57 protein-coding genes and 1 pseudogene (2 of these 58 only partly in view) are annotated in these 55270 nt (G+C 58.0%); 20 read left to right on the top strand and 38 right to left on the bottom strand.

From position 1 onward, the window contains the following. Together DX909_RS30050 and DX909_RS19305 are read right to left on the bottom strand one after the other, a co-directional pair. Positions 1–440, bottom strand: the start of a protein-coding gene (locus DX909_RS30050; protein WP_310589862.1) for a TSUP family transporter. The gene continues 1276 nt to the left of window position 1, outside the view; only the first 440 of its 1716 coding nucleotides appear in the window; it begins with the start codon at positions 438–440; its stop codon lies off the left edge, out of view. Positions 441–529: 89 nt separating this feature from the next. Next, positions 530–1213 (bottom strand): DsrE family protein, encoded by a 684-nt coding sequence (locus DX909_RS19305; RefSeq protein ID WP_128546853.1) that lies wholly within the window; start codon positions 1211–1213, stop codon positions 530–532. Between the two features lie 292 nt (positions 1214–1505). On the opposite strand from DX909_RS19305, the gene DX909_RS19300 reads away from it, so the two are divergent. After that, positions 1506–2963 (top strand): Gfo/Idh/MocA family protein, encoded by a 1458-nt coding sequence (locus DX909_RS19300; protein ID WP_128546852.1) that lies wholly within the window; start codon positions 1506–1508, stop codon positions 2961–2963. 45 nt (positions 2964–3008) lie between these two features. Here the strand turns inward: DX909_RS19300 and DX909_RS19295 are convergent, their stop codons facing one another. From DX909_RS19295 to DX909_RS19285, 3 genes are all read right to left on the bottom strand, one after another. Beyond that, positions 3009–4541, bottom strand: a complete 1533-nt coding sequence (locus DX909_RS19295) for a S10 family peptidase (RefSeq protein ID WP_128546851.1) — start codon at positions 4539–4541, stop codon at positions 3009–3011. Between the two features lie 137 nt (positions 4542–4678). Continuing rightward, on the bottom strand, positions 4679–5530 hold the full coding sequence (gene ypfJ / locus DX909_RS19290; protein WP_128546850.1) for a KPN_02809 family neutral zinc metallopeptidase: 852 nt from the start codon (positions 5528–5530) through the stop codon (positions 4679–4681). Positions 5531–5624: 94 nt separating this feature from the next. After that, the gene (locus tag DX909_RS19285) at positions 5625–5876 is read right to left on the bottom strand and encodes a hypothetical protein (RefSeq protein WP_128546849.1); all 252 of its coding nucleotides are present in this window, start codon (positions 5874–5876) and stop codon (positions 5625–5627) included. A gap of 57 nt (positions 5877–5933) precedes the next feature. Here DX909_RS19285 and DX909_RS19280 point away from each other — a divergent pair, with 57 nt between their 5' ends. Together DX909_RS19280 and DX909_RS19275 are read left to right on the top strand one after the other, a co-directional pair. Continuing rightward, positions 5934–7079, top strand: a complete 1146-nt coding sequence (locus tag DX909_RS19280; RefSeq protein ID WP_128546848.1) for a glycoside hydrolase family 5 protein — start codon at positions 5934–5936, stop codon at positions 7077–7079. Positions 7080–7140: 61 nt separating this feature from the next. Continuing rightward, a complete protein-coding gene (locus tag DX909_RS19275) occupies positions 7141–7821 on the top strand; it encodes a pseudouridine synthase (protein ID WP_128546928.1) in 681 nt (226 codons plus the stop codon). Here the strand turns inward: DX909_RS19275 and DX909_RS19270 are convergent. Then, positions 7777–8721 carry an alpha/beta hydrolase gene (locus tag DX909_RS19270; protein WP_128546847.1) on the bottom strand — a complete coding sequence of 315 codons (945 nt, stop codon included), beginning with the start codon at positions 8719–8721 and terminating at the stop codon, positions 7777–7779. The two genes, DX909_RS19275 and DX909_RS19270, sit on opposite strands and share 45 nt — an antisense overlap. Before the next feature lie 21 nt (positions 8722–8742). Beyond that, on the bottom strand, positions 8743–8940 hold the full coding sequence (locus tag DX909_RS19265) for a hypothetical protein (RefSeq protein WP_128546846.1): 198 nt from the start codon (positions 8938–8940) through the stop codon (positions 8743–8745). Positions 8941–9349: 409 nt separating this feature from the next. Here DX909_RS19265 and DX909_RS19260 point away from each other — a divergent pair, with 409 nt between their 5' ends. Together DX909_RS19260 and DX909_RS19255 are read left to right on the top strand one after the other, a co-directional pair. Continuing rightward, entirely contained in the window at positions 9350–10420 is a 1071-nt protein-coding gene (locus DX909_RS19260) for a hypothetical protein (RefSeq protein WP_128546845.1), read from the top strand. Between the two features lie 12 nt (positions 10421–10432). Continuing rightward, positions 10433–11935 carry an MBOAT family O-acyltransferase gene (locus DX909_RS19255; protein ID WP_128546844.1) on the top strand — a complete coding sequence of 501 codons (1503 nt, stop codon included), beginning with the start codon at positions 10433–10435 and terminating at the stop codon, positions 11933–11935. Between the two features lie 72 nt (positions 11936–12007). Here the strand turns inward: DX909_RS19255 and DX909_RS19250 are convergent, their stop codons facing one another. Continuing rightward, complete coding sequence (locus DX909_RS19250; RefSeq protein ID WP_128546843.1) at positions 12008–13090, bottom strand: Gfo/Idh/MocA family protein; 1083 nt, start codon at positions 13088–13090, stop codon at positions 12008–12010. Positions 13091–13267: 177 nt separating this feature from the next. Here DX909_RS19250 and DX909_RS19245 point away from each other — a divergent pair, with 177 nt between their 5' ends. Further along, positions 13268–14380, top strand: a complete 1113-nt coding sequence (locus DX909_RS19245; protein ID WP_128546842.1) for an endonuclease/exonuclease/phosphatase family protein — start codon at positions 13268–13270, stop codon at positions 14378–14380. A gap of 47 nt (positions 14381–14427) precedes the next feature. Here DX909_RS19245 and DX909_RS19240 read toward each other — a convergent pair whose 3' ends face one another. The 10 genes and pseudogenes from DX909_RS19240 to DX909_RS19200 form a co-directional block, all read right to left on the bottom strand. After that, complete coding sequence (locus DX909_RS19240) at positions 14428–15093, bottom strand: hypothetical protein (protein ID WP_128546841.1); 666 nt, start codon at positions 15091–15093, stop codon at positions 14428–14430. A gap of 40 nt (positions 15094–15133) precedes the next feature. Next, a pseudogene (locus DX909_RS30125) lies at positions 15134–15523 on the bottom strand (DUF6973 domain-containing protein); the annotation flags it as partial. 15 nt (positions 15524–15538) lie between these two features. Beyond that, a complete protein-coding gene (locus tag DX909_RS19235) occupies positions 15539–16102 on the bottom strand; it encodes a hypothetical protein (RefSeq protein ID WP_128546840.1) in 564 nt (187 codons plus the stop codon). 329 nt (positions 16103–16431) lie between these two features. Next, positions 16432–19152 carry an ABC transporter permease gene (locus tag DX909_RS19230; RefSeq protein ID WP_229311110.1) on the bottom strand — a complete coding sequence of 907 codons (2721 nt, stop codon included), beginning with the start codon at positions 19150–19152 and terminating at the stop codon, positions 16432–16434. Positions 19153–19155: 3 nt separating this feature from the next. Next, the gene (locus DX909_RS19225) at positions 19156–19482 is read right to left on the bottom strand and encodes a PadR family transcriptional regulator (RefSeq protein ID WP_128546839.1); all 327 of its coding nucleotides are present in this window, start codon (positions 19480–19482) and stop codon (positions 19156–19158) included. A 169-nt stretch (positions 19483–19651) separates the two neighbouring features. Next, a complete protein-coding gene (locus DX909_RS19220; RefSeq protein ID WP_128546838.1) occupies positions 19652–21379 on the bottom strand; it encodes a GMC oxidoreductase in 1728 nt (575 codons plus the stop codon). 87 nt (positions 21380–21466) lie between these two features. Beyond that, positions 21467–22315 (bottom strand): TIGR01459 family HAD-type hydrolase, encoded by an 849-nt coding sequence (locus DX909_RS19215; RefSeq protein ID WP_128546837.1) that lies wholly within the window; start codon positions 22313–22315, stop codon positions 21467–21469. A 225-nt stretch (positions 22316–22540) separates the two neighbouring features. Continuing rightward, positions 22541–23584: an aminoglycoside phosphotransferase/kinase family protein gene (locus DX909_RS19210; RefSeq protein ID WP_128546836.1), complete on the bottom strand. Its 1044-nt coding sequence runs from the start codon at positions 23582–23584 to the stop codon at positions 22541–22543. Positions 23585–23631: 47 nt separating this feature from the next. Next, the gene (locus DX909_RS19205; protein ID WP_128546926.1) at positions 23632–24990 is read right to left on the bottom strand and encodes a glutamine synthetase family protein; all 1359 of its coding nucleotides are present in this window, start codon (positions 24988–24990) and stop codon (positions 23632–23634) included. A 121-nt stretch (positions 24991–25111) separates the two neighbouring features. After that, positions 25112–25930, bottom strand: a complete 819-nt coding sequence (locus tag DX909_RS19200) for an acetolactate decarboxylase (RefSeq protein ID WP_128546835.1) — start codon at positions 25928–25930, stop codon at positions 25112–25114. 55 nt (positions 25931–25985) lie between these two features. Between DX909_RS19200 and DX909_RS19195 the strand changes: the two genes are divergently transcribed. Beyond that, positions 25986–27314, top strand: a complete 1329-nt coding sequence (locus DX909_RS19195; RefSeq protein WP_128546834.1) for a DEAD/DEAH box helicase — start codon at positions 25986–25988, stop codon at positions 27312–27314. A gap of 65 nt (positions 27315–27379) precedes the next feature. Then, positions 27380–27748: a hypothetical protein gene (locus DX909_RS19190; RefSeq protein ID WP_128546833.1), complete on the top strand. Its 369-nt coding sequence runs from the start codon at positions 27380–27382 to the stop codon at positions 27746–27748. Between the two features lie 2 nt (positions 27749–27750). Here the strand turns inward: DX909_RS19190 and DX909_RS19185 are convergent, their stop codons facing one another. Beyond that, positions 27751–28467 carry an SDR family oxidoreductase gene (locus DX909_RS19185; RefSeq protein ID WP_128546832.1) on the bottom strand — a complete coding sequence of 239 codons (717 nt, stop codon included), beginning with the start codon at positions 28465–28467 and terminating at the stop codon, positions 27751–27753. A gap of 189 nt (positions 28468–28656) precedes the next feature. On the opposite strand from DX909_RS19185, the gene DX909_RS19180 reads away from it, so the two are divergent. The 3 genes from DX909_RS19180 to DX909_RS19170 are packed head-to-tail and all read left to right on the top strand — an operon-like array spanning position 28657 to position 31396. Next, complete coding sequence (locus DX909_RS19180; protein WP_128546831.1) at positions 28657–29466, top strand: SDR family NAD(P)-dependent oxidoreductase; 810 nt, start codon at positions 28657–28659, stop codon at positions 29464–29466. Between the two features lie 41 nt (positions 29467–29507). Next, positions 29508–30599 (top strand): GNAT family N-acetyltransferase, encoded by a 1092-nt coding sequence (locus DX909_RS19175; protein WP_128546830.1) that lies wholly within the window; start codon positions 29508–29510, stop codon positions 30597–30599. A gap of 23 nt (positions 30600–30622) precedes the next feature. Next, positions 30623–31396 (top strand): cupin domain-containing protein, encoded by a 774-nt coding sequence (locus DX909_RS19170; protein ID WP_128546829.1) that lies wholly within the window; start codon positions 30623–30625, stop codon positions 31394–31396. Here the strand turns inward: DX909_RS19170 and DX909_RS19165 are convergent. From DX909_RS19165 to DX909_RS19155, 3 genes are all read right to left on the bottom strand, one after another. Next, positions 31384–31746 (bottom strand): hypothetical protein, encoded by a 363-nt coding sequence (locus DX909_RS19165; protein ID WP_128546828.1) that lies wholly within the window; start codon positions 31744–31746, stop codon positions 31384–31386. The two genes, DX909_RS19170 and DX909_RS19165, sit on opposite strands and share 13 nt — an antisense overlap. 126 nt (positions 31747–31872) lie before the next feature. After that, complete coding sequence (locus tag DX909_RS19160; protein ID WP_229311109.1) at positions 31873–32103, bottom strand: helix-turn-helix domain-containing protein; 231 nt, start codon at positions 32101–32103, stop codon at positions 31873–31875. Positions 32104–32374: 271 nt separating this feature from the next. After that, entirely contained in the window at positions 32375–32905 is a 531-nt protein-coding gene (locus tag DX909_RS19155; RefSeq protein WP_128546826.1) for a hypothetical protein, read from the bottom strand. Between the two features lie 132 nt (positions 32906–33037). Here DX909_RS19155 and DX909_RS19150 point away from each other — a divergent pair, with 132 nt between their 5' ends. Continuing rightward, positions 33038–33436, top strand: a complete 399-nt coding sequence (locus tag DX909_RS19150) for an NUDIX hydrolase (protein ID WP_128546825.1) — start codon at positions 33038–33040, stop codon at positions 33434–33436. Positions 33437–33532: 96 nt separating this feature from the next. Beyond that, a complete protein-coding gene (locus DX909_RS19145) occupies positions 33533–34258 on the top strand; it encodes a hypothetical protein (RefSeq protein WP_128546824.1) in 726 nt (241 codons plus the stop codon). A 254-nt stretch (positions 34259–34512) separates the two neighbouring features. Here DX909_RS19145 and DX909_RS19140 read toward each other — a convergent pair whose 3' ends face one another. Next, on the bottom strand, positions 34513–35382 hold the full coding sequence (locus DX909_RS19140; RefSeq protein ID WP_128546823.1) for an SDR family oxidoreductase: 870 nt from the start codon (positions 35380–35382) through the stop codon (positions 34513–34515). 60 nt (positions 35383–35442) lie between these two features. Between DX909_RS19140 and DX909_RS29940 the strand changes: the two genes are divergently transcribed. From DX909_RS29940 to DX909_RS19120, 4 genes are all read left to right on the top strand, one after another. Next, positions 35443–35910 (top strand): winged helix-turn-helix transcriptional regulator, encoded by a 468-nt coding sequence (locus tag DX909_RS29940; protein ID WP_128546822.1) that lies wholly within the window; start codon positions 35443–35445, stop codon positions 35908–35910. Positions 35911–35919: 9 nt separating this feature from the next. Continuing rightward, positions 35920–36837 (top strand): AraC family transcriptional regulator, encoded by a 918-nt coding sequence (locus tag DX909_RS19130; protein ID WP_128546821.1) that lies wholly within the window; start codon positions 35920–35922, stop codon positions 36835–36837. A gap of 72 nt (positions 36838–36909) precedes the next feature. Continuing rightward, complete coding sequence (locus tag DX909_RS19125; protein ID WP_128546820.1) at positions 36910–37374, top strand: hypothetical protein; 465 nt, start codon at positions 36910–36912, stop codon at positions 37372–37374. 2 nt (positions 37375–37376) lie between these two features. Next, complete coding sequence (locus DX909_RS19120) at positions 37377–37679, top strand: DUF3817 domain-containing protein (protein ID WP_128546819.1); 303 nt, start codon at positions 37377–37379, stop codon at positions 37677–37679. Between the two features lie 42 nt (positions 37680–37721). On the opposite strand, the gene DX909_RS19115 is transcribed toward DX909_RS19120, so the two are convergent. The 6 genes from DX909_RS19115 to DX909_RS19090 form a co-directional block, all read right to left on the bottom strand. Further along, positions 37722–39068 carry a D-arabinono-1,4-lactone oxidase gene (locus DX909_RS19115; protein ID WP_128546818.1) on the bottom strand — a complete coding sequence of 449 codons (1347 nt, stop codon included), beginning with the start codon at positions 39066–39068 and terminating at the stop codon, positions 37722–37724. 118 nt (positions 39069–39186) lie between these two features. Next, on the bottom strand, positions 39187–39315 hold the full coding sequence (locus DX909_RS19110) for a YciI family protein (RefSeq protein ID WP_164851343.1): 129 nt from the start codon (positions 39313–39315) through the stop codon (positions 39187–39189). A 159-nt stretch (positions 39316–39474) separates the two neighbouring features. Further along, complete coding sequence (locus DX909_RS19105; RefSeq protein ID WP_128546816.1) at positions 39475–40044, bottom strand: Crp/Fnr family transcriptional regulator; 570 nt, start codon at positions 40042–40044, stop codon at positions 39475–39477. A gap of 46 nt (positions 40045–40090) precedes the next feature. Further along, positions 40091–40615, bottom strand: coding sequence for a GreA/GreB family elongation factor (locus DX909_RS19100; RefSeq protein WP_128546815.1), 525 nt, complete (start codon positions 40613–40615; stop codon positions 40091–40093). 164 nt (positions 40616–40779) lie between these two features. Then, positions 40780–42918 carry a xanthine dehydrogenase family protein molybdopterin-binding subunit gene (locus DX909_RS19095; protein WP_128546814.1) on the bottom strand — a complete coding sequence of 713 codons (2139 nt, stop codon included), beginning with the start codon at positions 42916–42918 and terminating at the stop codon, positions 40780–40782. Between the two features lie 2 nt (positions 42919–42920). Further along, entirely contained in the window at positions 42921–43382 is a 462-nt protein-coding gene (locus tag DX909_RS19090) for a (2Fe-2S)-binding protein (protein WP_128546813.1), read from the bottom strand. A 164-nt stretch (positions 43383–43546) separates the two neighbouring features. Between DX909_RS19090 and DX909_RS19085 the strand changes: the two genes are divergently transcribed. Together DX909_RS19085 and DX909_RS19080 are read left to right on the top strand one after the other, a co-directional pair. Next, a complete protein-coding gene (locus DX909_RS19085; protein ID WP_128546812.1) occupies positions 43547–44476 on the top strand; it encodes an oxygenase MpaB family protein in 930 nt (309 codons plus the stop codon). Positions 44477–44529: 53 nt separating this feature from the next. Further along, on the top strand, positions 44530–45459 hold the full coding sequence (locus DX909_RS19080) for a 3-keto-disaccharide hydrolase (protein WP_128546811.1): 930 nt from the start codon (positions 44530–44532) through the stop codon (positions 45457–45459). Positions 45460–45472: 13 nt separating this feature from the next. Here DX909_RS19080 and DX909_RS19075 read toward each other — a convergent pair whose 3' ends face one another. From DX909_RS19075 to DX909_RS19060, 4 genes are all read right to left on the bottom strand, one after another. Continuing rightward, the gene (locus DX909_RS19075; RefSeq protein ID WP_128546810.1) at positions 45473–45967 is read right to left on the bottom strand and encodes a GNAT family N-acetyltransferase; all 495 of its coding nucleotides are present in this window, start codon (positions 45965–45967) and stop codon (positions 45473–45475) included. A gap of 71 nt (positions 45968–46038) precedes the next feature. Continuing rightward, positions 46039–46641, bottom strand: coding sequence for a helix-turn-helix domain-containing protein (locus DX909_RS19070; protein ID WP_128546809.1), 603 nt, complete (start codon positions 46639–46641; stop codon positions 46039–46041). Between the two features lie 138 nt (positions 46642–46779). Then, positions 46780–47523, bottom strand: a complete 744-nt coding sequence (locus DX909_RS19065) for a hypothetical protein (RefSeq protein WP_128546808.1) — start codon at positions 47521–47523, stop codon at positions 46780–46782. Positions 47524–47548: 25 nt separating this feature from the next. Further along, positions 47549–47770 carry a SymE family type I addiction module toxin gene (locus DX909_RS19060; protein ID WP_128546807.1) on the bottom strand — a complete coding sequence of 74 codons (222 nt, stop codon included), beginning with the start codon at positions 47768–47770 and terminating at the stop codon, positions 47549–47551. 152 nt (positions 47771–47922) lie between these two features. On the opposite strand from DX909_RS19060, the gene DX909_RS19055 reads away from it, so the two are divergent. Then, complete coding sequence (locus DX909_RS19055) at positions 47923–48132, top strand: helix-turn-helix transcriptional regulator (RefSeq protein ID WP_128546806.1); 210 nt, start codon at positions 47923–47925, stop codon at positions 48130–48132. Positions 48133–48202: 70 nt separating this feature from the next. Here DX909_RS19055 and DX909_RS19050 read toward each other — a convergent pair whose 3' ends face one another. The 5 genes from DX909_RS19050 to DX909_RS19030 all read right to left on the bottom strand — a co-directional run. Next, positions 48203–50395 (bottom strand): alpha-galactosidase, encoded by a 2193-nt coding sequence (locus DX909_RS19050; protein ID WP_128546805.1) that lies wholly within the window; start codon positions 50393–50395, stop codon positions 48203–48205. Between the two features lie 100 nt (positions 50396–50495). Beyond that, positions 50496–51017: a RidA family protein gene (locus DX909_RS19045; protein WP_128546804.1), complete on the bottom strand. Its 522-nt coding sequence runs from the start codon at positions 51015–51017 to the stop codon at positions 50496–50498. Positions 51018–51157: 140 nt separating this feature from the next. Beyond that, positions 51158–52429, bottom strand: coding sequence for an HlyD family secretion protein (locus tag DX909_RS19040; RefSeq protein WP_128546803.1), 1272 nt, complete (start codon positions 52427–52429; stop codon positions 51158–51160). A 2-nt stretch (positions 52430–52431) separates the two neighbouring features. Continuing rightward, on the bottom strand, positions 52432–54669 hold the full coding sequence (locus DX909_RS19035; RefSeq protein WP_128546802.1) for a peptidase domain-containing ABC transporter: 2238 nt from the start codon (positions 54667–54669) through the stop codon (positions 52432–52434). Further along, positions 54666–55270 carry the 3' end of a lantibiotic dehydratase gene (locus DX909_RS19030; protein ID WP_128546801.1) on the bottom strand. Its footprint extends 2578 nt past the window's final position, so only the last 605 of its 3183 coding nucleotides appear in the window; its start codon lies off the right edge, out of view — the gene reads right to left on this strand; it ends in the stop codon at positions 54666–54668. Before DX909_RS19030 ends, DX909_RS19035 begins: the two co-directional genes overlap by 4 nt.

Raw genomic sequence — 55270 nt, 5'->3', positions numbered from 1 at the left:
ACCCGGAACCGGACCCTGTCCGGAACCCGGGATTCCCGACCGCTCTGAATCATCGTCAGGGCGGCCCCCAGCATCACCAGGGCAAAAAACACCATCAGGGCCATATCCCGCGAAAGCCACCCGTTGCCGTACCGGAGGAGGGGGTCGGGAATGGCCTCCACCAGATACCGCCGGGTGAGAAAGGCGGCCGTGAAGGAAGGCACCGAAAACCAGAGGGCTACCCGGTAACTGACGCGGCCGGTCCGGATGTAATGAACGGAGCCGACCAGCGAGGTGGTCCCGACCACAAAGAGGGAATAGGCCGAGGAGGTAACCGGGTTCAGCCCCAGCAGGTAAACCAGGGCGGGAAGCGTCAGGATGCTGCCGCCCCCGCCGATCAGTCCCAGGCTGATGCCGATCAGCAGGGAACTGAGAAAACCCAGAACCTGCAGAATGTCCATAATCCAATAAGTAGAACAGAGAGGAAAGGCAATGACACCAAAGAGAAGCAGGCTGGACCAGTGACCAGCCTGCCGGAAGGGTGCCTGAATCAGCCGGCAAAAATATAGGCGCAGCCTTTTTCCTGGGCCCGGCCGAGCGCCCAGACCCCGGACGGAACCACCTGAACGCCCGGAATCAGTCCGGACATCCAGTCTTTTTTGACGTCGTCCGCCTTCAGGTTCATGCCTTGTGCGACGGCGGCGCTGTAGACCGTGATGGCCGCATCGCAGACGCAGAACATGACCCCGCTGGCCTGAAGCTCGTTGATCCCGAGCGCCACCTCCCCGAAGCCCGGCACCTTGAACGCCCCCGGTTTGGGTTTCCAGAACGGATTCCGGACGGACGGCGCTTTGGAGTCGGGATCTTCAGCCTTGAACACCTCACCGAATTTATACTTCGCCCAGAGACGGTCCTCGAAGGCATACGGAATGGCGTCATGCCGCAGCACGACGACCACGCTGTTCTCCTTCTCCGGGGTTCCGGTGGCCGCGTTGGTCAGCAGAAAAACGCGCGGCCAGGCGAACGGAAACATCCCGTGCGGTTGGGTGGCATCGAAAACAACTTTGTGCTTTCCCCGAATATTTTCAAACCAGGCATCCGGGCTTTCGGGCGCGGCCCCGGTGGCCGGTTGGGGAGAGAAAAAGGCGCCGGTTCCGAGGGCGGCCGCACCACCGGTGAGAGTGCTCAGAAACTCCCGGCGGGGGGTGGGCTGACTGAATTCATTCTGTTCCATAACCTGCTCAGCGTTAAGGGGAATGGGATTAAAAAAGAGAGTACCGAAAAGGGCCGTCCGGCCCGTGGCAGAACGTAAGGAATATACGAACAGAGGGAGGGGATCGGTGCCGGAGGTTTACTTACCGGTAAAACTTATGAGCCAGCGGAAAGGAGCATTAAGATTATGATTATCAGCACATTAGTTACTATTTTTTAATGTAACTATGAGGCTTGTCATCCGACGAAACAACATACCGAAATTCCTTTGTATATTGTTACCCATTTCACGGAACCCAAAAACCGATATCGATATGAATCCCTCCCGGCGCAAATTCATCAAGGGAATTTCGGCGGCCTCCGCCCTGGTCGCTACCCAGAGCGTTGCCAAACCCTTCCATATCATCAGAGATCTGAAGAAGATCAGCCCCAACGATAAGATCCGCATCGCCACCATCGGGATGGGGATTCAGGGCAACTACGATACCATGGCGGCCCTGCGAAACCCCGACGTGGAACTGGTGGCCGTGGCCGATCTGTATACCGGCCGGTTGCAGCACGCCAAAACCGCCTTCAACCCCGATCTATTCACCACCCGCGATTACCGCGAAATCCTGGCCCGTCCCGACGTCGACGCCGTCCTGATCGTGACGCCCGACCACTGGCACGACCACATCACCATCGCGGCCCTGAAAGCCGGCAAGCACGTCTACTGCGAAAAGCCGATGGTGCAGCACATCAACGAAGGGAAGGCCGTCATTGACGCCTGGAAGAAATCCAGCAAGACCATGCAGGTGGGCAGCCAGCGCATCAGCAGCGCAGCATTCCAGGAAGCCAAGCGGCTGGTTCAGGCCGGTGAAATCGGGGCCATCAACTACATCGAATCCAACAACGACCGGTTCAACTCCATCGGGGCCTGGAACTACTCCATTCCAACGGATGCCTCCCCCGAAACCGTCGACTGGGACCGCTTCCTGGGCGACGCGCCGAAACGGCCGTTCGACCCCGTCCGGTTCTTCCGCTGGCGGAACTTCAAAGACTACGGCACCGGCGTGGCCGGCGATCTGTTCGTCCACCTGATTACGGGAGTCCATTTCGTCACCGAAACCCTCGGCCCCAACCGGATTTTTTCATCCGGAAACCTGGCCTACTGGAAGGAGAACCGGGATGTGCCCGATATTATGACGAGCATCATGGATTACCCGAAAACCGATAAGCACGAAGCCTTCCAGATGGTGCTGCGGGTCAATTTCGCCAACGCCGGGAAGATCAGCAACGTCACCCGGATCATCGGCAACGAGGGCCAGATCGAATTCTCCGAAAACAACCTGATCCTGACCAAAAAGAAACTGCCCATCGCCCCCGGTTACGGCAACTACGACAGCTATTTCACGTTCACGGAAGAGGTACAACGGGAATTTGTGAAGCAGTATGACGCCAAATACCCGCCCGAAACCCGCACCGCCGAGCCGGTGAAGGAGGTGAAGTTCGAAGCGCCGAAAGACGACGACGCCCACGCCAAACATTTCGCCGACTTTTTCGCCAACGTCCGCAGCGGCAGCCAGGGTACCATCGAGGACCCGGTCTTCGGCTTCCGGGCCGCAGCGCCGGTGCTGGCCGCCAACGAAAGCTATTTCGACAACAAGGTGATCTACTGGGACCCCGTCACCATGACCAAAACCGCCCCGCCCTCCACGGTCACCAAAAAGCCGGCTTCCAAAGGGAAATCGACTGTGGTCGCCAAGAAAACGGTGGCGACGACCAAGAAGTGAAAAAAGAAAAAGCCGGTAACCTCCGGCTTTTTCTTTTTTAATCGCTCAATACCGGGCCGGCTGTTCCGGCTTCGGGAGCGTTTTTCGGATAAACTGGCGGAGGTGTTCGTTGCTGGTGGCGAGGTCTTCCTTGCGGAGATACATCATGTGGCCGCTCCGGTAGCCTTCCCATTCCATCCGGCCTTTCAGCTTGCCGCCGGCATCCATCTGCCAGAGGTTGTATTTCGCGTTGAAATAGTCGCAGGCGCCGTCATAGTACCCCGACTGCACCAGCACGTGGAGATACGGGTTCTGGGCCATGGCCTGCCGGAGGTTCTCGCCGGTCTGGTTGCCGGAGCTGTCCCAGGGCCGCACCGGTCCGAACATGAAATAACGCAGGTCGGTTTTGTAGTTCAGTTCTTCCCGCATAAACTGGTTGATGGCCGGGGTGAACGAGTGCAGCCAGGAGGTCAGTTCGGCATTGAAATCCGGAGCCGTCCCGGCATCCCGGTTGTCGATACCCCGGTAACGCGAATCCAGCCGACCGACGGTAAATCCCTTGTCCCGAAGCAGTTCCTTCCAGAAAAACGAAGTCGGAACGGCCAGATTCTGCTGCATGACGGACTTTTCGGACAGACCCGAGTACCGGGCCACCTTCGCGCAGATTTCCTTCCGGCGCTGGTCGCCGAGGGAGCCGCCCATCGCCAGCGCCGGGAGGTATTCCTGAATCGTAAACGTCTCCACTTCCGGCAGCATGTCGGTCAGGTCCTTCTTTTGCAGGTCGGACGGCAGCATCTTGTGGTACCATGCGGTGGCGGCATAGTAGGGCAGGGACAGGGCCGCGTCGGCCGGGCCTTCGCGGCTGATGCCGAGGTCGGTCGGCGATACCAGAATCACCCCGTTCAGGTACATCCAGTGGCTGTTCTGGAGTTCGAGGGCCAGACCCGAAACCCGGGCCGTTCCGTAGCTTTCGCCGATCAGGTATTTCGGGGAGGCCCAGCGGTTATACCGGCTTACGAAGGTGTTGATCCAGTCGGCCAGGTACCGGATGTCGGCGTTGACCCCGAAGAATTTATTGGTCGGAACGTCTTTGCTGACGGGTCTGGAAAAGCCGGTATTGACCGGATCGACGAACACGATGTCGGCCACATCCAGCACCGAATGCGGATTGTCGCGCATGCCGTAGGGCTGGATGGGATAGCCCTCGTCGTCGATCTTCAGGATGCGGGGGCCGGTGTAGCCGATCATCATCCAGACCGAAGCCGTCCCGGGGCCGCCGTTGAAGGAGATCAGCAGGGGGCGGGCGGCCCGGTCGGTCACGTCCGACCGTTCGAAATACGTAAAAAACACCCCGGCGATGGGTTTGCCTTCCTCATCCCAGACGGGCAGGGTTCCGGCGGTGGCGCGGTAGGGGACGCGTTGCCCCTTGATGGTTACCTCACCTTTCGTAACTACTTGGGAATCAATGTTGAGTGTCCGGGTGTTTCCGGCCGGTTTTTCTTCGCGGGCGGGTGCCTTTTCGGGGCCGGCGGCCTTCTGACCCAGAACCGGAGCGGTGAGGGAGAAGCCCGCCAGAAGGATGAGCAATCGTTTCTTCATACTGTTGGTTTAGCTTGAACGGAAAGTTGGAAAACCGGCGGCCGGTCGGGCGGTTTTCCATAGGCCAATGTACGGAGAAAGACGCAGAAAAGCCCGGAAGCAGGCTCCCGGGCTTGTTGAAAGATCGCAAACGGACCTTACTGAAGATTGGCGTCCTCGCGGCTGTTGAAGGTATCGCCCTGCTTCATGTCACCGGTCTGGAAGCCTTTCTTGAACCAGTATACCCGCTGGGCCGACGACCCGTGGGTGAAGGACTCGGGATTGACGTGTCCCTGGGTCTGTTCCTGAATCCGGTCGTCGCCGATGGCTCCGGCGGCCGCCATCGCTTCCTCGATGTCGCCCTGTTCCAGGATGTTTTTCATCTTCTGCGCATGGTGGGCCCAGACCCCGGCCAGAAAATCGGCCTGTAGTTCAAGCCGGACCGACATCCGGTTGTACTGTTCCCGGCTGACCCGTCCGCGGGCCCGGTCGACCTGATCGGTCAGGCCCAGCTGGTGCTGAATATGGTGCCCGACCTCATGAGCGATGACGTAAGCCATGGCAAAGTCGCCGGGGGCGTTGAACCGCTCGCGCAGTTCGTCGTAAAAGGACAGGTCGATGTACAGTTTTTCATCAGCCGGGCAGTAGAAGGGGCCGGAGGCCGCCGAGGCCATGCCGCAGCCGGAGGAGGTGCCGCCCCGGAACAGGACGAGGACCGGCTTCGGGTACGTCTGGCCCTGATCGGCGAAGAGTTTGGTCCAGACGTCCTCGGTATCGGCAAGGACGACTTTCACGAAGCGCCCGGCTTCGTCGTTGGCCGGATCGACGGGCTGGCTGGCCGTCTGGTCGATGCCGGTATTCTGGGTGATCTGAGTCGGGTCACCGCCCAGCAGGTACACGATGATGGCGATGACGACGGTGCCGATGCCCCCGCCGACCGCCAAACCACCGCCCCCGCTGCCCCGGCGGTCTTCCACGTTTCCGCTTTCGCGTCTGCCAATCCAGCGCATAGTTTTAAATGGTTATCGTAGGTTTGTTTATACCCATAAACAAGCCAATTTCCGATTTGGTTATCCGATTGCGGAAGCGGCAGGCCGGAAACCGTTAGTCTTCCGTTCCTCCGGGAAGATTTTCGAGGTAACCCCTTCTTCGTTCAATAGGCGTATGAGACTTAAGTATTCCGGTTCCATGGGAGGTGAGGGGAGGATTGAGGGGATTAGCCCGGTAAATCATTTTTGCCTGAAGGATCAGCTTTAACGCGGCTTCCAGCCGTTCTTCAGGTGTTTTTGACCACCAAAACGCTTTGTCGTATTCAGGAATTTCGGGGAAAGACCCCGATTTTCGAATGATGCTCATGGAAACAAAGCTACAAAAGGGGTACCTTGGTGGCAAGAAATTCTTCTTTCTGCGTGAATGAACCGAAGATCCTTTATACAACATACCGGAATGCTGACCGCGGCCGTTTCGGCCGGCAGACCGGCGGTCCTGGCCGACCGAACGCCGAAAGGCGCGAAAAATAAACTGCCGAAGTGGAAAGGCTTCAACCTGCTCGATTTCTTCTCGCCCAACCCGGCTCAGGGCCGGCGGGCCACCGAGGAGGATCACCTGAAATGGATGCGGGACTGGGGCTTCGATTTCGTGCGGCTCCCGATGGCCTACCCGGCTTACCTGAAATTTGACCGGTCCAAAAACATTACTCCGGAAGAGGTCTATCAGATCGACGAAATGGCTGTCGAACGGATCGACCGACTGGTGACGATGGCGCAGGACAACGGGCTGCACGTCAGTCTGAATCTGCACCGGGCGCCGGGCTATTGCGTCAATGCCGGGTTCAACGAACCGTATAACCTCTGGACCGACCAGCAGGCGCTCGATGCCTTCTGCTTCCACTGGAACCACTGGGCCAAGCGTTACCGCAGCGAGTCGCCGGAAAAAATCAGCTTCGATCTGCTCAACGAACCGAGCATGCGGGAGGATATGAACGACCAGCACTCCCGGCGCAGCACGGTTCCGGGGGAGGTGTATCGGAAAATGGCCAAAGCGGCCGCCGAAGCCATCCGGAAAGAAAACCCGAACCACCTCATCATCGCCGACGGCAACGATACCGGCACGAAGGTGATCCCGGAAATTACGGACCTGAACATCGCCCAGAGCTGCCGGGGCTACCACCCGGGCATCATCTCCCATTACAAGGCGCCCTGGGCCAACAAAGATCCCGAAAACCTGCCCGAGCCGAAGTGGCCGGGGCAGGTGGGCGACAAATACCTCAGCCGCGACATGCTCGAAACCTTTTACCAGCCCTGGATCGACCTGGTCAACAAGGGCGTCGGGGTGCATTGCGGGGAGTGCGGCTGCTGGAACAAAACCCCGCACGACGTCTTCCTGGCCTGGTTCGGCGATGTGCTGGACATCCTCTCCAGAAACGGCATCGGCTTTGCCCTCTGGGAATTTATCGGCGACTTCGGCGTGCTGGATTCGCGTCGGGCGGATGTGGCCTACGAGGACTGGAAAGGGCATAAACTAGACCGCAAGCTTCTGAATCTCATGGCGAAATATTAACCCGCCGGCGTTGGAAGCAGTTCATCCATCCGGCCTTCAGGTCCTCTTCGAATCGGAGGAGATGGTGGCGATCAACAAACCGCATGGCCTGCTGGTTCACCGTTCACCTCTTGCGAGAGAGGCCGAAGAATTTGCGGTCCAGCGGCTCCGCGACCAGTTAGGAAGGCGGGTCTGGCCCGTCCACCGGCTCGACCGAAAAACCGGCGGGGTGCTGCTGTTCGCCCTTTCGGAGCCGATGAACGCGGCCCTTCAGGGAATGTTTTCGGAAGGGCAGGTCGAAAAGACGTACCACGCTGTCGTTCGGGGCTATACGCCGGAGGTGCTGGAGATCGATTACCCCCTTCGCCGGGAGGATGGGGTGCTTCAGGAAGCCTTCACGCAGCTGAAAACCCTGCGCCGGACGGAAGTCGATCTGCCGTCCGCCGGCCACGCCACTTCCCGGTATTCCCTGGTCGAACTCCGCCCGACCACCGGCCGGATGCACCAGCTGCGGAAGCACATGGCCCATATTTTTCACCCCATCATCGGCGACCGTCCGCACGGCTGCAACAAACAGAACCGGATGTTCAAGGATCGGTTCGGCATGGATACGATGCTGCTTCACGCCGGCCTGCTCCGGTTCCGACATCCGACCACCGGCGCGCCGGTCACGATTTCGGCCGGGTATCAGCCCGAATTTCGACGGATGCTCGAGGTGTTATTCGGCCTTCGGAAGGTCTCCGGTTTCGACCAGGTGCAGTAAATCCTTGTAAATCCGATTGTTCTTCCAGAATAACTGGGCCACCATCCCCACATGCTTCTTTCCCGGAAAGACCGTAAAGCGGAACGGAGCGCCGGTTTCCCGCAGGCGGTCCCGGAACTTTCGGGTGCTGCGGGCGATGCTCGGGTACGTTTTTTCGCCCACGTAAACCAGCAGGGGGGGTATTCCGGACCGGACCCGGTACAGCGCCGACATGGAGCGCCAAACCGCCGGGTCGCGGCCGAAGGGAACCAGATACTGCTCATCGCCCGGATATTCCATTTTTCGCAAATAGTCCAGCATATCCAGCCCGGCAGGATCGTCGAGGACGGCGCCCCGAACCGGATTTTTCGACGATCCCAGCCGGCTGAAGAGGCTGTCGTCCACCGCCAGCAGTGCGGCCAGCCCGCCCCCGGCCGAATGCCCCATCACAAAAATCCGTTCCCCGTCCCCGCCGAACCGTCCGATGTGCTTTTGCGTCCAGACTACCGCCCGGGCGCAGTCTTCGGCCATTGCCGGAACCTGCACCGAGGGCGAAAGCCGGTAGTTGATCACCACGGCCACCAGGCCCCGGTGGGCCAGCCGGCGGCCGATGAAACCGTACAGGTTCTTGCTGCCGCTGTTCCAGCTTCCCCCGTGAATGAACACCACCACCGGCCGTTTGGCGGTCGTCGGACCGGCCGGCGCAAACACGTCGAGCCGGTGCCGTTCGGTTGGGAACCCCGGGCTTCCAGCCTCCACGTAGGCCAGGTCCTTGGTGCGGTGAACCGACCGGGCCACGGCCCACTCGTTGGCGGCTGTCAGGACGGCCATCAGCACCAGCACCCCGGCCGGGACCTGCCAGAGCAGGTGGTAGCGGGATCGGGTGGTACGGCCTGGGAGCCGAAGCGGGGAAACGGACATTCGGTGACGATTTTTCTTTCGTCAAAATATACCCGAATAATAGATATCCGGATTGGATGTCGACGAATTTGTCCCGGTTTCGGCCGCATTTCCGGAGCCGGTCCCTTCCGGTTTCTTCGTTTCGGCCGGGCGAACGGACCGGACGGTATCGATCAGGGAGATGACAAGGCAGAGGGCCAGAACGATCGGGTCGATGTACTGAAAGGACAGTGTTAACATAACGGGCGGAAAAAGCAGGTGTGTATTTGTTGTAAACCGCCGGCAAGGTACCAGCCGCAGCCTCTGCCGGAAAGCGGAAACCGGTCCGGGTTGAAGAATCGGCGCTTAAACCGGCCGAAGCCGGGCCTGAACCGGCAGGGGCTGCTCACTCGGAGGGTACCGGCTTGTTGAAAAAAACGGCCGGTGGACTACCGTTCGCTCAATGCCTGTTGCTTTTAATGAGGCAGTTAGCTACTTTTAATGACCTTCTAAACGACAAGGCCGGCCACAGTGGGAAGGCAGTTTTTCCATCCCGTGGCGGCCATTCTTCAAAGACCCGGAATCATCCGGGCCGTCTGATTCAACGCATTCTGAATGCTTTTCTCCCGGATTCGCATACTTCGTTTTTTGCATCCATAAATTATTTCTCATGAATCAGATTAGTTTTAGAAAGTCTGCCTTTCTGGCGGTATTTCTGGTGGTGGCCTTTGTCGCCGGCTGGGAAGGGTACTGGCGGAGTCAGAATTATGAACTCGCCTTTAACGATGATGAAAGCCTTTGGTCGTATTACCGAAGCCAGGTTTATGAGAGCAGTCCGGCCCGGCCGGTGGTGATCGGTTCTTCGCGCATCAAATTCGACCTCGACCAGAATACGTGGGAGCAGATCACGGGGAAAAAACCCATCCAGCTCTCCTTGGTGGGCACCTCCCCGCGCCCCCTGCTGACCGATCTGGGCAATGATCCGAATTTTCGCGGGATTCTGCTGGTGGACGTCACCGAACCGTTATTTTTTACCCCGGACGGGGCTTTTCCCGAAAAACAGGCGACCCGGAGGGTCAAAGCCTATCCGAACTGGTCCCTGTCGCAGCAGATCAGTTTCCGGATGAACCGCGTTCTGGAGAGCAATCTGCTTTTTCTGGATGAGGAAGGGCTCTCCCTGCCCGCCCTCATTAGCCGGCTTCCCATTCAGGACCGCCCCGGCGTCTGGCCCGGGCCGCGATTTCCGTTGGCCTGGTCCCTCAACCGGTTCGACCGGCAGACCGCCATGACCCGGGCGTTTCTTCGGGATACCGTGATGCAGAACCAGGTGAAAGCCGTCTGGAACGACGTCCGGGAGCATAGTCCCAAACAGGCCGTCGACGGCCCGCTGCTGGAGGCCATCCTGAATTCGGTGAAGAAATCGGTCGATCAGATCCGGACCCGGGGCGGTCAGGTGGTATTCATCCGGACGCCTTCCGACGGACCGATGAACATCGGGGAGAACTTGGGTTTTCCGCGTTCTAAATACTGGGACCGGCTGCTGTCGCACACCGGGTGCCGGGGCATCTATTTCTCCGACTATCCCGAACTGAGCCGGTTTCGCTGCCCCGAATGGTCGCACCTGACTCCGCGCGACGCCATCCCGTTTACCCGGTCCCTCATCCCGATCCTGGAGCAGAAAACCGGATGGAAGATCGCCCGCCATTCGGCCACGCCACCGCTTGTTTCTTCCACTCTGTAGCCCGCACCCACCATGGTTTTCAATTCCTATACTTTCGTCGTTTTCTTCGCGATCGTTCTGTTCCTCCACTACCTTCCCCTGGCCTGGAGGACGAAAAAAATCAATCTGCTGCTGGCCAGCTATCTGTTCTATGCCCTCTGGAATCCGCCGTTTATCCTGCTCCTGTGGCTGTCGACGGTGGTCGATTACCAGATGGCCCGGCTCATCTGGCAGGAACAGCGACCGGCCCGCCGGAAAATGCTGCTGACGGTCAGTCTGGTCCTTAACCTGGGGATGCTGAGTTATTTTAAATACGGCGGCTTTTTGCTGGAAAACTTTACGGCCATCCTGTCGGCGATGGGCGTTACGTTTCAGGCTGCCCGCCCGGACATCATCCTGCCCGTCGGGATTTCCTTTTACACCTTCGTGACGCTCTCCTACACGCTGGACGTGTACCGGAAAAAATTTGCGCCGGAGCCGTCGTTCCTCAATTTCGCCCTGTTCGTCACCTACTTTCCGCACCTCGTGGCGGGTCCGATCGTGCGGCCCGAAGACCTGATTCCCCAGTTCAAGACGCCCCGTCAGGCCACCGCCCGGCAGATCTACCAGGGCCTGTTTCTGCTATCGCTGGGGCTGTTCATGAAAGTAACCGTCGCCGACGGTCTGCTGGCCGACACCGCCGACCTGATTTTCGGGTTGCCCTTCCCGGTGCGGACGCTTGACGCCTGGATCGGAGTGCTGGCGTTTTCGGGACAGATTTTCTGTGATTTCGCGGGGTACAGCACCTGCGCCATCGGGGCATCGCTCTGCCTGGGCATCACCCTCCCCGATAACTTCCGGTATCCGTATGCGGCCGTCGGTTTTTCCGATTTCTGGCGACGGTGGCACATCACGCTTTCCACCTGGCTGCGGGATTACCTCTACATTCCCCTGGGCGGCAACCGGAAGGGGCGTCCACGGACCTACGTGAATCTGATGCTGACGATGCTGCTGGGCGGGTTGTGGCACGGAGCCTCCTGGACGTTCGTAGTCTGGGGCGCCCTGCACGGCCTGTTCCTGTGCATCGAGCGACTGATCCGCGATGGCCTCGACCGGACGAGAAGGCGACGGACGGCGGCTCACCAGGAGGGGGCCCTCTCCGAAGGCACGGTGATCAGCCGGGCCGCCCTGGGGCCGGCCTTGTCGCTCCGCGGACGCTCCGGGCAGTTTCTGCTGGCCCTGCTGACGCTTTTTCTGGTCAACATTACCTGGGTGTTCTTCCGGGCGACGACTTTCAAGGGGGCCGGTCTGCTGCTGCTTTCCATGTTCGGCGTGATTCCAAACGGTGCACCCATGCTGACGACCACCGCCATTCTAACCGTCGGGTTGGTAACGGTCGGGATCATCGTCTGTCACTGGCGGATGCGCAACAGTTCCCTGGAACGCCTGATGGAACGGCTTCCCTGGTGGGCGCTGGGGATGGTTTGGGCCATTCTGCTGATTTCGCTGGTCCTGGCCCAGAAAAGCACCAGCTCGTTTATTTACTTCCAGTTCTGAAAGTGGTTTAAAAGGAAAGGTGCCCAATCGTTAAAATCGGGCACCTTTCCTTTTTTGCTTCCTGCGAAACGGCTACAGCATTACCGGCTGGCCGGTCCGAACGGATTCGTCACAGGCGAAGGCGATGCGAAGGCTGTTGACCGCATCCTGGAGGTGGTCGGTCAGGTCGATATTTTCGCGGATGGCCTTCAGGAAATACCGCTGTTCGCGGTTGCAGAGTTCCTGGTGGTTGGGTTCGTCCTGCATATCGATCCAGGCATCCTCCTTCTCGAACTGGTCGTTGGCGTCGAGGGTAGCCTGGTGAACCCGCAGCGATTCGGTTTTCGTGTGGGAGTCGACGTCGTCCGATTTGCCGGCCGCCCCGGCATTTTTGGCGACGATGGAGACGCAGCCTTTCGGCCCGATCACATCCTTGACGAAGAAGGCGGTTTCGGACATCATCGGCCCCCAGCCGGCTTCATACCAGCCCACCGAGCCGTCTTCGAACCGGATTTGCAGCTGTCCGTAATTATAGTTGCCGGCCGGAATATCCTCCGTCAGCCGGGCCCCGATGGCGTTCACCTGAAGCGGTTTCGAGCGGGTCATCTGGCACATGACGTCGATGTAATGCACCCCGCAGTCCACGATGGGGCTGAGGCTTTTCATCAGGTTCCGGTGAACCGTCCACATGTTGCCGTGGCTCTGCTGGTTGAGGTTCATCCGCATCACCAGCGGTTTGCCCAGCCCCTGCGAAATTTCGACGAATTTTTCCCAGGAAGGATGATGCCGCAGGATGTAACCGACCACCACTTTCTTCCCGGCCTTTTCCGCGGCCGCCACCACGCGTTCGGCGCCCTCGACGGTATCGGCCAGCGGTTTTTCGATGAAGACATGGCAGCCGTGTTCCAGCGCCATGACGGCGTAGGCTTCGTGGGTATCGGGGTAGGTGGAGATACAGACCGCGTCGGGTCGGGTTTCCTTCAGGGCGGTTTCCATCCCGCTGAACAGCGGAAAGCCGCCCCCCAGCTGTTCGTTGAGGACTTCCTTGCTTTTTCCGGTGGAGACGATCCCGCAGATTTCAAAACCGTCGAGGGTGGAATAGGCTATCGCGTGCGATGCGCCCATGTTGCCGCAGCCGACAACCAGCACCCGCACCGTTTGGGTTGATGTTGACATGAATCAGAAAGTTTAAACTGCAAGTTGGTATACAATGCGGTAAAAAACCAGATTCGTTCCTGAATTTACTGCTTCCCGATCCTTCGAAGCATCGCTCTGCTTCGGCCCGCCGAAAACCGAATGCCGCCTTCCGGAGTTTTAGGTGTTAGTCCACGTACACACCTATTGACCCCTCCCATGAATGCCATTGACAACGCGCTGCTGATCTATGCTCTGGTGGTTACCACCTTATCGTTTATCCATCTGATTCGGGTGGATTACTGGTGGGTCCGGATGTGGGACTTTCCGCACTTCCAGCTGGCCGTACTGGCGGGGATCGGTATGGCGGCCTGGCTGGCCCTGAGCCGCAACACCGACTGGCCGGTGGTTCTGGCTCCGGTCGGCCTGCTGGCCTCCCTGGCGTATGAAGGCTGGCTGATCTACCCGTTCACCCCGCTGCACCGCAAGCAGGTGAAATACCAGAAGAAGAAAGCGCGGACCGAAGACGCCGACGCCAATACGATCCGCATCCTGACGGCCAACGTCTACATGGAAAACACCCATACCCCCGACGTGCTGGCGCTGGTCAAAAAGTACGATCCCGACGTATTCATGATTCTCGAAGGCAATGCCGCCTGGCAGAAAGCCCTGGAGCCGCTGGAGGACAGGTATCCCCACCGCATCCTTCATCCGCTCGAAAATACCTACGGAATGCTGTTCTATTCCCGGGTGGAACTGCTCGAACACGAGGTCCGGTTTCTGATTCAGGACGACATTCCGTCCATCCGGGCGGTATTGAAACTGGCTTCAGGGCAAAAAATTACGTTTTACGGCGTTCATCCCATGCCGCCCAGCCCCACCGAACATTACCGTTCGACGGAGCGGGATGCCGAGCTGCTGGTGGTCGGAAAGGAAGTCAGGAAACTAACGGGGCCGGTCATCGTGGCCGGGGACCTGAACGACGTGGCCTGGTCGCACACCACCCGCCTTTTTCAGCGGGTCAGCGGCCTGCTCGATCCGCGCATCGGCCGGGGGCTGTTCAACACCTTTCATGCCCGGTATTTCTTCATGCGCTGGCCGCTGGACCATATTTTCGTTTCGCCCCATTTTCAGATCCGCGAACTTCGGAAACTACCGAACTGCGGCTCCGACCACTTCCCGATCATGATTACCCTGACCTATGCCCCCGAAAAGCGAACCGATTCGGAGGAACTGCCACAACCTGAAAAAGACGACATCGTCGAGACGGAGAAAATCATCGACAAGGCCGAAACCGAACCAGGTACGGCAGCACAGAAAACGTCGGTGTAAACGGCTGGAGTGTTTTCTATGGGCTTTTGGTAAGAATCCGGAGAAAATTAATGATAATACTCCTTCAGCTTCGGTTTGGCCCGGAGTCGTGAGAGGTCGACCAGGATATGGATGCCGCCCACGAAGCAGGCCCGGTTTCTGATCTGGGTGATCTCATAGCGAGTGGAACGATAATATTCCGGAATGGCAGTTCCTACACTCCAGGACCGGTCGTCATACGTGAGCCGGTCAAAATTGATGAGACTGAATCGCTTCCGGATTCCGAAAACAGCCTGGACAATGAGTAGGCCTTTAAAGAATTTGAAGTCATAGCCCAACTTCACCTCCGGGCTGATGACAAAGCCTTTCGCGTCGATGGAGTCAGGACTTATGTATGAAATTTTCGTGAGTTGTAGTTTAGTGTAGGTTGCGTTAAAAGTTGCACTGACGAATAAATTTTGTCTCTTGGTCAAGAAGCGTTTTATTCCTTGTTCAACTTCTATATCTTTTAAGTAGCGAAGCTCGACTGGGAGAGCGAAAACATAAGAATAAAGGCCATAATTAACATTATAGAATCGAATTCCTCCCGTTAAGAAAGTTTGAGAATGCTTCCCTGGAATCTCGTAGAACAAGGAGAATTTGCCGTCCAGAGAGAAGAACGGGTTTGTGCCGATGCGCTGGGAATAGGCATTTAGACTGATAAAAATTAGAAGAAGGAATATCTTTGTTTTCATAGGAAGAGGGCGACCGGCTTTGCCGGTCGCTGTTTAATTTTTACTTGATATGGACTAACAAATCTTTAGAATTGGGAATTTGATTCGTTGCAGAAATTCGTATCGCACTTTGAGCTTTTGGCTGAAGATAATTCTTGAACTGATTGTCCTCAGGCGCGTGAACATCCTTATCGATCCAGTTCACGCGATGTACCCAGGCCACTCGTCGGAAATACTCTATCCCGACTGCGTTATTCTGAAGATCCATTCTTTTTGGAAGTCCTTCGGGAGAGTCTGATTCATGAGCATCGGTGAACTCTTTTGCCCAATTGGCGGCTTTCCAAACATCCCCATAATGCGTACCTCCATATTTGGCAACTAATGCTGCCCAAATAGCATGTCTAAAAGCATCACCTTTTGTATCCTGGGAATTGCTTCCAAACCGTTCTTTTTCATATTCGAAAGCCTATGTTGTTGCTTTGTCTGTACCGGATATGTTTCTTGGATTATTAGCTAAAAGAAGCGTTTCCTTTCGGTTGGTTTCGTATCCAAAATAGGCTTTCCTTGCCCCAGGCTTTATGTTTTTCTTTGCCAATGAAATGATAATTTCAAAAGATGCCAGTTTATCATAAAATTCATCAATCACCTCGGCAAGCTCTTTCATTTTAGAATCGGAGAGGCTATTAAAATCGATTTTAATTCTTTTTTTGGCTTTTTCGTCAAGGAATGCGGTATTGGGAAACTGATTTCGTATTGGAGTTATAATTTGATTAAGTTCCCCGAGGGTTAGTCCGGTTTTGCTGGAAATTCTGGCCGATTCGTTCAAGGAGAAAAAAAATCTTTCATAATCCTCTGTTGTGTAGTATAAAGCTTCTGCCGGGAAACCATCCGGTATTTTGACTAATTGTCCTCTAAAAGTAACAACCTTTGAGGTGGGTTCAATTGCCGATGGTTTGTTATTACAACCAATCAAAAGAGCGGAGAATAAAAAGGCGAAAAAAGCAGTGGATGTTTTGTAGCAAAATTTCATAATATTAAATAATTGTTTGACCAAGCAAATATAGAGAAATTCTACTTTCATCGCTATCCAAAATCAAAGGATTGTCTGATTATTTTTGATCAGGCTTTGATTGCCCTTGAGAAATCTTTGGAGGGAGTCGGAAGTAATTTGTAAATAAATGACTTATAATCAGTTGGATATATAGCCAGTCCATCCGGCCTTGGATAAAAGAAAGCCCTCTCATAGCCCTACAGGAATAGATAAGACCAGCCAAAAATCAAGGGGAGGGCCAGCCCTCCCCTTGATTTTTGGCTGGTCTTCAGGAATGAATGCGAAAACTTGTCGAATCAACAAACCGCTTACTCGCTCCGCAGGGATCGGACGGGGTTCATCAGGGCGGTTTTGATGCTCTGGTAACTGACCGTCGCCAGGGCGATCAGGAGGGCCGAAAGGCCGATGCCGCCGAACACCCAGGGACTCAGTTCGATGCGCTGGGCGTAATTATTCAGCCACATCGTCAGCCCGAACCAGGCCAGCGGAAGGGAAATGAGCAGCGCAATCAGCACCAGTTTGACGAAATCCCTCGACAGAATCAGCACGATGCCGGCTACCCCCGCACCCATCACTTTCCGGATGCCGATCTCCTTCGTCCGCTGTTCGATCACCATCAGCGCCACCGCAAACAGGCCGATGCAGGACAGCAGGATCGCAATGCCGGCCGCGACGCTGAACAGCCGCGACATCATCGCTTCGTTCTGATACCAGGCGTCGATGTTCTCATCCAGAAACGAAGCCATGAATTCCGACTGGGGGGCCACCTCGCTCCAGACCGCCTTCAGCTTGTCCATCGTTACCGACAGGCTCCCGGGCGTCACCCGCACGAAAATATAGTGGATCGGTTCGGAGTGGGAGAGGTGCATCGTAATGGGCCGTTCTTCTTCCGACAGCGAATACAACCGGAAATTCTGAACCAGCCCGATGATCTGCATGGGGGTGCCGGTCGTATCGGAATCGTCTTTGATGAAGGCCCCGACCGGGTTTTTAAGGCCGAGCGCTTTGGCCATGCGTTCGGTTACGATGATCCGGCTGACGGAATCGGTCCGGTAGGCAGGGTCGAAATCACGGCCGGCCAGCAGCTTGATATTCAGGGTCTTCAAATAGTCGTAATCGATCAGCAGCCAGTCCGTCGCCACGCCTTTGCCTTTATAGGTAAAGCCGAAAACGCTCCGGGAACTGACCCTGTCTTTGCCCCGGCCGAGGTTGACGCCGGACCCGGTTACGGAGACCACCGCCGGGTCGTCGGCCAGCCGCGCCCGCAGCCGTTGCAGCACCTGCCGTCCGTCCGACTGGCTGCCGACCGGAAGGCTGACCACCTGCTCGGACTGAAATCCGAGCGGTTGCTGGCGGAGAAACCGCACCTGCTGCATGGCCACCACCGTGGCGCAGGCCAGCAGGGTAGACATGGCAAACTGGGTCACGATGAGGGAATTGCGCAGAATGCCTGGACGCTTCAGCGAGACTTTGCCCTTCAGCACCTCCACCGGGTTGAACCGCGCCATCTGGAGCGCCGGGTAGCCCCCGGCCAGCAGGGAGACCAGCAGGAAAACGCCCAGAATTACGGCCAGAAAACCCGGCTCGAACACATGGTCGAGGGACAGGCGGCTCTGAAACACGGCATTGAAGGTCGGCAGGAGAAAAAAAGCCAGCAGCAGCCCGGTGCCGAAACCGACGAAACAGACCACCGAAGACTCGCCCCAGATCTGAACGAAAAGCTGTTGTTTCAAAGCGCCCAGCGACTTCCGCACGCCCACTTCCCGGGCGCGGGTGAAGGAGCGGGCGATGCTCAGATTGATGAAGTTGATGCAGGCAATCAGCAGGATAAAGGCTCCGATTCCGATCAGGATATAGATCAGGGCGATGGGCGCCCCTTTCCCACCGTTGATCTCCCGGCTAAAATGAACGTCCGCCAGTTTCTGAAGCCTCAGCGCGAAAAGGTCGCCCCGGTCGTCCGGGCGGGCGCCCTTTTTTTTCAGGCCCTCGATGGTGCCGCCCAGGTATTTCAGGATAAACGGTTTCAGGCGGTTTTCGACCGATGCCTGCGCCACCCCGGGGGCGGTTTTGATGAAAACGCTGGAGGAATTGGCATTCCAGTTGTCCTTATCGGACGCATAGCCCGGCCGGTTCTCGATCCGCGTCAGCGCATCGAACTGAATGGTAGAGTTCAGGGGAGGATCGGCCACAATGCCGCTGACGATATACTGCTTTCGGTCTGGACCGGTTCCGATCTGAATCGGCTTCCCGATCGGGTCCTCCGATCCGAACACCGTGCGGGCCGTCGTCTCGCTCAGCACGATACTGGAAAGCTCCAGCAAGGCTACGTCCGGATTCCCTTTAACCATCGGAAACGTAAAGACCTTGAAAAAGTCGGGGTCCGTCATTAGGACGAGCTTTTCAAACCCTTTTCCCTTCCACTCGACGGAGCTTTTTCGGCCGGAAAGGACCCGGGCAGCCGCTTCCACCTCCGGAAATTCGGACTTCAGGGCCGGGGTCAGCGGAAGCGGCATCCCTCCGGTTTTACTGACCCGTTCGGGGTCATTGGCAACGAAATAGGTTTGGTAGATGCGATCCCCGTCGCGGTGAAAGGCGTCGTAGGTGAGTTGCAGGTAAGCGGTCAGGAACAGGAACAGGCAGATGCAGAAGGCCACGGAAAGGCCGACGACATTGATGGCCGCATACCCCTTGCTTTTCCAGAGGTTGCGGAAGGCGATTTTCAGGTAGTTTCTGAACATATCGGTAGGGTGGAAAAAGGCAGGTCGATGAATTTCCTTTCGTGCGTATCCAGCGTCGGGTTCCGACAGCCGGGCCAGGTGCCGAAGCCGCTCCCGGATATAAAAGGGACGGACAAATTTTAATACTTCCAGCGCATAAAGCCGTCGGGCTTTCCGGCTGCCGACGGCTTCCGCCTGTTCGGCAAACTGTTCATGGAGGTCGCCGAGCAGTTCCTCGCGCAGGTGCGGTGGAGTAAGCCACTTCAGGAGCCGGTCGGCCCAGGCCGGAGGAAGTTGGGGGTGGTTTTTCATGGGTCAGGAGAGGGACGGCGAGGAGATGGCGTTCCAGAGGTCGTTGCGGACGTCCCGCATATCCGCCAGCGTCTGACGGCCGGCCGTCGTTATCCCGAACAGCCGTTTCCGGCGGCCGCCCCGCGAGGAGGTAGCTCCGCCCAGCTCCGACCGCACGAACCCTTTTTCTTCCAGTCGGTAGAGAGCGATATGCACCCCGCTCAGGCTGATGGTTCGCCGGGTGCGCTGTTTGAGTTCGGCGGCAATGGTCACCCCATAGGCGTTGCCGTCCAGGACCGCCACCGTCAGTAGAACCAGTTCTTCAAATTCTCCTAAATAGGCCCGGCCCATCGTGCTTCCGATTTGATTATTATTTGCTAAACAAATGCCTTGCCAATTTGAGAAAAGTGCGATCTGAGTGCAGAAAGAGCGATTTTAGCCGACTTGAAAAGTTGATCCTGTCCAGAAACGGACAGTCGGTTGTACGGATCTGGACAGGATCGGCGGGCGGTTTTCCGGCTTACAGATTGCCTTTTTTCAGTTCCCTGACCGCATAATCGGCGGCCCGGGCCGACAGGGCCATGTAGGTCAGCGACGGATTCTGGCAGGGCGAGGAGGTCATGCAGGCGCCGTCGGTGCAGAACACATTTTTGACGGCGTGGTGCTGGTTGTAGCGGTTGAAGACCGAGGTTTTCGGGTCGCTGCCCATCCGGGCCGTACCCATTTCGTGAATACTCAGACCGGGGTGGGCCTGGCTGTCGAAGCCTTCGATGTGGCTGCATCCGGCCGCTTCCAGCATCCGCACCGCCTGTTCCTGCGCATCTTTCCGCATCAGCGTCTCGTTCTCGCGGTAGTGAACGTCCATTTTCAAAACCGGCTGGCCCCATTTGTCTTTCACCTCGTCGGTGAGGTATACCCGGTTATCAAAATAGGGCAGGCATTCGCCGAAGGCGTCGAGCGTAATGTTCCAGCCCCCGAAGCTGCCGGCCATCTCCTTGAATTCCGGTCCGAAACCCTCCTCGTCGAGCGAATGCTCCCAGTTGGAACGGCTGGTATACACTTCGAAGCCGTAGCCGCGTTTGAACGGCTGCCGGTCCGTTCCCAGGTTCCGGAACCGGGGGATGTACAGCCCGGCCGGGTGGCGTCCGTAGTAGTATTTGTCAAGGTCGTGGAGGTAATCTGCCCGCGCCCCGACGTGAAAATGGTGGTCCATGAGGTTATGACCCAACTGCCCGCTGTCGTCCATGCCGTTTGGAAACCGGGCGGATCCGGAGTTCAGCAGGATGAACGTGGACCCCAGCGCCGACGCATTCAGGAAGATGATTTTGGCGTAAAATTCGTGCCATTGGCCGGTCGTTTCGTCGATGACCCGGACCCCGGCGGCTTTGCCGGTTTTCTCGTCGTAGATGATCGAGTTGACGATCGAGTGCGGCCGGACGGTCAGGTTCCTGGTCCGGCGGGCGGCCGGCAGCGTGGCCGACTGCGTGCTGAAATAGGCGCCGTAGGGGCAGCCCCGCATGCAGAGGTTGCGGAACTGGCAGCTGGCCCGTCCCAGGGCCGTTTGTTCCTTCGTCGGGGCGGTCAGGTGGGCGGCCCGGGCCGAGATCACCTTCCGGTCGGGAAACCGGGCGTTGACGGTTTTCCGGAAATGGGCTTCGAGGCAGTTGTCGGGCAGGGCCGGCTGAAACTGGCCGTCGGGCAGGTGGGGCAGGCCGTCGCGGTCACCGGCGATCCCGGCGAATGTCTCGACGTAGTCGTACCAGGGGGCGAGGTCTTTATACCGGATGGGCCAGTCGGTGGCGATGCCTTCTCGGGCGTTGGCTTCAAAGTCGAGGTCGGAGAATCGGAACGAATACCGCCCCCACATGAGCGAGCGCCCGCCGACCTGATACCCCCGAATCCAGTCGAACGGCTTTTCCTCGACATAGGGGTTCTCCAGATCGTTGACGAAGTGATGATGGGTGGCTTCGGTGATGGCGAAGCCGGTGCGGTTCTGAACGGGGTATTTTTTAAGCAGATCCTCCGGCATCACCTGATTTCGGTGCGGAAACTCCCAGGGGGCCATCATGGCGGTCGGGTAGTCCTTCACGTGCTCGATCATGCGCCCGCGTTCCAGCAGCAGCACCTTCAATCCCTTCTCACACAGCTCCTTCGCCGACCAGCCCCCGCTGATTCCCGACCCGACCACGATGGCGTCGAACCGGGCGGGCGTCTGCTCCGGCACCCCCTTGTTCCTTTCCTGAATCATCGGTGAACTGGAAAGGAGTAAAGGTACGGGATTATCCGATCGGAGAGTGGAATTAAATGGTTTTCGATGAAGTAAATCGGCTTTCGCTTACTCAATTACCGCCGACTCGCAGATGTAGGTCGGGATGATGCCCGTCGAGCGGATGCGGATTTCGGCGTCTTCTGCCTGGGTGTTGCCCGTCAGGACCAGCGCCGTATCCAGCCCGAACTTGTTGCCGCCGATGATGTCGGTATGCAGCGTGTCGCCGACCATCAGGATGTCTTTCTTGTGGATGGAAGGCGCATTCCGGATGTGCTCGTAGGCGAAGATGAACATCTGGGCGTCGGGCTTCCCGAACCGGATAAAGCGCTTGGCTACAATGGTTTCGATCATTTCGGCCAGCCCGCCGATGGCGATGGCGATGCGGTTTTTCGACACCGGATAGGTCTCGTCCGTATTGGCGACGATCACCGGGATGTTCCGCTTGCGGAGCAGGTTGACCGTCTTGTTCAGGTCGGTGTTCCAGTCGAAACCCTCGTCGTCGAGCAGCACCAGGGCGTTCACTTCCGAAATGGATTCGAGAGATAACTCCCGGATGGACAGGGTGGTCAGGCCGGCGGTTTCGATGTAATGGGCCGAGTCCTCCGTGCCGAGGTAGGCCACCGTCCCATGGTTGACTTTCAGTTCGAGGTATTCCCGGGCCAGCATACCCGACGAGATGATGCAGTCGGGAACGATGTCGGTCAGGCCCATGCGGTGGTAGGACTCGGCCAGCTGCTCCGGGCTGCGCGACGCATCGTTCGTCAGCACGTAGAAGTCCTTGTTGTTCTCCTTCAGGTAAGAAAAAGTCTTCTGGATACCCGGAATCAAACCGTTGTACGTCTTCAGTACGCCGAAGGCATCGAAGAAAATCACTTTGTAATCCGCGACAATCGTTTTGAAATCGGTCAGTTCCATACCTGTGTGCTATTTGGTTGTATGCGGTTTTACCCCTAAACCCCTGAGAGGTTGTTTGGGGAAGGGGTTTTGTCATCCCACTCCTTTTGTCATCCCGACGGAGGAGGGATCTTGTGCTTCGGCGCCCGGTCAGATGGGTCATTCAGCCGCCAGATCCCTCGTTTCCCGGGATGACAAACCGGCGGGGATGACAAAGGGCTTCCCAATCCCTGTAGGGGCTGGAAATTAAATATTCAAAGCCCTCAGAATCTTCTCCGCGTCGAACTGCTCGTCGATGGATCGGAAATATGTCTCGAAGGCTTCATGCTGTAATTTAGTGGCGTAGGTCCGGTGGAAAAAATACCGGCCGTATTTGATCACGTAATTCAGGATGAAAAACCGGTAGGCTTCCTTCATGAAATATATTTCGTTGGGCGTCAACGGGTAAACCTGATGATACTCTTTCAGGAACAGCAGGAAGCGGTCTTCCATGAGCGGCCCGATGACGTAGCTGAACACCGTCCGGTCTCCGATGTCGGAAACCACCCGGCTGAAAAAGTAAAAGTCCATCACCCGGTAACTGATCCGGAACCAGTCATAATCCCAGCGGGAGTACAGCTCCAGGTTTTCCGTCACCGAGAAGTTACCGATGTTCCAGTCGACGAATACCGGCATGGTTTCGACCACCCCCGCCACCAGCTTCTGGCGGTTTTCCAGAAATACATCGCACTGCCGCTTCAGGATGCCGATGTGCATCCGGTGTTCATACTGGCCTTCCTCCGTGTCCAGGATTTCGCGCAGGTCGCGGATGTCGGACCGCAGCGTTTTGGAGGATTTCGGCAGCACCGGGCTGACCCGCGCACAGGCCTTGTGGAACCGCCCGATCTCCTGGCCCAGCCGCCGGATGTGGTGTTCGTCGAGCCGGCGCGGCATCTTGTGCATCGTCCGGATCGGATTGTAAAATACCACCCAGGCATCCACCAGACCCTCTTTATAGCGAAAGGTATAAACCTGGTTATTCTTCAGCAGCGATTTGGCGAGCACATTCTCGAAGGGGTAAAGCAGGTTGTTGGCGAGGGCCTGGATAATGCGGTGGTCTTCCTTGAAATGTTCGTACTTCCCGAAATACGACAGCTTGGCAATCACGATATCCCCGCTGTCCAGCCGCACGCGGAACACGTGGTTGGTGGAAACGCGGGCGCTGATGTCTTCAATGGTCTGGATGGTCTGCGTGGCGTCGAACCCTTCCCACGCCTTCCGGATAATCGCCGGGTAATCGATAATTCGCATACATTTTCAGGGGTTGGCTGGTAGGAGACGGGAAACCTGCCCGTCCGCTATACCAGTTCAAAATATCGTTTCAGTTCCCAGTCGCTCACGGCGCGGGCGTACTGCCGCCATTCCCATTCGCGGGTGGCGGTAAAATGCTCCACAAAACCGGTTCCGAAAAGGTCGGCGGCCAGTTCGGAGGTCTTCATAACCTGCGTGGCTTCCCACAGATTGGCCGGCAGCCGGCCGTTGCGCAGGTCGGCGTAGCCGTTGCCTTCCGTCGGCGGGATGGTCAGCGGCAGACGATTCCGGATGCCGTACAGACCCGACGCCAGCGAAGCGGCCAGCGCCAGATAGGGGTTGGAGTCGGACCCCGCCACCCGGTGTTCGACCCGCGTATGAGCCTCCGAATCGTTCAGCACCCGCAGGGCGGTCGTCCGGTTCCCGATGGCCCAGGTAACGGTCGTCGGCGCCCAGGCGCCTTCCACCAGCCGCTTGTAGCTGTTGATCGTCGGGGCGAACATGGGCAGAATCTGCGGCAGGCAGTGAAGCTGGCCGGCCACGTAATGCTCGAACAGCTCGCTCATGCGATTGGGCCGGTCGGGCGCGTAAAACAGATTCCGGGTGTTTTCCGGGTCCCAAAGGCTCTGGTGGATGTGGCCGGAGCAGCCGGGCAGGTCGGCGTTCCACTTTGCCATGAACGTGGCCACGAGACCATGACGGTAGGCGATTTCCTTTACGCCCGTTTTGAAAAGGACGGCCTTGTCGGCGGCCCGGACCACCTCGTCGTGGAAGAGGGCGGCTTCATAAACGCCCGGCCCGGTTTCGGTATGCAGCCCTTCCAGCGGAATATCGAAACCGGCCATCAGATCGAACAGGTCCTGATGAAAGGCGCTTTCAAGCGAGGGGCGGAGGATCGAATAACCAAACATGCCGGGCGTGAGCGGCTCGGGATTGCGGAACCCCTTTTCGTGCAGCGTCTGCGGGGTTTCCCGGAAGTTGAACCACTCGAACTCCTGGGCAAATTCGGCGTGATAGCCCATGTCGCGGCACTGGGCGGCAATTCGCTTCAGCAGGCTGCGCGGGCAGGCGGGCAGGTCGGGACCGTCGGGACGGCTGAAATCCGCCAGAAAAAACGGGAGATCGTCTTCCCAGGGTATCCGACGGAACGTGCCGAGGTCGATGCGGGTCGGCGTGTCGGGGTAGCCCGAATGCCAGCCCGTCAGCCGGACGTTGTCATACGGGGCGTCGTGGATGTCCCAGCCGAAGACCACGTCGCAGAAACCGTATCCGGCTTCCAGCCCCTCCAGGAATTTTTTCCGATGGATGATCTTTCCGCGCAGTACCCCATCGATGTCGGCAAAGGCAAATCGGATCTTCTGAACGTCGTTCTGCTGGATGTATTCGGCAATCTGCTGTGGCGTCATGGCGGTCTTCTGCATTCGAACCGGTGGCTGTTCCGGGCGGGCCTTGCCGGCCGGCGGGCAAAGGTAAAGATTCGGGCGGGATTTCCGGCAGGCTACCGCCCCTCCGGCCCGGCATTCCGGTTTAAAACGAAACGGGAAGGGAGTCGTTCCCTGACTCCAGCTTCACCCGGTTGTAACCGGCATGGGTATTGGCTTCCACGATGTAGCCCTGTGCCCGGTCGATTTCCACGACGACGCTGCCCGCCGTCAGGTCGAGGACATGGCCCCCCGTTTTGCGGTCGTCGGAAAGGTAATGGAAATGAAAGCCGGGCGGGTTGGTCTTTTCCATATACTTCGGCACCAGAAAACCGACCGCCACCCCACTGGTATTGGTGAGGTTGAACAGGTACTGGTTCCGCATGAGGTGCTCGGTCAGGGTCGGGAACGGTTTGGCCGCCGGAGCCGGGGCCCGGGCCGTCACGGTCGGAAACCGCCCTTTGATGCGGATGGCGTACAGCTGGTTGGCCGGGAGCGCCCCGGCAATCTGTTTTTGCAGGCTGTCAAGCCGGGTCGCCGGGGTGTTGACGGTGAAGGTGGTATCGGGTTTGAAAAATTTCACCACCACGAAGGAGGTGGTATCCAGGTCCGAAACGTCCTTTACCGTTCCGTCGAAGCGGACGCGGTAGCGGTTGCCCTGGTCGATCACCAGTTCGCCGTCGAGCCGGTTGAACGTTCCCAGACCGAAATCCCCTTTGGTCTTGAGCCGTCCGAAGGGGAGGTTGCCGTCGAATACACCGGCCTGAAGGGCGCTGATGACCGAATACTGGTAGACGAAGTCGAGGGTGTCGTCCTCCGGCACCGGCTCGATTTTGCGGGAGCAGCCGTTCCAGCCGAAGCCCGTCAGCAGGAATAGAGCCGGGAAAAGCAGATGCCGGGAGAAGTCGGGTAGATTTTTCTTCATAAAATCGAGGGTGTCCGTTGCAAAGTAAACGAATCGTTCGGATTAATTTTACTTCATGAATCCCCAACCGTCTTACACACAAATCCTGCCAAAATTCGGCATCGAGGCCCTGAATCCGATGCAGGAAGCCGCCGGAAGGGCCATCCTGGAACAACCCGGCGACGTGATCCTGGATGCCCCGACTGGAACGGGCAAAACGCTGGCTTACCTGCTGCCCCTGTACCGGCTTCTCGACCCGAACGGGGCCGGTGTCCAGGCCGTGGTGATCGTGCCTGCCCGCGAGCTGGCGATGCAGATCGAACAGGTCTGGAAAACCATGGCGACCGGTTTCAAGGTAAATGTCTGCTACGGCGGACACCCGATGGCGACCGAAATCCGCAACCTGAGTGAGCCGCCGGCTCTCCTGATCGGCACCCCCGGCCGCCTGGCCGATCACCTCGAACGTTCCACCGTGGACCTCAGCGGAGTGCAGACTCTCGTTCTCGACGAATTCGACAAGGGGCTGGAACTGGGGTTTCAGGAACAGATGGAGAAGGTGATCCGCGCCCTGCCCGGCTTGCGGAAACGGGTGCTGGTGTCGGCCACGGCCGGAACCGAAATACCGGCTTTTACCGGGTTGCAGGAAGCACAACGGCTTTCCTTTCCGGCCGGGTCGGCGGAGGCTTCCGGCCTGACGCTCCGGCTGGTCGTATCGGAGGAGAAGGATAAAACCGAGACCCTGTACCGGCTGCTCGGAACCCTGCATTCCGAACCGGCCCTGATTTTCTGCAACCACCGCGAGGCCGCCGAACGGATCAGTGAGTCGCTGAACCGCAAAGGCATCGGCTCGACGGTCTACCACGGCGGAATGGAGCAGGCGTACCGCGAGCGGGCGCTGATTCTGTTCCGCAACGGCAGCGTCCGGTATCTGGTCACGACCGACCTGGCGGCCCGGGGGCTGGATATTCCCGAAATGAAACATGTCATTCACTATCAGCTTCCGGTTCAGGAAAGCGAATTTCTGCACCGCAACGGCCGCACCGCCCGGATGCACGCCACCGGCACCGCCTACCTGATGCTGTACGGAGAGGAAAAACGGCCTTCCTACGTCCCGGCCGATCTGGAAACCGTTCCCCTTCCGGAAAATCCGGACCTGCCCGGGCCGCCCGAATTCCGCACCCTCTCCATCGGCGGGGGGCGCAAAAACAAGATAGCCCGGGGCGACATCGTCGGGTTTCTGCTTCAGAAGGGGGGGCTGGAGAAAGAAGAACTGGGGCGGGTCGAAGTGGGTGATTTTCTCTCCTTTGCCGCCGTAAAAGCCGACCGTGCCACCGGGGTTCTCGACCGGGTTCGGGAGGAGAAACTGAAAGGAAAAAAATACCGGATCGAGCTTGTCCGGCCCTGAAAGGCCGTTTTTGTCCCGATCCGGCGGAATTCAAACCGCAGCCCCCCCGACCCGGTTATAGCGGTATGAAAGCATATCGAACCCTTCTTTTTTCCGCACTCGGCCTCAGTCTGCTGACCGCCTGTAGTTCCGGACGCCAGCAGCGCATCCGGGTGGAGGTCGGCGAAGTCCGTGAGGTGAAACTCTCCGGCCGGGGCGACGCGAGCCTCCAGCTTATCGGTACCTCCGAAAACAACGAGGTCGTCGAGGTGTCGAAACGGCTGGTGAGTCCGGCGGTCGACACCCTCCAGCCTCGCAACGCCGGCCCTTCGGTCTTCGAGATCAAGGGCGTCACCAACGGTACGGCGCGGGTGGTCTTCAGCGAAAAACCGGCCGGAGAAGCCGGTCCGGGGAAAGTGCGCAAGAGGTATCTGGTCCAGGTGGTAAGCAAATAGGCTCAACGGCCGCCCGGAATCGTCGGCCGCACCTCGATCTTGCTCGGGAGGGTCCGGGCCGGCATCCGAATGAGATCCACGACCATCCGGCCGATGTCTTCCGGCTGGATTTTCCAGGCATCCTTTTCATTCGGCTGGTGGTTGTTGAAATAAGTGGCGACGGAACCGGGCATGATGGTGGTCACCTTGATGCCGAACTTCCGGAGGTCGAGCATGGCGGCCTGGGTGAAGCCCACGAGTCCGAATTTGCTGGCATTGTAGGCGGCTCCGTTCTCGAAGAAGTTGGTGCCGGCCAGACTGGCGACGGTGATGAAATACCCTTCGTTCTGCTTCAGCTGATCGACGGCGGCTTTCAGCGTATAGAACACGCCCGTCAGGTTGATGTCGATGGTTTCATGCCACTCTTCGGCGCTCAGGTCCTGAATGGGAGCGAAGTGCCCGACGCCCGCGTTGGCGATTACGTAATCCAGGCGCCCCCAGGCCTGAAGCAGCGCATCGACCGCCCGCTGCTGGGAGGTCAGGTCGCGCACGTCGGCGCCGATGCCGAGCGCGAAACCCTCGCGAATCCCGTTCAGTGCGCCTGCGGCCTCGTCGGCGGCTTCCTGCGACCGGCTCGTGATCGCTACCCGAATTCCCTGATGGATCAACGCTTCGGCGATGCCGTAGCCGATTCCCTTCGTGCCCCCCGTGACGAGGGCGGTTTTGATGATTTCTGCCATGCTGTGTGTAAACCGGTAAGAGTAAAAAGACTGCGGTGATAACTCCCCCGTCCGTTTGAAAGTTTCCGCTTTCCGGCTTCCCAACCCGCTTCCACCCGCAGTCTGTCTCAAGAAATACCGATAAAATCGCCGGGTAAACCGACTACCATCAGCCGGTTAACGGCTTTCCTTTGTCCTAAAAAACGACCGATGGTTCAATTTGATTTTACGGCAAAAGTGGCCCTGATTACCGGCGGAACCTCCGGGATCGGTGAAGCGACCGCCCGCGCCTTCGCCCAGGCCGGGGCCACGGTGATGATCACGGCCCGAAATGCCGACCGCGGCCGGCAGGTGGCCGCGGCCCTTAACGGTGCCGGAATGGCCGGGAAGGTTGATTTTGTGGCTGCCGACCTGGCTATCGCCCGGGACGTCGACGCCCTGTTCGGGACGCTGACCGATCGGCATGGCCGGCTGGATGTGCTGGTGAACAACGCGGCCGGGGAGGCAGGAGTAGGAAAACCGCTTCATGAATTCGGGGAAGAGGAGCTGGAGGAGGCTCTGGCCGTCAATTGCAAGGCGGTCTGGCGGCTGATGAAACGGGCGATTACCCAAATGCTGGGACAGAAGCCCGCCGGCGGGTCCATCGTCAATGTCTCGACCATCAATGCGCTGGGCGGGGTGGCGGGCGGGTCGTTGTATGCGGCCGGAAAAGCGGCTGCCCTGGCGCTGACCAAATCGGCGGCCCAGGAATACGGCCGCTTCGGCATTAAAATCAACGCCTTGGTTCCGGGCGCATTCGACACGCCCCTGCTGCAAAAAGCGTTTCAGGGGCAGACCGACGGCAGTGCGGAAGCGCTGGAAGCGATTCGCAGTCAATACCTTCAGATGATTCCGGCCGGCCGGATCGGCGCCCCGGACGAAGCCGCGGAGGGTATCCTGTGGCTCTGTTCGGAAGGGACGCCATATCTTTCCGGGCATTCCCTCATCATGGACGGCGGCATGAGTTCACGGTTTCGGTAAAAGGATTCGCTACCTTTGCGGTTCCTGAACCTGATTGCTGAATGATTGCGTTCCCGGCCCTGTTCCGGCCATTGAAAAACCGGCTGAGCCTCTTCCGCCGGAACCATACCTACTGGACCCTGGCTGCCGGTCCAGACGGTTTCGCTCTGTTGGGAAATCCGCGGGACCTGCATCCCTACAACCGGCTTTACCCGAACGGACACGAACCGCCGGTGACCCGGAGCCACCTCTACGGCGGAGGGACGGCCCTGGCCCCGGGCCTCCTGAAACAACACGGCCTGGTGGTGGTCTCGGACCTTGACCTGCCGGAGGATCGGGCGGAAAAGGCCCTGCGGGTTCCCCGGTATGTGCCTTTGACCATTCCGCTTCCCGATGATCCCCGGATCTTTTTCGAACACCTGCCCCGGTCCGGGAAAAATGATGTCCGGAAAGCCGAAAGAAGCTCGTTTGCCTTTGAAATTACGACCGATCCCGGCTGGGCGGGCGAATTTTACCGTCGCTATTACGAACCCTCGATGCGGGGTCGCCACGGCGACGAAGCCTACATCATGCCCGAAGCCGGGGTCACCGACCTGATGCGGTCCGGAGCCTGTGAGTTCATCCAGGTTTGGCTGGAAGGGCGCTGTGTGGCGGCATTTCTGAACCGAATCGGGGAGAGCGACTATGAGCTGATGCGGCTCGGCTGGCTCGACAACGACCCGCATTGGGTGCAGGCCGGGGCCATTCCGGCCGCCTACTGGTTCACGATCCGCCGGGCGATAGCCCTCGGAAAAACCGAACTTCAGCTCGGAGGCACCCCTGCCTACCTGGAAAACGGCGTTCTCCGGTTCAAAGCCAAATGGGGCGGGCGGGTACAGGCCGGGCCTTCCGGATTCGGATACCGGTTCCTGCTGCTCGACCCGGGCCATCCGTCCTGCCGTCGCTTTCTGAGCCGGTATTCCCTGCTGGCCTTCGGGCCGGCCGGCTCATTGATGATCCTTAGTCCGCAGGCGCCCGCCGAAACCGGGCTGCCGGATCGGTTTCTCCGGGATTTCGACCACTGGTTTATTCTGCGGCAAGAGCCGAAGCGGAGCGGAGAATGTCCGGAACTGCCTGCGTCTTTGCAGGTGTGGTATGACCGGTTTTTGTGGTAACTTGAGGGTCTAAACCCTTCGGAATGAAAGCATTTTCGATTCTCGGTATCCTGCTCCTGATCGGCCTCCGGCTGAACGCCCAGACCGTGGACTCGGTGGCCTCGGGCGTCTACGTGTGGAATGAAACGCCGGTCGTCCGGAAAGGGACTTCGGATCAACGGCAGCTGCTGAAGGGGCCGACCCGGGATTTCCGTCGGCTGGAAATCCACGCGACCACCCTGCCCGCCCGGCAGGCCCCCCATCCGGCCCACCGGCACGCCGACGAGGAACTGATCCTCATGAAGGAAGGCGAACTGACCGTGACGATTGCGGGCCGGACCCAAACGCTCGGCCCGGGCAGCGTCGCGCTCATCATGCCGGGCGACGAACACGGCTTTGAAAACCGGGGATCAGGGCCGGCCACCTACTACGTCATGCGCTACGAATCCCGCGCCCCGGCCGATTCGGAACGGGGCCGGAAGGCGGGCGGCTCCTTCTGGATCGACTGGAACGAAGTCCCGTTTCAGGGCCACGACAAGGGCGGCATCCGCCGGATGTTCGACCGCGCCACGGCCATGACGCAACGTTTCGAGATGCACGTGACGACGCTGAATCCGGGCCTGTGGAGCCACCCGCCCCATACGCACCGGGCCGCCGAAATCCTGCTGATGATCGAGCAGAGCGCCGAGGAAAGCATCGACGGGAAGCTTCACGCAGCCACCGCCGGGGACCTGATTTTCCTGGAATCCAACGTTCCCCACGCCATCCGCAACACCAGCGCCACCCGTTGTCTGTATTTCGCGTTTCAGTTTGAGTGAGAGGCCCCGGCCGCCCAGCGTTCGTAAAGGTCGACCTGAAATTTCAGGACTTCGAGGGAAAGCCAGAGGTGGTTGAGCCGCACGTCGGCCGGCACGGTGTCTTCGGAGGTTTCGGCCCAGTGCAGCCAGCGGTATAGGTTTTCGCAGAGGGTATCGACCACGGGGCCGATGCCTTTGGCCTGAAAGAAATCGTCGAGGAGGCCGGGGATGCCGTCGCGCGGTGGGCCGGAGGAGCGGATGAGAAGGTGGGGGAGTGGCCCGGTTTCCGAAGAAGATTCGGTTTTTTTAGGATTTGAAGCAGAATGATTTGCACCGAAGCCGGATGCTCCGTATTTTTGTTCCGTGTTCATAAACTGACTGGTTTTTTGTAGCACGTGCCCCATCGCCGAGTTGTCCAGACATACGCGTTGGGGTTTTTCTGTGGGCAAAAATACTTTAGTTTCTATATATGGCAAGTAAAGCGTTAAAAAAATATTCTATTTATGGAAAGTGATTTTAAGTTCGACATTTAAAGCATCAGCCACCTTTTTCAGGGTCTGAATGGTAAGATTTTGACCGTTTCTCTCATATTTACTGATCGTTGGTTCACCCACGCCCAATCGTTCACCAAGTTCTTTTTGAGTTAACCCGGCTTCGATCCTGGCTTTTTTTATTAGGTGACCAACTTCATGGATAATGTCAGGCATCAAACCATAAGTTTGCAGCAAAGGTAGCGGAAACTTACTATATATCGAAAGTTTTCCTACAGCGCTGAACAGGAATGCATACCCCGACCAGCAAAAGCAAAACCGGGAGAAGCTTGGTTCTAAAGGGGTTTCAGACCTGAGGCTTTGCCTTTTGCACTCCCTTTCTTTTTACGGGAAGCCGCCTTATAAGATTGGATGAAATTGCTGATTTCGCTTCGGGCCTGATCGGTAAGCGGCATGCTTTTAATTGAAAAATCGATGCCGTTCGGTTCTTTGATAATTGCCATACATGTTATTGTTTGAAATATTTACGGACCAACTGCCGAGCCGCATTCTCCGGAATGATCATTCGCTGTCCATTTAGCAAAACTGCCCCAAGTACAATTCTGTAGTGGTCAATTAATTGTGTTTTTGAAGTGAACGCTACGAATCCATCAAAACCTTCCTGGAACGAAACCCGGCATGCATGCGCCACCAGGTTTCCGGCAACCCCATTGAAACGTTTTTTCGAACCAACGTTGAATGGTGCGTTTTCAAGTAAGTGCATGTAGACATGGTCAGGCTCAATAGAGATACTGAGCAATCCCTGAATAAGTTCTGGGTCATTAAACAGGGTGAGCTTGCATACGGTTTTTCGGCCATCACCAAATTCTTTCCTCCAGTTGAATTTCCATCCGTTTTTTCTGGTAACCATTTTCAAGTCGGTTCGAGTGATGAGATGAACTTCTGTTTCAAAAGACTCCCCGGAAACGGTATCCTGAACGGAATTGGTTAATCGGTCAATTTCAAATTCAAGCTCCGTAGGATTCTCTGGTGTCGACATCTAATTTACGAAAATGAGCAATTAGTTGCTAAAAAATGTGTGCGCAAGCAAATATAATAAGGTTTCTGTTTAATGGAGCATCGGTTTAACCTGCCTGCCTTTTCCGTACTTTTGCGCAAATCCCACTGCTTCATGAAACTGATCGACAAACTGGCCTGGATCGAGCTGAAAGACAACACCATCCTGTCAACCCGGTCCCGGGGAAAGGACACCTATTACATCCCCGGCGGGAAACGGGAGCCCGGTGAAACCGATCAGGAGGCCCTCTGCCGGGAGGTCCGCGAAGAACTCAGCATCGATCTGCACCCCGGCTCCCTGGACCTGTTCGGGGTCTTCACCGCCCAGGCCCACGGCCACCCGGAGGGAACCCTCGTGCAGATGACCTGCTACCGGGCCACCTACTCAGGTTCCCTCCGGGCCGATTCCGAAATCGAGGAAGTGCGGTGGCTTACCTACGCCGACAAAGACCGGATTTCGGAGGTCGACCGGCTGATCTTCGATGCTCTGAAAGAAAAAGGGTGGCTGGTTTAAACTACTTTTAATCTCACTTTCATCGGGAGTTTAGCCCTTTTTCGGAGTTTTATATCGAAAACCCCCACCGAAATCGGTGCCGGGTCGTCCGGGTCTATGGTTGCTTTTGTTCTCAGCGTCTGTTTGTGGTTTTCGAATCCGGCGGATTCGTCGGGGGGAGTATCGGCCCTGCCCGCCGACTCGGTCCGGCCGGCCCGGCATCCGGTCACTCCGGCTTTCAACCTCGATTTCCGGACTTCCTTTCTCGAAAAACGGCGGGTCAACGTCTGGGGCGTCAACGCGGGCATTGAATACGGGGCCAAGCGGCATCAGGTTACCCTGGGCTACTACTGGCTGAATTACGCGGTCTACCTGCGGCTCATCGACTGGCGACGGGATGCCGCCCGGCGCATCAACCTCGACTACTACACCCGCACCGATCTCTGGTTCCTCAGCCTTCTGTATTGGTACAATCTGACCAACAACCGGCGCTGGAAGGTGAGCATCCCGGTGGAGGTGGGTGGGGGAGTGGCCTACGCCATGCCCCGCGACCTGACCCGGGATTTGCCAGTGGACCGAACGCGCCGGGATTTCTTCGTGCCCGTCCAGGTCGGGGGTTACGGCCAGTGGAAAGCCACCCGCTGGGTCGGATTCAGCGTGCAGATGGGTTACCGGTATTCGGTCTTCCAGACGGCGATCGACCAGAATTTCAACGGCATTTATTACAGCTTCGGGATCACGGTGTATCCGGCCATGGCGACGGACTTCTGGCGGATGCTGACCCGTAAAGACCGGATTTCGCCCTTCCATCCCCCCCGGCCCAAACGGGAAAAACCGGTTTGACGGTACCGGCCTGAAAACCGGGGGCCGGCACTTCGTACTTCGGACCCGCTGGTTTAAATAATGACAGAAACGGTTGGGCCTGAATCGGTAACCGGGGTGCCGTCGGGTCCTTAGCTTTGCTTTTCAAACCTAACCAATGCGTGACGGCCGGAACCGCCCCCGCGGCCGGTCGGGAGGGCCGATCCCGGAGGTGATGGGAAAAGCCGCTGGAACCGGTGGACTGCACGACGATTCGTCGTGCAGTCCTTTTTTGATCAGGAAAGTACCGACTGGAACTCCCGTTCCAGAACGGTTTTCAGCGAAGTCGGTTTCCGGCCGGTGACCTTCTCCACATCCGATGTGACCAGATCGACCAGATGGTTTCGCACCAGCGAATAAGCGGTAATCATGTAGGGGGCGATAAAATCCGGAGCGCCGGAAGCCCGGAGCGTTTCGGTATACTCTTCCGGACTCGGATTCGGGTAGACTACCGTGCGCCCGGTTACCTCCGTCAGCCGGTCGGCGGCTTCGAAATGGGTCAGCGATTCGGGGCCGGTCAGTTCATACGTTTTTCCGATGTGGCCTTCCTGCGTCAGGGCCGCAGCGGCCACGGCGGCAATGTCCTCCGCGTCCACAAACGCTACCCGCCCCGTTCCGGCCGGAACGTAGGTGATTCCCCGAAGGGTGATGTTCTCCCATTCGAAATTCCGGAAATTCTGAGCGAAGAAGGTCGGCCGGAGCACCGTGGTTTCAAAACCGTCGTTCTCCAGTTTCTTCAGGATTCGGCTGTGGAAGTTCAGCTGGTCGCCCATCTTTTCTTCCCTGAGGGCCGAAAGGTAAACCACCCGCCGGATGCCGCGGTCCCGCAGGAAATCGATGAAGGGGGCTACCAGTTCGGTCAGGTCCAGCCGCAGGGGCGGGCCGAGCAGAAAAATGCGGTCGACCCCCTCGACGGCTCCGGCAAACGTGGCCGGGTCGGAGAAGTCGAACGAAACGATCCGGTCGGCGGAAAGCCCGAGGGTTTCGGCGGCTTTTTCGGGTTGACGAACGCCCGCAACGAAGGAAGCTCCCAGGTGCTGAAGCTGCCGGACCAGCGGCCGGCCGATGGTACCGGTGGCACCGGTTACCAGAATTTTCTGTGCCATTTTTTCGTGATTTTTACTTTCAATAGTTACTTTTAGGAACTCAAAGCTAAATAGTAACCAATGGCACCACAAGAAGGCACAGCGGTGTTCGATAGGCACACGGCTGTAACTATTGCTGAATTTGACGGGGGTTCCGGCGAAAAAAAATTTCGGAAAATTTTCGAGGAGGCCCAGCAGACCCGCAACGGCCCCTGCCCGGTTCGGGACGTCATCGCCCGCATCTCGGATAAATGGAGTCTGTTGACGATCCTGCTCCTGGGCGGTTACGGCACGCTGCGGTTCAACGAAATCCGCCACCGCATCGGGGACATCTCCCAGCGGATGCTGACGGTCACCCTCCGCCACCTCGAAGAAGACGGTCTGGTGAGCCGCCGGATCTATGCCGAGGTGCCGCCCCGGGTGGAATATGACCTGACCCCGCTGGGCCGCAGCCTGATGGAGCAGGTATCCCTGCTGACCGAATGGGCCACCCTCAACGGCACCTCCATTCTGGATGCGCGCCGGAGTTCCCGCAGAAAAGGCAGATAACCGGACGCGATGGATTCGAAGGATAGTCGCATCAAAGTCTACGACCCGCAGCGGTGGACCCGGGAATTTTTGCCGCAGGAGCGCCTGCAAAGCCTTCTCCGGCAGGACTTTACGCATTTCTTCATCGTCCGGGTGGAGGAGATGTACCGACATTTACGGCGGGCGGTGCCGGCTTCCCGTTCTCTGACCCATTCGGGCCTGTATCTGACGGAAGGCGAAGCGGCCATGAAAATCGGAGCGGAGGTATACCGGATTCAGGCCGGGCAGATGCTGTTCGTGCCGGCTGGTCAGGTATTTTCTTTCGGGAAAAATGACGTCAACTGCGGCTTCCTGTTCAATTTCCACGACGACTTTTTCTATGGAATGAACGGCCGGTCCGGGTTTCAGAAACCATTTGAATTTCTGAAGGTGTGGGGCAATCCCCGGATTGTCCCCGATGCCGAAACGTCCGGTTTTGTGCGGAATCTGCTGGAGCGGCTCTGGACGGAATATTCCCGCCAGGGGCTTCAGAACCCGGACCTGATTCATGCGTACCTGACGGCGCTGCTGATCGAGGTCAGCCGGGCCTACCACCCGGTTTCGCCCTCCGGCCGGACCACCGCCGTGATGCTGACCAACCGGTTCAGGGAGCTGGTGTTCACCCAGGCCCGAACCCGGCACCTCGTCAGCGACTATGCCGCCCAGCTCGGTGTAACGCCCAATCACCTCAACAAAACCGTCCGGTCGGTTACCGGCAAATCCCCGACCCGCTGGATCGACGAGGCCATCCTGGCCGAAGCGAAGGTGCTGCTCAGTCAGAGCGATTTTTCCGTCGGGGCCATTGCCTCCGAGGTCGGGCTGTCGGACTCCTCCTACTTCACCCGGCTTTTCAGGAAATACGAAGGTCTGACGCCGACGGCTTTTCGTAAAAGGATTGAAATGTCCTGAAGGTGGCCCCGTTTGTCCTAACGTGGGTCCCTTTCCGGAATCGAACTTTGTGGCGGAATAAACACCGTACCCATGAGTTCGATTCTGTTAGTGGTTCATTCGGCCGTTCGCTGGCTGGTTCTTCTTAGTCTGACCTACGCTATCTGGCGGGGGGTCCGGGGCTGGTCGGGGCGGGTCCCGTTCACGGCTTTCGATAACCGCATCCGGCACCTGACGGCCACCATTGCCCACCTCCAGCTGATGGTCGGGTATACCCTTTATTTTTCCAGCCCCCTGATCCGGTATTTTCGTTCGAACTACACCGAGGCCGTGCGGGTGCCGGATTTTCGCTTTTTCGGGCTGATCCACGTCATTCTGATGACGCTCGCCATCGTCCTGATCACCATCGGCTCGGCGGCCGCCAAACGGAAGCCCACCCCCCGCTCGAAATTCCGGACCATGACGGGCTGGTACGTAGCCGCGCTGGTGCTCATTTTTCTGGCCGTTCCCTGGCCGTTTTCTCCTTTGGCCAATCGTCCCTATTTCCGCTCTTTTTAACCATGACACACCTGCTTACGACCCCCATCGGGCGGCTTCGGCTGCTCGGTTTCCTGGAAGGCATTTCCCTGCTGCTCCTGATCGGTATCGCCGTCCCGCTGAAATACGTCTGGAAAGACCCGTCGCTGGTTCGGCTCATCGGGCCGGTTCACGGCCTGCTGTTTCTGCTGTTTATCTTTCAGACGCTGCATGTCGGGGTGGAGCGGAAATGGAACTTCCGGGATACGACCTGGAAAGTCATCCTGGCCTGTTTCATTCCCTTCGGAACGTTTTATATCGACCGGCGGATTCTGTCGAAGCGGTAAAACCACCCCCCGGCCGGACCGGCGCTCCGGCCGGGGGGTGATTTAAGCCGGCAGCACCGTCTTACCCAGAAACTCATTCCTGAACTTTCCCTTCGGGTCATACTGCTTCACCAGTTGCCGGAAGGCCTGCATTTTCGGATACAGCGATTCCAGGCGATCAGGGGTGAGGGTAAAGAGCTTGCCCCAGTGCGGCCGGGCCTGGAAGGGCGCGAGTTCGCGCTCAATCACGGGCAGGAGTTTGCGGACGGCGGGCCAATCCTGTTTCCAGGTAAAGTGGATCGCCAGGCTCGCACGCTCGTAACACGGACTGAGCCAGAAGTTGTCTTTATCGATGGTTCGTAACTCCGTGATAAACAGGTGGGGGCTGACCTGATTGCGAAGCTTTTCCACCGCCAGAATGGCTTCCACCGCGTTTTTCCGGTCCACAAAATATTCGGATTGAAGTTCCTTGCCGCTGCTGGGCGTAAAGCCCATTTTAAAGTGCGGCAGCCGTTCATACCAGGGGCCGGCCACGCCCATCTGCTCGGTGCAGTTCTCGGCCGACAACTCGACAATGGGGTGGAGGTTGCGTTTCGCCGGGGTGGCGCCGAAGAAAGTATCTTTCTGATTCCGGTCCTTGTCCTTACCCATCCGGTTTTTCACCCACACCTCGCTGATCCGTTTTTTCTGCCAGTCGGTAAACAGGCTGACGCTGTAGCCGGCCGACATGATCTCCTCAAAATGGTCTTTCAACTGGTCCAGCGGCAGATTTTCGTAGACGTACTGCCGCATCTGGAAGGTAGGCTGCACCTGGAGGGTCACTTTCGTCACCACCCCCAGACCGCCGAGGTGAACCACCGCCCCCTCAAACGTATTTTTATCCCGGGTGCGCGAAAGCTGCACTACTTCTCCCTTGGCCGTGACCAGTTCCATGGCCGTGACGGCCGTCGACAGGTTGCCGTTTTTAACCCCGGAGCCGTGGGTGGCCGTGGCGCAGGCCCCGGCCACGGAGATGTGGGGCAGCGAGGCCAGGTTGTGCAGGGCGAACCCCCGCTTCTCCAGCACCGGCGCCAGCTGGCCGTATTTGACCCCGGCCGGGACCGTCACCGTTTGGGAATCCTTGTCCAGATCGACGGCTTCTTCGAGCGCCAGCACCGATAGAAACTGCCGGTCGCTGTCGGCAATTCCGTTGAAGCAGTGCCGCGTGCCGAGGACCTTGAATTTTTCTTCCTTCTTCACGAACGCCTTCACCTGGTCCAGGGTTTTGGCCGAATACAGGTTCGTGGTTCCGTATTCATAATTACCGGCCCAGTTTTTGAGCTTCTCGGCCGGCAGCAGGTCGGTAAGGGGTGCAAGCATGGGAGCAGCCATGGCGGCCGATGATAGTTTCAGAAACGTTCGCTTTTTCATGGTCAGGGCGTTGTCGTATAAAGTAAGCGGTTTTTTTAAAATACCCACCCCTCCGCCCCAAAAACGCGAACAGGAATCCGAGACTTTTCGGATTCCTGTTCGGCAGGGTTTACAAATTTCAGGCCGCAAACGACATGATCTCCCGGATTTCGACACTCCCGTTTTCGTATTTCAGAATGGGGCAGGTTTCGCTCCACCCGATCACCTTCTCCACGGAATCGGCTTTACAGAGAACATAGCCGGCCACGATCGCATTGGCGGAAATGTGCTACTGGCCGTTGCCGGGCGCGTTGCGAAACAGGAGAAGATACGTTTTCATGGTCGATGTGTAAACGGTGAAACGTGTGATGACCCTGTAAAAGTACCGCCCGGGCCGGCCGAGACTCCTGACCTTTGTCAAGGGTTGTTACAATCGGGCTTTCAGCCGGGTGAGGGTTTCGGGGGAGATGCCGAGGTAGGAGGCTACCTGTTTGCTGGAGAGACGGGTCAGGATTTTCGGCTGGTTTTCCAGGAGCCAACGGAGCCGGCCGAGGGCGTCGAGCGAAATGAGCGTATTGACGCGGTAAACCGTCCGGTTATAGGAGATTTCAAGAATCTGCCGGTAGACGGCGGCAAACTGCGGCACCGCACCCACCAGTTTCTGAAAGTCGGAGAAGGAAATAAGGGCCAGGTCGGAAGGTTCCAGCGCCCGGATGCTCTCCGCGCTGGGGAGTTGATGCTGAAAACCGAAGATATCGGTGACCCAGTGGTTTTCGAAATAAAATTCACGGGTGGTTTCCGATCCGGCTTCGTCGGTGCCGAATACCTGAAGGCAGCCTTTCCCGATGAAATAGACGTGCCGGCAGACCTGTCCCTGCTGAAGAAGCAATTCGTTCCGTTCGGCCCTGCCTTCCCGAAAATGGATCAGAACGTCCTCCAAACGGTCGGTGTTGCCGCCCAGAACGGAGCGGAGATGTTTTTCCAGGAGAGCAATCATATCGTTATGGTGTTAAGATCAGGGCTCTCCGGCCCAGGTCCTTAAGTTACCCCGGCTCGTACACAATTCCCAGCACCTCGAACACTTCTTCCCCACGGCCGGTCCGCAGGCTGACTATTTCGCCGATTTTCTTTCCCGTCATGGCCCGGGCGATGGGAGACGTAAATGCAATACAGCCCTTCGAGGCATCGGCTTCGTCGACGCCCACAATGGTCAGCCGCCGTTCCTCCCCCGCCTGCCGGTCGCTGACGGTCCGGAGCATGACGGTGGCGCCGAACCGGATTTCATCGGCCGGATGGTCGTGGGCATCGACGACGCGGGCGCTCGCGATCCGCTGGTTGAGCAGGGCAATCCGCCCGTTCAGCAGCGCCAGTTGGCGGGAGCGTTCGTTTTCGTCGGCTTCCGTCGTCTGCACCCCGGCCCGTTCGGCCTCCAGGTCGTCGAGTTCGGCTCTAAGGAGATTCAGGCCGCGGGGCGTCACGTAGTTGGTGACGCCGGGAGGGAGGGGCGCCCGGGCGGGAATCACCACCGGGTCGTCGGCCGTCTCATTTTTCAGAAATGCCCTGCTCATAGGAGTGTTGGTTTTCTACACAACCACCGGAAGGCCCCGCCGGTTGCCGATACCATCCTACGGCCGGAGAGCCGGTCTTCGGAATGGTGTAAAAAAAGAAGGGCGCTTGTGGCGCCCTTCCTGCCGGCTCGCGTCGGGGGACGGCGAGCTATTTTCAGAAATGATCAGGATATGCCTTTCAAAACGTCTTCCTGCACAAACGGCTGGTTGTAAAGCCGCTTGCCGGTCGCCTTGAAGATGGCATTGGCCACGGCCGCACCTGCCGGGGGGAGCGACGGTTCGCCGAGGCCGGTCGGTTCGATCTCGTTCTGGACGAAATGCACCTCGACCTCCGGAATCTCGTTCATCCGGATCATGCGGTAGGTATTGAAGTTTTTCTGCTCCGGCACCCCCTCTTTGAACGTCAGCTGGCCGTACATGGCGTGGCCGATGCCGTCGACGATGCAGCCCATCACCTGCTGGCGGGCGCCACTCTGGTTGACGACCACCCCACAGTCGGCGGCCGAATAGACCTTCGCCACACGGGGTTTTCCTTTCTCCATCACTACCTCGCCGACCTGGGCCACATAAGACCGGTGCGAGAAGTAGACACTGAAGCCCTGGGCCACGTTTTTCTTCTTACCCCACTGTGATTTCTCGGCCGCCAGTTTGATCACCCCGATCATCCGGTCGATGTCGTACTTGATGGCGCCGGTCGGCTGTTTTTTGGCTTTTTCGAGCAGGTCGAGCCGGAACTGAACCGGGTCTTTCCCGGCGGCCTGCGCCACTTCATCGATGAACGCCTGCTCGGCAAAGGCCAGGAAGTTGGTGATCGGAGCCCGCCAGGCACCCGTCGTGATCGGGGATTTATGTTCCACCGAATCGATCAGGAGGTTATCGACGGCGCCCGAGGGGAAGTTGTCCTCCCGCGTCGGGTTGCCCGAGTTGATGCCGACCCCCCGGAGTTTGTAACCGATCAGGTTGTTCTGCGCGTCGAGGGCGGCTTCGAAGCGATACCGAACGGCCGGGCGGTAACTTCCGCCGGTCATGTCGTCCTCGCGTGACCAGATCAGCTTCACCGGGGCGTTGACCAGCTTCGACACGTTGACGGCTTCCAGCACATAGTCGGTTTTGAGCCGGCGGCCGAAGCCACCGCCCATCCGGGTCAGGGCCACGGTTACCTTCTCGGGCGGTAACCCGAGCAGTTTGGCGGTTTCGTTGCGGGCCAGTTCCGGCGTCTGGGTGGGTCCGACGAGTTCGGCGCCGTCGGCTTTGACGTGCGCGAAGAAGTTCATCGGCTCCATGGGGCTGTGGGGCAGGAACGGGCACTGGTATTCGGCCTTCACCACCCTGGCGGCATTTTTGAAGGCCGCATCCACGTCGCCGTCTTTCCGGCGCACCGTCGGGGTGCCGGTGTCGAGCAGTTCCTTAAACAGCCGGTTGTGATCAGGGGTGCTTTCGAGGTTGTCGGCCTTTTCCCACTCGATCTTCAGGGCGTCCTTAGCCTTTTTGACCTGCCAGGTCGATTTGCCGACCACGGCCACGTTGTTATTGAAGGTCACCACGTCGACGATGCCCGGCATGGCTTTGGCGGCCGTGGCGTCGAGGTTTTTCAGTTTATACCCGAAGGCGGGGCGCTGGAGCATGGCGATAAGCATGCCCTCCCGGTGGAAGTCGATGCCGAACAGGTTCTTTCCGGTCAGGATGCCGGGGTTATCGACGTTCCGGACCGTGGAGCCGATCAGCTTGAAATCCTTGATTTCCTTCAGCTTGACGTCGGCCGGAACCGGCAGTTTGGACGCATCCGTCGCCAGATCGCCGTAGCTGAGTTTGCGGTTGCTGGCGGCATGGACCACGAAGCCCTTGTCCGTCGAACACTCGGCGGCCGGCACGCTCCAGCGTTTGGCCCCGGCTTCGATCAGCATCTGGCGGGCGGTGGCTCCGGCTTCGCGCAGGCGCTTCCAGGAGTGCGGAATGGAACCGCTGCCCCCGGCGACCTGCCGTTCGAATTTTTTGGTATCCAGCGGAGCCTGCTCCACGACGACCTTCTTCCAGTCGGCGTCAAGTTCTTCGGCAACGATGATCGGGAAGGCGGTTTTGATGCCCTGCCCGACTTCCGGGTTGGGCGACAGGATCGTGATGATGCCCTGCGGGCTGATGGACAGGTAGCTGTTGAAATCGACGCCGGGCACGGCCGCCGGCCCGTTCAGCACGGCAGGTGCGGCTTCGGAGCCGGACCAGTTGAAACCGAGCAGGAGGCCTCCGCCGGCCGCGGCCGCAATCTTGAGAAAGTTTCTCCGGCTGGGATTAGGGATGGACTGCATGGTCATTTGGTTTTGGTGGCGGCAAGTTTGACGGCTTCGCGAATGCGGTGGTAGGTTCCGCAGCGGCAGAGGTTGCCCGACATGGTCGTTTCGATCTCTTCCTCGGTCGGCTTCGGGTTGCGTTTGAGCAGGGCGGCCGCCGTCATGATCTGACCGGCCTGGCAATAGCCGCACTGCGGCACGTCGACCTCGTTCCACGCCTGCTGAACCGGGTGATCGCCGTTTTTGGAAAGGCCTTCGATGGTGGTGACCTTCGAGTTCCCGACGGACGATACCGGCAGCACGCAGGAGCGGGTAGCCTGTCCGTTCAGGTGGACCGTACAGGCCCCGCACTGGGCGATTCCGCAGCCGTATTTGGTTCCTACCAGCCCGAGGTGGTCGCGGAGAACCCAGAGAAGCGGGGTATCCGGCTCGACATCCGCCTGAACCGTTTTTCCGTTGATTTGCAGCTTGTATACAGACATACTGGCGTTAGTTGAGTTTAGGACTAACTTTGGGTACTAATTTACCAAATTTGAAGATATTAGCGTTCCGTAATTCGGAATCCGGGTGATTTTGACCGCTATTTAATAAAAAAACAAACCAAGTGGCCCGGCTGTGCTGTACGTATGCCAAAAACCTTCCCTCTATGCTCCCCCAGGAATATTCGAAAATAGCCGGTCTGTTCCGCAACCCGGCCGTGCGTCGCGACCTCGCCGGCATGGACCCGGACCGGGAGTATCAGCGGATGGTGCAGCTGCTGGTGGGCTATGAATTTCCGTTCGACGTAACCCGTGCCCTCGAACTGGCCCTGTTTCATACCTACGCCAGCCCCCGCACCTCGGCCCTGCTGGCCCGCACCGGCGAGTTCGAACGGCACGGTCAGAAACGCTACGACGACACCAGTATGCTGATCGCCTGGTTCATGCAGTACGGCCTGGATACGGAGGCCGGGCAGCGGGCCATCACCCACATGAACCGCATTCACGGCATGTATCAGATTCATAACGAGGATTTTCTGATGGTGCTGGCGACGTTCGTCTTTTATCCGATCAACTGGATCAACCGGTACGGATGGCGGAAGCTGACGAAGACCGAGGAGAAAGCGCTGTTCCTGTTTTTTCGGGAAGTCGGCCACCATATGCATCTCAGGGACGTGCCGCAAACCATCGAGGGCCTGAAGGCTTTTACGGACGCCTACGAAGCCGAGCATTTCCGCTATGCCGAGAGCAACCGCCGGATTGCCGACGCGACGGTGAAGATCGTGGAAGGCTGGTTTCCCGGACCGCTCCGGCCCGTGGTCCAGCCGACGTTCGCGGCCCTGATCAACGACAAACTGCGGGAAGCCTTCGGGTACCAAAAGCCGTCGGCCCTGTTTCGCGGGCTGATCGAAGGGGCGCTCTGGCTGCGGAAATGGCCGCTGAAGCTGATCACCTTCAAACCCTATCCGACCCTGGTGGAAAATACACTCTACCGTTCGTACCGAAAGGGTCTTCCGGCCATCGAGGACCTGGGCCCGGAAAAGCTGAAACCGGCTTTAAAAAACCGCGCCGAACCGATTCGCCGGGACGGTAGGTGAGTAGGCCGGGCCGCCCGGGTGCTTCTTTAGGGGCTTAATCAACCTCAACCCGTATGCTGTTTTCTCTGAAAAAGCCGTCCCGTCTCCGCCGTCTGTGTGCCGGCTTTTTGCCTATTGCCGCCGGTCTGCTCCTTTCCCTGTCGGCTTTGGCCCAGAGCGATCCCGGAAAGGAGGAATGGGTTCAGTTGTTCAACGGCAAAGACCTCAAGGGCTGGGACATCAAGATTGCCGGCCACGAGGTGAACGATAACTACAAAAATACCTTCCGGGTCGAGAACGGCATGCTGCGCATCGCCTACGACCAGTACAAAACTTTCGATAACAAATACGGCCATATCTACTACGAAAAGCCGTTTTCCTATTACATCCTGCGGTTCGAATACCGGTTTCTGGGGGAACAGGTGCCCGGCGGGGCCAACTGGAACGTCCGCAACAGCGGGGTCATGATTCACTCACAGTCGGCCCGGAGTCTGGGCCGGGATCAGGACTTTCCGATCTCGCTCGAAATCCAGACGCTGGGCGGGCTGGGCAAGGGGGTCCGTCATACGGCCAATCTCTGCACCCCCGGCACCATCGTGGAGATGAACGGCAAGGTAAACCCGGCCCACTGCATCGATTCGCAGTCCAAAACCTACGACGGTGATCAGTGGGTTACGGTCACGGCCGTCGTCCTGGGCGATTCCATCATTCACCACATCATCGAGGGCGACACCGTCCTGACCTACGAAAAACCGAAGGTCGGCGGAGGGTATGTCAGCAGGCAGTACGACTTCGCTTCCGGCAAAGTCGCCAATCCGGAGGAGTGGATGAAAAAGGACAATACCCCGCTTCGGGAAGGCTTTATCGCCCTTCAGTCGGAAAGCCACGCCATCGATTTCCGAAAGGTCGAACTGCTGAACCTGAAAGGCTGCATGGACCGGAAGGCGCTGAATTACAAGGCATATTACAAGGTGAACGACCGGGAAAGCTGCCGGTATCGGTAGGGCCGGGGGTGGTTCAAAGCTTCCGGTACATCACATAAGCACTCACCAGTCCCAGGTTGCGGTGCCGGAAGGCTTCGGGGATTTCCCCGATGATTTCAAAGCCCATTTTCCGCCAGAGCCGCACGGCCCGCTCGTTGGTACTGACCACGATGTTGAACTGCATGGACCGGTAGCCCAGCCGCCGGGCTTCTTCGAGGGAGAATGCGCACATGGCCTGCCCGATGCCCCGACCGCCGGCGTCCGATGCGACCATGTAGCCCGCGTTGGCGACGTGCGACCCCAAACCGGGTTGATTGTCTTTCAGCATAAACGTGCCGACGATTCGGCCGTCGAGGGTGGCGACGTAGGTATGTTTGTCGGGTCCGCACCAGTAGGCCAGCATCTGGTCACGGGGGGTTTGCGGGTCGAAAACGTAGGTGTCGCCCCCGGAGATGACCTCGTGAATAATGGCCCAGAGGGCATCGTGGTCGGAGGAGGTAGCCGGACGAAATTCAGGTTGGGTCTTCATGGCGGGAAACCTAACCAAAAACGGTCGATTCCCAAAAAACAGATGGGTTAAATGCTAACTCTGCCGGGACATCAGGAAGCGGCCGGTTTCCGGAAAAGGGCCGGTGCCGCTAAAAACAGGGGCATCCGGCCCCTTCTCAACTGGACCGAGGCCAGAAGGATCAGCACCGAATTGATTACGTAGAGGACGCCCACCCCGGCCAATAGGTAGAAGGGAAGAAAGGGGTTCATCCCCTGCGGCTGGTAAAAGATCAGGAACAGGGCCGTTCCGACGAAGGCGAAGCAGAGGACGGTCCAGGTCAGCTGAAAATTCAGAATCCGGATGCCCAGCTCCCGCACCTCGGCCACCGAGTCCCGTTTCAGCCACCAGAGCAGGGCCGGAGCGATCAGGTTGCCGAAGGGAATGAGCCAGAAAGACAGCGCCGACAGGTTGAGAATCTGAAGCGTGGCCTGATCTCTCCGAACCTCCGCCCGAACTTCGACCAGTTCCTCGGGCGTGACGCCGAGGGCCTCGGCGAGCAGGCGCAGCGTTTGCCCACGCGGTTCGGTCTGTCCCTGTTCGATCCGTTGCAGCGTCCGGAGATTGATGGAAGCCTTGTCGGCCAGTTCTTCCTGCGAAAGGCCCTGGCGTTTCCGGTAGTTGAGAATTTTGTCAGCTGTTGTGAGCGTGTCCATGTCGGTGTGTTTTGAAGCAAAGGTAGGATTCTCAACCACAACTCATTGCGGTTTTCCGGCGGCATTTCTGCGGCATTTGGGCGGAAGCCGGCAGAAAGGCCGGAAATCCCACAAAAACCGGTGCCGTCAGGCCGGCATTTAGTTAGAACAATTCAACGCTCTCCCCATAGTCCTGAGTTTGTTTAAATAGTCCTGATCCCTGTTCAGGGTTATATTGATTAATTCTGAGACGGATTTATCTGACTCATTTGCGCCTAAAACCGCCTTTTCCGAGGTATCCATAAAGCTTGCCTTTTCTTCGGCCAGCAGGCGTTCACAATACGGCAGGAATTCCTTTAGATGTTTACATACCTCCTGAGGAGAATTGTGGTATCGAAACCTGGAAAAGCAGGTATAGATCAGGCCGAGATTTACACCCTGGGCGGCCTTGAATTCTTTCAGGTATATGATCAGTTTGTTGTGCGGCCCCCGTAAAGAGGCTTCCTGAGCAGAGGAGGAGGTGCAATAATACAAAACCAGAACCTGGGCACCGATCTGGCGGTATAAGTCGCGGTAAGGGTGGTTCTCCAGCTTTTTAAGTGTTAGCGAATAAAGCCGGTCCAGTTCCCTCATCCGATGATCTTCCAGGCGGGCAAAAGCGCCGGTAGGCAGTCCATATTGCCTTAAAAACCGTTTTTGCTCCTCCTCTAAAGCCGCAGATCGTTTCGCATCCCCCTTAATGTATTTAAATCGGTGCTGGAGCAAAATCCCTGTTGCGTCCGTATCAGACTCCATGAGGGCACTCTCCGGCCTTTTCTGGTCGTGAACCTGATTTTCCGACCAAAGCCCAACCAGAAGACTGAGCAGACTAACAAGCAAGCCGAGGTGCATCGTCTGTTTCAATTATGAACAGTTTAAAGTACTCCTTTTACCGAGACTCTGGTTCTGGCCCAGGCTGAACCGTGATGGTAATCCGGTGAGGCTCGTGATGCACCTGCACGGCCTGACCGCATTCAAAACCGGTCTCCCGGAGCCACTGACCGCAAAGCCGTATTTCGGGGAGAACGACATAGCGAAAAGCTGACCTGGGCTGGGATTTTTCGTACACTTTCAACTGCCTTCTTCCGGTTTTTAAGATTTTTTTCTTCATAACTATTTTAAATCAAACCGCTGTAACTTTGATAAAAATACGTAATAGTAAAAATAATTTATTTTAAACTATAATTATTTAGAGTTTTGACTAAAAATCAAGTTTGAAGAAACTTATAATATTTGCATGGAAGCGCAATTAATTAACCTCTTGTGGCAAAGTTGTTTCTCAATCGAATAAAAGCGGTATTGGCTGATAGGAATAAAAGCAATAAAGATTTAGCGCGATACCTCGGGAAGACAGAATCCGCCGTGTCCCGCTGGTGTACGAATGAAGTTCAACCGTCGATCGAGACGCTGTACGAGATTGCTCAATTTCTGGAGGTAGATATTCGGGAGTTGCTGGTTTCGACGAGAAAATAGACTACAGTACCATTAAAAGCAGAACGGCGAAGGATAACCTTCGCCGTTCTGCTTTCTAAGTTATAAAACCTTACCGCTCCTCCGTCACTTCCAGCACCACGCTCGCTCGACGGGCGTCGACCATCGGGTTGAAGCCGACCGTCATGAGGTAGTCGCCGGAAAGGACCACCGGGTTGCGGTTGATCGGGGAGTTGGTGCCGGGGAAGATGTTTAGTTCCTGCACTTTATAGCGTTTGGCGGGGCTCAGGCCCTTCAGCCGGATCGGAGCCTGGCTGCCTTCCCGGTACCGGTTGCCGACGAGGTAGCTGAACCACACCGCCCGGTCCTGCTGCTCGGTCACGTACAGCAGGGAGGCCACGTCGCCGGTCAGGGGAGAGGCCAGCCGGAACAGGTCCCCCTTCCAGATGACGTCCTTCAGCCGGGCGTAGGTTTTCAGCGCTTCCTGGCTGAACGCCAGTTCTTTCTCCTCCAGCTTGCTCACCACGATGTCATACCCCATCTTGCCCATCATGGCGACGTCCGTGCGGAATTTGATCGGCTGTTTGCCCCAGTCGGTGACGTGATTACAGGTGGCGATGGCCGGGAAAAAGTAGCTGTAATTCCACTGAATGAACACCCGCTCCAGCCCGTCGGTATTGTCGGAGGGCCAGAACTCCGTAAAGTATTTCAGCGCCCCGTAGTCGACGCGGCCCCCGCCCCCGGAGCAGAGCATCAGCGGCAGCGTCGGGTATTTGGCCCGGACCCGCTCCAGCACCTTGTAAAGGCCCTGCACATACTCGACATACAGGTGCTGCTGGTTGGGGTTGGTGGCCGAGAAGGCATTGTAAATGACCGCGTTGCAGTCCCACTTGATGTAGCTTAGCGTCGGATTCTTCGTCAGGAGGTTATCCACGACGCCGTACACAAAATCCTGCACCTTCGGGTTGGTGAGGTCCAGCACCAATTGATTGCGGAAGTAATACTCGGGCCGGTTCGGCAGTTTCAGCACCCAGTCGGGGTGTTTCTCGTACAGCTCGCTTTTGGGGCTGACCATCTCCGGCTCCAGCCAGATGCCGAAGCGGATGCCCGCGCTTTCGGCTTCCTTTACCAGATAACCGATGCCGTGCGGTAGCTTCTGTTTGTTTTCCTCCCAGTCGCCCAGTGAGGTATGGTCGTCGTTGCGCGGATATTTGTTCCCGAACCAGCCGTCATCTAACAGGAAAAGGTCCACGCCCAGCTTTTTCCCGTCCTTGAAAAGGGCCGAAAGTTTCTCTTCGTTGAAGTCGAAATAGGTGGCTTCCCAGTTGTTTAACAGCGTTAACCGGTTGCCCTCGCCCTGCGGAATGCGGTGTTTGCGGGCCCAGCGGTGCAGGTTCCGGCTCACGGCGCCCTTGCCCATGTTCGAGTAGGAAAAGATCAGCGCCGGGGTAACCAGCTCCTTCCCGGGCGCCAGCGTATACTCGGAGGCATACGGGTTGATGCCCGCAATGACCCGCAGATTTTTCAGCGGATCGACCTCGAACTGCAACTGAAAGTTTCCCGACCAGGCCAGCGTGCCGGCCACCACTTCGCCGGTTTCTTCTTCCGCCGGCCGGTTCAGCGACAACAGGAAGGAGGGCGGCTGAAACAGGTGCGCCCGGGTGCCCAGCTTCGTGTCCAGCACCTTCAGACCGGCCGTCAGCTCCACTTCCTGCGGATTCATTTCCCGCGCCCAGTCGCCCGAGAAATTGGTCAGGTAATACCGCTGGGCGGGCAGGTACAGGTTGGCCGAGGCATATTTCTGAAGCCGCACCGGCTTTTTCTCGGAATGCCGGATGCTCGACCACTGCTCGATCACGTCCTCCTTCTGGTACGCCTTATAAAACAGGCTCACTTCGAACGGATACTGCGGGTCTTTCAGGAACACCGTAGTCAGCACTACCCCGTCGGCCTCGTTCCGGGTTTCGTGCCGGACATACTTCAGATCAAGTGAGGGGTTACCGTCGGCATGGATGGCCTGGATGGCCGGTTCGAGGAGGTTGCGCCCGCCGGCCGGCGTATAGGCGGAGTTATAAATGGTCGTATAATCTTCTCCGCGTTTGCCGTTTTCCGGAACTCCGGCGTATTCGTCGGTTCGCTGGAGCCGGGGGCCGAGGTGGACGATGGTCGGGTCACCGGCCTGATCGACCCGGATCACCAGCGCGGTCCGCTGGGTTTCGATGACGATGTGCCGGTCGCCGGGCGCTGCTCCGGCAGGAAAAAAAGTCGTGAAAAGCAGGGTTAGGACCCACAGGAGAACTTTCATGGAGATTGCGGTTGCATAGACCCGGCAAAGCTATGAAAAGATGGGCGATTTCTTCCCCTGCTTTGCCCAGGCCCCTGCGTCGGGAGGACAAAGGCGGCCGTCATTCCACCTCCACGATCATCTCCACCTCGACTGCGTAATCCGAGGGCAGGGCGGCCACGCCGACGGCGGAACGGGCGTGTTTGCCCCGGTCGCCGAAAACCGCCACCAACAGGTCGGAGCAGCCGTTGACGACCTTCGGATGGTCGGCGAACTCGGGGGCGGAGTTGACCATGCCGAGTACCTTTACCACTCGCTTCACCTTACCGAGATCTCCGACTTCGGCCTTCAGCGAAGACAGCAGACCGAGGGCGCAGAGTTTGGCGGCTTCGTACCCCTGCTCGACGCTCAGGTCTTTGCCCACCTTGCCCTTGATGCCGGTGCCGTCGGCCCGATTCGATACGTGGCCGGAGAGATAGACCAGGCTGCCGGTCCGGACGGCTTTGACGTAATTGGCTAAGGAAGGGGAGGGGGCGGCCAGGGTAATGCCCATTTCTTTCAGTTTGGCCTCGGGAGCCTGGGCGCGGGCGGTGATGGTCAGGGCAAAAAACAGGGCGGTGGTCAGAACGGAAAGTGTTTTCATAAAAGGCAATTGGGGTTAAAAAAGCAAAGTAAAGGCTTCAGGCCGGTATTTCATCCCTCACCTGCTGATTTATGGAAACGAACTTTTCGGTGTATTCGCGTTTGGGCGGGGGTGTCCCGATGAGGCAGATCACGACGGGACTAATCCGTCAGGTCGGATGCCGCCTTCCGGAAACTGCGGGTCAGGTGGCCGAAGATCGTTCGTTCATCGGTAATGATGTCGGCCTGTCCCCGCAGGCCGATTCTCAGGCGGTTTTCCAGCGCATTTTCATGGGTCACCCGCAGCCGGACGTTGAACAGCCCTTTTTCGTCGGGGGTGAGCGAGACGGCCGAGATGTCGCCGTATACCGGCCCGAATTCATACACCGGGTAGGCGTCTACTTTCAGAACCACCCGCTGGCCCGCCCGGATTTTTCCGATCTGGGACGACGTAACCCGCGCATGGCCGTAGAGGGGAGCCTCCCGGTGCATCAGTTTGAGCAGGGTAGTCCCGGCCGGTACCTGCTTTTCGCCTTCAAACAGGAAGGAAACCGTCCCGGCACGGGCGGCTTTCAGCCGAAGGTGGTGATGACCGGTCAGCTCGAAGGGGCCGTACAGGCTCTCGATGCGGATGCGGGCTGTTCTCAGGGCCGCTTCCAGCCGGTTTTCTTCCCCGAGCAGGTCGCCGGTATTCTTCGTGATCTGTGTTTCGAGGGTATTGATTTCCAGCTTCCCGGACGTGATTTCCCGGGTAAGGGTGCTTCGCTGGTCCAGATACGTCTGGTAAGCCAGATCGAAAGCGCTTTGGGTTTTCAGGGCTGCGGCCTCGAACTGGTGAAGATCGTTGCGGCTGATGACCGACTGGGTAAACAGGTCACGGTTCAGCTTCAGCAGCCGCCCGGCTTCTTCCCGCTCGTACTCCAGCCGTTTGGATTCGGAAGCCCATTTCGTTTCCACCATGACGCGCCGGGATTCCTTCAGGGCAAGCGTTTCCCGGATGCGTCGGATGGTCAGCCGGATGCCGTCCTGCTCGCTGGCCGCCGATGCCGTCCGGAATCGACGGAAACGGTCCAGGTTCGACCGGGCGGCTTCCAGGTCGTGGGCCAGCGCGGCTATGTCCGGGGAGCTGAGTTCCAGCAGGTCGTCCCCGGCTTTTACGGTCTGTCCGTTCCGCACCATCTGCCGTTCGATGTACACCGGTGCCGGAAACCGAAAGACGGCTTCCGCCTGCTCGGACTTGAAGACGAACCCCGTCGGGATGGTGTCCGGCAGCACGATCAGGAACCCGGCCGCAAATCCGGCCGCCACCAGCAGCACCGCCCACCAGCCCAGCCGTTGCAGAGCCTTCAGCCGGAGATCGGGCAGGGGAGCGTCGTCCACATGGTAGAGGTCGGCATACTGAGCCTCCGTCAGGTCTTTTAGTACTGTATTCATTATCAATAATCTATGTAGGTTTTCATAAAGTCGTAATAGAGGTTTCGGCGGCTCATGAGTTCCGGGTGCGAGCCTTGCTCGGTGATGGTGCCGCCGTCGAAGACCAGAATCCGGTCGGCGTTGCGGAGGGTGTGGAGCCGGTGGGCGATGGAAAGGATGGTGGTTTTCGGAAACCGTTTGTAGAGGTTATTCAGAATCCGGCGCTCGGTTTCCACGTCGAGGGCGCTGCCGGCTTCGTCGAGTATGATGACGTCCGGGGCGGGGTCGGTCACGAACAGGCGGGCAAAGCCGATTTTGAGCACCTGCCCGCCCGAGAGGTTGCTGCCCCCGCTGCCCACCATCTGGTTATATCCGAGGGCATGGCTTTTTACGAAATCGTGCAGGTCGGCCAGCCGGGCGGCTTCCACCACCTGCTCGGTCGTGGCCGACAGGTTGGCGCAGCGGATATTTTCCCGGATGGTTTCATTGAAGACATAGGTTTCCTGGGGGAAGAGAAACACCCGTTTCCGAAGCGCCCCCGGATGGAGGTTCCGCAGTTCCTGCGACCCGAAGAGGATGCGGCCTTCATAGTCGGGGTAGAGGTTGACCAGCAGCTTCACGAAGGTCGTTTTGCCGGTGCCGTTCCGTCCGACGATGCCGATACGTTCGCCTTGCCGGATGTCCAGGTTCAGGTCTTTCAGGATGTAGTTTTCATCCCGCGTACCATACCGGAAGGAGACGTTATCGAACCGGATGAGTTCGGTCGAAAACTGACTTGTTTTTGTCTGGAAATCGCGGTTTTCCGGCTCTTCCAGAAACAGCTCGTTGATCTTGTCGAAGCTGACGCTGACCTGCGTTACCATCATCCAGAGGGCGCTAACACTGTTTACCGCGTTCATGACCGTCATGAAAATGGAGGTAAACGCCATGTATTGACCGATACTGAGCGATCCGGTAAATACCTCATAGGCTCCTACCCAGAAAACGGCTACCTGGCTGAAAATGAAGATCAGTTTCTGGAGGGAGTTGATCAGAATCTGCTTCTGTTCGTCCTGCATCACCGAGTTGATCGACTCCCGGTGTACCTGCTTCCAGCGGGTCAGCCGGTATTTTTCGAGCGACAGCAGTTTGACGGTTTTGATGCCCAGCACCGCGTCCAGAAAACCGCCCATCGACGCCTGGTTTTTGTAGTACACCTTCGAGCGCAGGTTTCGCACGATCGGGATGAAGTATACCGTCGTCAGCCCGTAAGCCAGAAAGCAGGAGAGAGCGATGCCGGCCAGGGCGGTATTGAAGAAAAACAGCACCGGAAAGTAGATCAGCATGAAGGCGATGTCCAGAAAGTTCTGGAGGATGACCGGGTTGGTGAACTGCCGGATGCCGACGCCCTCCTGAAACCGGGCCATGAACTCCTCCCGCTTCCGGCGGTCGTAATAGCTTTGTTTCAGGGAAATGAACCGCTCGAAAAAGGCGGACATGAAGTCCATCTCGATCCGGAACCGGGAATGCACCATCAGCATGCTCCGGGTGTAGGTCAGCACGACCTGTACTACGAACACCAGCATCAGCCCGACCAGAATACCCACCAGCAGCCGCCGGTTCTGGTTGACCAGCACGTTATCCAGCATGGTCTGGGTAAACAGCGGCAGCGCCAGCCCAACCAGTTCGAGCAGGAGGGAGAAGAAAAATATTTCACCGATTACCCGCCGGTTCTCCTTCAGAAGAGGCCGGTAGAGCTGCCGGAACACGCTTTTTTTCTCTGCCTTCACCTGCCGGACGGAGGCTACCAGGTCCTCGTTCCGGTAAAAAGCTTCCGTCGGTTTCAGTTCCAGCACGATGCCGCTCCACTTGTTGGTAAATTCCTCCTTCGTATAGCGCGTTTTGCCGAAAGCCGGGTCGGCCACCCGCACGTGCGTGTCGGTGGCCTCGTATACCACCACGAAATGCTGCCCCTCGTAGTGGGCGATGCAGGGCAGCTGAATCCGGCTGAGTTGGTGGTAGTCCAGCTCGTATCCCTCCGCCCTGAAGCCGAAACTTTCGGCCACTTCCATGAGCGTGTACAGGCTCGTGCCTTCGAGGGTGATGCCGGAAAGCCGGGTCAGGAGCGCGCGGGCGTCGGCCAGACCGTAGTGCTGGAGGATCATCGCCAGACAGGTCGGTCCGCAGTCCATCAGCCCGCCCTGCCCGACGTAAGGAAACCGGTCGACCAGACCGTAGGAACTGCGTTTTCCGCCGACTACCGTTTTGAGCAGAGTTTTCATGGGTTGGATAGGGAAATCGAGAAAACGGTTTCTTCGGCCGGGGGCTGCGACAGAACCTGCCGTCCGTACCGGATGCGGTAAGCTTTGTGGAGATGATAGTAGAGCGCATATTCCACCACCCGCTGGCGGGTCCGAAACAGGCGGTTGACGGTCATGTGAATCTGACTCGCCAGCCAGTCCTCCAGCGAAAGCCCGAACCGTCCGGATCGCCGGAGCGACTGGACGGCTTCGGCCGGTCGGCGCAGGTGTTCGGAACGGGCCCGGCTGAGGTCGTACAGGAACTGGTGCTCCTCCCCGGTTTCGTCCAGCAGGTCCTGAATAACCCCTTCGACGGCTTTGAAACGGTGGTCGAGCTGTTTCTTCCGGTCGGCATTGTACCCAAACTCCTTGCCGAAGAACCTGGCCTGCTGTCCCGTCAGTTCGATGCGGTCTTTCAAAGACATATCCATCCGATCGAGGAGGTCGTGGATCAGCTTCAGCCCGAACCGCCAGCGGTATTCTTCCCCTTCCGCTCCCTCGATCCGGGTCAGGAAATGCAGGATGGTCCGGCTGTCGATGTGGAAAAACGACTCGGCGATTTCCATGGCGGTTTCGCCGTAGC

This window comes from Larkinella soli (assembly GCF_003703975.1).
Lineage (GTDB): Bacteria > Bacteroidota > Bacteroidia > Cytophagales > Spirosomataceae > Larkinella > Larkinella soli.
Note: the sequence above shows the minus strand (reverse complement) of the source record. Positions and strands in the feature narration are given on the sequence as shown.

What these genes read in the sequence shown, in the direction of transcription:
- DX909_RS19165 (WP_128546828.1), bottom strand. Translation starts at nt 31,746, where the DNA reads ATGAACACGGAACAAAAATACGGAGCATCCGGCTTCGGTGCAAATCAT.
- DX909_RS19070 (WP_128546809.1), bottom strand. Translation starts at nt 46,641, where the DNA reads ATGGACACGCTCACAACAGCTGACAAAATTCTCAACTACCGGAAACGC.
- DX909_RS19275 (WP_128546928.1), top strand. Translation starts at nt 7,141, where the DNA reads ATGGTGGCGATCAACAAACCGCATGGCCTGCTGGTTCACCGTTCACCT.
- DX909_RS19250 (WP_128546843.1), bottom strand. Translation starts at nt 13,090, where the DNA reads ATGTCAACATCAACCCAAACGGTGCGGGTGCTGGTTGTCGGCTGCGGC.
- DX909_RS19040 (WP_128546803.1), bottom strand. Translation starts at nt 52,429, where the DNA reads ATGAATACAGTACTAAAAGACCTGACGGAGGCTCAGTATGCCGACCTC.
- DX909_RS19300 (WP_128546852.1), top strand. Translation starts at nt 1,506, where the DNA reads ATGAATCCCTCCCGGCGCAAATTCATCAAGGGAATTTCGGCGGCCTCC.
- DX909_RS19150 (WP_128546825.1), top strand. Translation starts at nt 33,038, where the DNA reads ATGAAACTGATCGACAAACTGGCCTGGATCGAGCTGAAAGACAACACC.
- DX909_RS19090 (WP_128546813.1), bottom strand. Translation starts at nt 43,382, where the DNA reads ATGTCTGTATACAAGCTGCAAATCAACGGAAAAACGGTTCAGGCGGAT.
- DX909_RS19270 (WP_128546847.1), bottom strand. Translation starts at nt 8,721, where the DNA reads ATGTCCGTTTCCCCGCTTCGGCTCCCAGGCCGTACCACCCGATCCCGC.
- DX909_RS19145 (WP_128546824.1), top strand. Translation starts at nt 33,533, where the DNA reads ATGGTTGCTTTTGTTCTCAGCGTCTGTTTGTGGTTTTCGAATCCGGCG.
- DX909_RS19260 (WP_128546845.1), top strand. Translation starts at nt 9,350, where the DNA reads ATGAATCAGATTAGTTTTAGAAAGTCTGCCTTTCTGGCGGTATTTCTG.
- DX909_RS19255 (WP_128546844.1), top strand. Translation starts at nt 10,433, where the DNA reads ATGGTTTTCAATTCCTATACTTTCGTCGTTTTCTTCGCGATCGTTCTG.
- DX909_RS19155 (WP_128546826.1), bottom strand. Translation starts at nt 32,905, where the DNA reads ATGTCGACACCAGAGAATCCTACGGAGCTTGAATTTGAAATTGACCGA.
- DX909_RS19245 (WP_128546842.1), top strand. Translation starts at nt 13,268, where the DNA reads ATGAATGCCATTGACAACGCGCTGCTGATCTATGCTCTGGTGGTTACC.
- DX909_RS19105 (WP_128546816.1), bottom strand. Translation starts at nt 40,044, where the DNA reads ATGATTGCTCTCCTGGAAAAACATCTCCGCTCCGTTCTGGGCGGCAAC.
- DX909_RS19185 (WP_128546832.1), bottom strand. Translation starts at nt 28,467, where the DNA reads ATGGCAGAAATCATCAAAACCGCCCTCGTCACGGGGGGCACGAAGGGA.
- DX909_RS19060 (WP_128546807.1), bottom strand. Translation starts at nt 47,770, where the DNA reads ATGAAGAAAAAAATCTTAAAAACCGGAAGAAGGCAGTTGAAAGTGTAC.
- DX909_RS19125 (WP_128546820.1), top strand. Translation starts at nt 36,910, where the DNA reads ATGAGTTCGATTCTGTTAGTGGTTCATTCGGCCGTTCGCTGGCTGGTT.
- DX909_RS19225 (WP_128546839.1), bottom strand. Translation starts at nt 19,482, where the DNA reads ATGGGCCGGGCCTATTTAGGAGAATTTGAAGAACTGGTTCTACTGACG.
- DX909_RS19035 (WP_128546802.1), bottom strand. Translation starts at nt 54,669, where the DNA reads ATGAAAACTCTGCTCAAAACGGTAGTCGGCGGAAAACGCAGTTCCTAC.
- DX909_RS19265 (WP_128546846.1), bottom strand. Translation starts at nt 8,940, where the DNA reads ATGTTAACACTGTCCTTTCAGTACATCGACCCGATCGTTCTGGCCCTC.
- DX909_RS19115 (WP_128546818.1), bottom strand. Translation starts at nt 39,068, where the DNA reads ATGAAAAAGCGAACGTTTCTGAAACTATCATCGGCCGCCATGGCTGCT.
- DX909_RS19200 (WP_128546835.1), bottom strand. Translation starts at nt 25,930, where the DNA reads ATGAAGAAAAATCTACCCGACTTCTCCCGGCATCTGCTTTTCCCGGCT.
- DX909_RS19180 (WP_128546831.1), top strand. Translation starts at nt 28,657, where the DNA reads ATGGTTCAATTTGATTTTACGGCAAAAGTGGCCCTGATTACCGGCGGA.
- DX909_RS19195 (WP_128546834.1), top strand. Translation starts at nt 25,986, where the DNA reads ATGAATCCCCAACCGTCTTACACACAAATCCTGCCAAAATTCGGCATC.
- DX909_RS19100 (WP_128546815.1), bottom strand. Translation starts at nt 40,615, where the DNA reads ATGAGCAGGGCATTTCTGAAAAATGAGACGGCCGACGACCCGGTGGTG.
- DX909_RS19280 (WP_128546848.1), top strand. Translation starts at nt 5,934, where the DNA reads ATGAACCGAAGATCCTTTATACAACATACCGGAATGCTGACCGCGGCC.
- DX909_RS19050 (WP_128546805.1), bottom strand. Translation starts at nt 50,395, where the DNA reads ATGAAAGTTCTCCTGTGGGTCCTAACCCTGCTTTTCACGACTTTTTTT.
- DX909_RS19080 (WP_128546811.1), top strand. Translation starts at nt 44,530, where the DNA reads ATGCTGTTTTCTCTGAAAAAGCCGTCCCGTCTCCGCCGTCTGTGTGCC.
- ypfJ (WP_128546850.1), bottom strand. Translation starts at nt 5,530, where the DNA reads ATGCGCTGGATTGGCAGACGCGAAAGCGGAAACGTGGAAGACCGCCGG.
- DX909_RS19095 (WP_128546814.1), bottom strand. Translation starts at nt 42,918, where the DNA reads ATGCAGTCCATCCCTAATCCCAGCCGGAGAAACTTTCTCAAGATTGCG.
- DX909_RS19075 (WP_128546810.1), bottom strand. Translation starts at nt 45,967, where the DNA reads ATGAAGACCCAACCTGAATTTCGTCCGGCTACCTCCTCCGACCACGAT.
- DX909_RS29940 (WP_128546822.1), top strand. Translation starts at nt 35,443, where the DNA reads ATGGCACCACAAGAAGGCACAGCGGTGTTCGATAGGCACACGGCTGTA.
- DX909_RS19215 (WP_128546837.1), bottom strand. Translation starts at nt 22,315, where the DNA reads ATGGAACTGACCGATTTCAAAACGATTGTCGCGGATTACAAAGTGATT.
- DX909_RS19140 (WP_128546823.1), bottom strand. Translation starts at nt 35,382, where the DNA reads ATGGCACAGAAAATTCTGGTAACCGGTGCCACCGGTACCATCGGCCGG.
- DX909_RS19045 (WP_128546804.1), bottom strand. Translation starts at nt 51,017, where the DNA reads ATGAAAACACTTTCCGTTCTGACCACCGCCCTGTTTTTTGCCCTGACC.
- DX909_RS19130 (WP_128546821.1), top strand. Translation starts at nt 35,920, where the DNA reads ATGGATTCGAAGGATAGTCGCATCAAAGTCTACGACCCGCAGCGGTGG.
- DX909_RS19235 (WP_128546840.1), bottom strand. Translation starts at nt 16,102, where the DNA reads ATGAAATTTTGCTACAAAACATCCACTGCTTTTTTCGCCTTTTTATTC.
- DX909_RS19295 (WP_128546851.1), bottom strand. Translation starts at nt 4,541, where the DNA reads ATGAAGAAACGATTGCTCATCCTTCTGGCGGGCTTCTCCCTCACCGCT.
- DX909_RS19120 (WP_128546819.1), top strand. Translation starts at nt 37,377, where the DNA reads ATGACACACCTGCTTACGACCCCCATCGGGCGGCTTCGGCTGCTCGGT.
- DX909_RS19240 (WP_128546841.1), bottom strand. Translation starts at nt 15,093, where the DNA reads ATGAAAACAAAGATATTCCTTCTTCTAATTTTTATCAGTCTAAATGCC.
- DX909_RS19230 (WP_229311110.1), bottom strand. Translation starts at nt 19,152, where the DNA reads ATGAAAAACCACCCCCAACTTCCTCCGGCCTGGGCCGACCGGCTCCTG.
- DX909_RS19285 (WP_128546849.1), bottom strand. Translation starts at nt 5,876, where the DNA reads ATGAGCATCATTCGAAAATCGGGGTCTTTCCCCGAAATTCCTGAATAC.
- DX909_RS19220 (WP_128546838.1), bottom strand. Translation starts at nt 21,379, where the DNA reads ATGATTCAGGAAAGGAACAAGGGGGTGCCGGAGCAGACGCCCGCCCGG.
- DX909_RS19305 (WP_128546853.1), bottom strand. Translation starts at nt 1,213, where the DNA reads ATGGAACAGAATGAATTCAGTCAGCCCACCCCCCGCCGGGAGTTTCTG.
- DX909_RS19170 (WP_128546829.1), top strand. Translation starts at nt 30,623, where the DNA reads ATGAAAGCATTTTCGATTCTCGGTATCCTGCTCCTGATCGGCCTCCGG.
- DX909_RS19190 (WP_128546833.1), top strand. Translation starts at nt 27,380, where the DNA reads ATGAAAGCATATCGAACCCTTCTTTTTTCCGCACTCGGCCTCAGTCTG.
- DX909_RS19210 (WP_128546836.1), bottom strand. Translation starts at nt 23,584, where the DNA reads ATGCGAATTATCGATTACCCGGCGATTATCCGGAAGGCGTGGGAAGGG.
- DX909_RS19175 (WP_128546830.1), top strand. Translation starts at nt 29,508, where the DNA reads ATGATTGCGTTCCCGGCCCTGTTCCGGCCATTGAAAAACCGGCTGAGC.
- DX909_RS19205 (WP_128546926.1), bottom strand. Translation starts at nt 24,990, where the DNA reads ATGACGCCACAGCAGATTGCCGAATACATCCAGCAGAACGACGTTCAG.
- DX909_RS19085 (WP_128546812.1), top strand. Translation starts at nt 43,547, where the DNA reads ATGCTCCCCCAGGAATATTCGAAAATAGCCGGTCTGTTCCGCAACCCG.